General features: G+C 58.5%; 52 protein-coding genes and 2 pseudogenes (2 of these 54 only partly in view). 34 read left to right on the top strand and 20 right to left on the bottom strand.

Annotated elements, in window-relative coordinates; genetic code table 11:
• The 4 genes in view from MO767_RS14010 to MO767_RS13995 are tightly spaced (each overlapping or abutting the next) and all read left to right on the top strand, a layout consistent with a single transcriptional unit that may run on beyond the window.
• Positions 1-1,121, top strand: the 3' portion of a protein-coding gene (locus tag MO767_RS14010) for a sigma-54-dependent Fis family transcriptional regulator (protein ID WP_282480972.1). 784 nt of this gene lie to the left of the window's left edge; only the last 1,121 of its 1,905 coding nucleotides appear in the window; its start codon lies beyond the left edge, outside the window; the stop codon is at positions 1,119-1,121.
• Complete coding sequence (locus MO767_RS14005) at positions 1,121-2,839, top strand: ABC transporter ATP-binding protein (protein ID WP_282480971.1); 1,719 nt, start codon at positions 1,121-1,123, stop codon at positions 2,837-2,839. Before MO767_RS14010 ends, MO767_RS14005 begins: the two co-directional genes overlap by 1 nt.
• Entirely contained in the window at positions 2,829-3,506 is a 678-nt protein-coding gene (locus tag MO767_RS14000; protein ID WP_282480970.1) for a S8 family serine peptidase, read from the top strand. Before MO767_RS14005 ends, MO767_RS14000 begins: the two co-directional genes overlap by 11 nt.
• Positions 3,503-4,792 (top strand): tryptophan 7-halogenase, encoded by a 1,290-nt coding sequence (locus MO767_RS13995; protein WP_282480969.1) that lies wholly within the window; start codon positions 3,503-3,505, stop codon positions 4,790-4,792. The genes MO767_RS14000 and MO767_RS13995 overlap by 4 nt, the downstream gene beginning before the upstream one ends.
• 142 nt (positions 4,793-4,934) lie before the next feature.
• Here the strand turns inward: MO767_RS13995 and MO767_RS13990 are convergent, their stop codons facing one another.
• On the bottom strand, positions 4,935-6,425 hold the full coding sequence (locus tag MO767_RS13990; protein WP_282480968.1) for an aldehyde dehydrogenase family protein: 1,491 nt from the start codon (positions 6,423-6,425) through the stop codon (positions 4,935-4,937).
• A 275-nt stretch (positions 6,426-6,700) separates the two neighbouring features.
• On the opposite strand from MO767_RS13990, the gene MO767_RS13985 reads away from it, so the two are divergent.
• From MO767_RS13985 to peaD, 5 genes are all read left to right on the top strand, one after another.
• Positions 6,701-6,955 carry a DUF1652 domain-containing protein gene (locus MO767_RS13985; protein WP_282480967.1) on the top strand — a complete coding sequence of 85 codons (255 nt, stop codon included), beginning with the start codon at positions 6,701-6,703 and terminating at the stop codon, positions 6,953-6,955.
• Positions 6,956-7,421: 466 nt separating this feature from the next.
• The gene (peaA, locus tag MO767_RS13980; RefSeq protein WP_282480966.1) at positions 7,422-9,002 is read left to right on the top strand and encodes a quinohemoprotein amine dehydrogenase subunit alpha; all 1,581 of its coding nucleotides are present in this window, start codon (positions 7,422-7,424) and stop codon (positions 9,000-9,002) included.
• An 83-nt stretch (positions 9,003-9,085) separates the two neighbouring features.
• On the top strand, positions 9,086-10,516 hold the full coding sequence (peaB, locus tag MO767_RS13975) for a quinohemoprotein amine dehydrogenase maturation protein (RefSeq protein ID WP_282480965.1): 1,431 nt from the start codon (positions 9,086-9,088) through the stop codon (positions 10,514-10,516).
• 1 nt (position 10,517) lies between these two features.
• Positions 10,518-10,841, top strand: coding sequence for a quinohemoprotein amine dehydrogenase subunit gamma (gene qhpC / locus MO767_RS13970; protein WP_008145336.1), 324 nt, complete (start codon positions 10,518-10,520; stop codon positions 10,839-10,841).
• Positions 10,842-10,865: 24 nt separating this feature from the next.
• Positions 10,866-11,984 carry a quinohemoprotein amine dehydrogenase subunit beta gene (gene peaD / locus MO767_RS13965; protein ID WP_282480964.1) on the top strand — a complete coding sequence of 373 codons (1,119 nt, stop codon included), beginning with the start codon at positions 10,866-10,868 and terminating at the stop codon, positions 11,982-11,984.
• A 153-nt stretch (positions 11,985-12,137) separates the two neighbouring features.
• Here peaD and MO767_RS13960 read toward each other — a convergent pair whose 3' ends face one another.
• Genes MO767_RS13960 through MO767_RS13950 form a run of 3 tightly spaced genes read right to left on the bottom strand, consistent with a single transcriptional unit; the run spans position 12,138 to position 13,920 of the window.
• Entirely contained in the window at positions 12,138-12,539 is a 402-nt protein-coding gene (locus MO767_RS13960; RefSeq protein ID WP_134423385.1) for a lysozyme inhibitor LprI family protein, read from the bottom strand.
• A gap of 57 nt (positions 12,540-12,596) precedes the next feature.
• A complete protein-coding gene (locus MO767_RS13955; RefSeq protein WP_282480963.1) occupies positions 12,597-12,995 on the bottom strand; it encodes a GFA family protein in 399 nt (132 codons plus the stop codon).
• Positions 12,988-13,920 carry an ADP-ribosylglycohydrolase family protein gene (locus tag MO767_RS13950; RefSeq protein WP_282480962.1) on the bottom strand — a complete coding sequence of 311 codons (933 nt, stop codon included), beginning with the start codon at positions 13,918-13,920 and terminating at the stop codon, positions 12,988-12,990. Before MO767_RS13950 ends, MO767_RS13955 begins: the two co-directional genes overlap by 8 nt.
• A 196-nt stretch (positions 13,921-14,116) precedes the next feature.
• Here MO767_RS13950 and MO767_RS13945 point away from each other — a divergent pair, with 196 nt between their 5' ends.
• On the top strand, positions 14,117-14,605 hold the full coding sequence (locus tag MO767_RS13945; protein ID WP_282480961.1) for an SRPBCC family protein: 489 nt from the start codon (positions 14,117-14,119) through the stop codon (positions 14,603-14,605).
• Between the two features lie 538 nt (positions 14,606-15,143).
• On the opposite strand, the gene inhA is transcribed toward MO767_RS13945, so the two are convergent.
• Positions 15,144-15,839: an isonitrile hydratase gene (gene inhA / locus MO767_RS13940; protein ID WP_282480960.1), complete on the bottom strand. Its 696-nt coding sequence runs from the start codon at positions 15,837-15,839 to the stop codon at positions 15,144-15,146.
• A 90-nt stretch (positions 15,840-15,929) separates the two neighbouring features.
• On the opposite strand from inhA, the gene MO767_RS13935 reads away from it, so the two are divergent.
• Complete coding sequence (locus MO767_RS13935) at positions 15,930-16,913, top strand: GlxA family transcriptional regulator (RefSeq protein ID WP_282480959.1); 984 nt, start codon at positions 15,930-15,932, stop codon at positions 16,911-16,913.
• On the opposite strand, the gene MO767_RS13930 is transcribed toward MO767_RS13935, so the two are convergent.
• The 3 genes from MO767_RS13930 to MO767_RS13920 form a co-directional block, all read right to left on the bottom strand.
• Entirely contained in the window at positions 16,876-17,784 is a 909-nt protein-coding gene (locus MO767_RS13930) for an alpha/beta hydrolase (protein WP_282480958.1), read from the bottom strand. The genes MO767_RS13935 and MO767_RS13930 overlap by 38 nt on opposite strands.
• A gap of 34 nt (positions 17,785-17,818) precedes the next feature.
• Positions 17,819-18,208, bottom strand: coding sequence for a hypothetical protein (locus tag MO767_RS13925; RefSeq protein WP_282480957.1), 390 nt, complete (start codon positions 18,206-18,208; stop codon positions 17,819-17,821).
• A 169-nt stretch (positions 18,209-18,377) separates the two neighbouring features.
• Positions 18,378-20,204, bottom strand: a complete 1,827-nt coding sequence (locus MO767_RS13920; RefSeq protein WP_282480956.1) for a glycoside hydrolase family 15 protein — start codon at positions 20,202-20,204, stop codon at positions 18,378-18,380.
• Between the two features lie 226 nt (positions 20,205-20,430).
• On the opposite strand from MO767_RS13920, the gene MO767_RS13915 reads away from it, so the two are divergent.
• From MO767_RS13915 to MO767_RS13860, 12 genes are all read left to right on the top strand, one after another.
• On the top strand, positions 20,431-21,603 hold the full coding sequence (locus tag MO767_RS13915) for an MFS transporter (RefSeq protein WP_282480955.1): 1,173 nt from the start codon (positions 20,431-20,433) through the stop codon (positions 21,601-21,603).
• Between the two features lie 566 nt (positions 21,604-22,169).
• On the top strand, positions 22,170-24,872 hold the full coding sequence (mgtA, locus tag MO767_RS13910; RefSeq protein ID WP_282480954.1) for a magnesium-translocating P-type ATPase: 2,703 nt from the start codon (positions 22,170-22,172) through the stop codon (positions 24,870-24,872).
• Between the two features lie 270 nt (positions 24,873-25,142).
• Entirely contained in the window at positions 25,143-25,556 is a 414-nt protein-coding gene (locus tag MO767_RS13905; protein WP_282480953.1) for a response regulator, read from the top strand.
• 110 nt (positions 25,557-25,666) lie between these two features.
• Positions 25,667-26,293, top strand: coding sequence for a response regulator transcription factor (locus MO767_RS13900; protein WP_282480952.1), 627 nt, complete (start codon positions 25,667-25,669; stop codon positions 26,291-26,293).
• A gap of 12 nt (positions 26,294-26,305) precedes the next feature.
• Positions 26,306-29,524, top strand: a complete 3,219-nt coding sequence (locus MO767_RS13895) for a transporter substrate-binding domain-containing protein (RefSeq protein ID WP_282480951.1) — start codon at positions 26,306-26,308, stop codon at positions 29,522-29,524.
• Between the two features lie 392 nt (positions 29,525-29,916).
• A complete protein-coding gene (locus MO767_RS13890) occupies positions 29,917-30,231 on the top strand; it encodes a pyridoxal-phosphate dependent enzyme (RefSeq protein ID WP_282480950.1) in 315 nt (104 codons plus the stop codon).
• Complete coding sequence (locus tag MO767_RS13885) at positions 30,231-30,689, top strand: hypothetical protein (RefSeq protein ID WP_282480949.1); 459 nt, start codon at positions 30,231-30,233, stop codon at positions 30,687-30,689. Before MO767_RS13890 ends, MO767_RS13885 begins: the two co-directional genes overlap by 1 nt.
• Positions 30,686-31,051 (top strand): hypothetical protein, encoded by a 366-nt coding sequence (locus MO767_RS13880; protein ID WP_282480948.1) that lies wholly within the window; start codon positions 30,686-30,688, stop codon positions 31,049-31,051. The genes MO767_RS13885 and MO767_RS13880 overlap by 4 nt, the downstream gene beginning before the upstream one ends.
• Complete coding sequence (locus tag MO767_RS13875) at positions 31,045-32,826, top strand: FAD/NAD(P)-binding domain-containing protein (RefSeq protein ID WP_282480947.1); 1,782 nt, start codon at positions 31,045-31,047, stop codon at positions 32,824-32,826. The genes MO767_RS13880 and MO767_RS13875 overlap by 7 nt, the downstream gene beginning before the upstream one ends.
• A complete protein-coding gene (locus tag MO767_RS13870) occupies positions 32,823-33,437 on the top strand; it encodes a glutathione S-transferase (RefSeq protein ID WP_282480946.1) in 615 nt (204 codons plus the stop codon). Before MO767_RS13875 ends, MO767_RS13870 begins: the two co-directional genes overlap by 4 nt.
• A 17-nt stretch (positions 33,438-33,454) precedes the next feature.
• Complete coding sequence (locus tag MO767_RS13865) at positions 33,455-34,879, top strand: L-lactate permease (RefSeq protein WP_282480945.1); 1,425 nt, start codon at positions 33,455-33,457, stop codon at positions 34,877-34,879.
• Between the two features lie 27 nt (positions 34,880-34,906).
• Complete coding sequence (locus MO767_RS13860; protein WP_282480944.1) at positions 34,907-36,385, top strand: PLP-dependent aminotransferase family protein; 1,479 nt, start codon at positions 34,907-34,909, stop codon at positions 36,383-36,385.
• A gap of 339 nt (positions 36,386-36,724) precedes the next feature.
• On the opposite strand, the pseudogene MO767_RS13855 reads toward MO767_RS13860, so the two are convergent.
• Together MO767_RS13855 and MO767_RS13850 are read right to left on the bottom strand one after the other, a co-directional pair.
• Positions 36,725-37,144, bottom strand: a pseudogene (locus MO767_RS13855) (PaaI family thioesterase); the annotation flags it as partial.
• A 174-nt stretch (positions 37,145-37,318) separates the two neighbouring features.
• Positions 37,319-38,227, bottom strand: coding sequence for a LysR substrate-binding domain-containing protein (locus tag MO767_RS13850; protein ID WP_282480943.1), 909 nt, complete (start codon positions 38,225-38,227; stop codon positions 37,319-37,321).
• A gap of 104 nt (positions 38,228-38,331) precedes the next feature.
• On the opposite strand from MO767_RS13850, the gene MO767_RS13845 reads away from it, so the two are divergent.
• The 4 genes from MO767_RS13845 to MO767_RS13830 all read left to right on the top strand — a co-directional run bounded on the left by MO767_RS13845 (position 38,332) and on the right by MO767_RS13830 (position 42,172).
• Positions 38,332-39,198 carry a pirin family protein gene (locus MO767_RS13845; RefSeq protein ID WP_282480942.1) on the top strand — a complete coding sequence of 289 codons (867 nt, stop codon included), beginning with the start codon at positions 38,332-38,334 and terminating at the stop codon, positions 39,196-39,198.
• A 128-nt stretch (positions 39,199-39,326) separates the two neighbouring features.
• The gene (gene ycaC, locus MO767_RS13840) at positions 39,327-39,953 is read left to right on the top strand and encodes an isochorismate family cysteine hydrolase YcaC (RefSeq protein WP_033061120.1); all 627 of its coding nucleotides are present in this window, start codon (positions 39,327-39,329) and stop codon (positions 39,951-39,953) included.
• Between the two features lie 188 nt (positions 39,954-40,141).
• The gene (locus MO767_RS13835) at positions 40,142-41,584 is read left to right on the top strand and encodes a mechanosensitive ion channel family protein (protein WP_282480941.1); all 1,443 of its coding nucleotides are present in this window, start codon (positions 40,142-40,144) and stop codon (positions 41,582-41,584) included.
• A gap of 147 nt (positions 41,585-41,731) precedes the next feature.
• A complete protein-coding gene (locus MO767_RS13830; RefSeq protein WP_149631383.1) occupies positions 41,732-42,172 on the top strand; it encodes a carboxymuconolactone decarboxylase family protein in 441 nt (146 codons plus the stop codon).
• A 9-nt stretch (positions 42,173-42,181) separates the two neighbouring features.
• Here MO767_RS13830 and MO767_RS13825 read toward each other — a convergent pair whose 3' ends face one another.
• The 4 genes and pseudogenes from MO767_RS13825 to MO767_RS13810 all read right to left on the bottom strand — a co-directional run bounded on the left by MO767_RS13825 (position 42,182) and on the right by MO767_RS13810 (position 46,307).
• Entirely contained in the window at positions 42,182-43,774 is a 1,593-nt protein-coding gene (locus tag MO767_RS13825) for a DHA2 family efflux MFS transporter permease subunit (protein ID WP_282480940.1), read from the bottom strand.
• On the bottom strand, positions 43,771-44,892 hold the full coding sequence (locus MO767_RS13820; RefSeq protein WP_282480939.1) for an HlyD family secretion protein: 1,122 nt from the start codon (positions 44,890-44,892) through the stop codon (positions 43,771-43,773). The genes MO767_RS13825 and MO767_RS13820 overlap by 4 nt, the downstream gene beginning before the upstream one ends.
• A 140-nt stretch (positions 44,893-45,032) precedes the next feature.
• Positions 45,033-45,221 (bottom strand): annotated as a pseudogene (locus MO767_RS13815) (AraC family transcriptional regulator); the annotation flags it as partial.
• Positions 45,222-45,383: 162 nt separating this feature from the next.
• On the bottom strand, positions 45,384-46,307 hold the full coding sequence (locus MO767_RS13810) for a hypothetical protein (protein WP_282480992.1): 924 nt from the start codon (positions 46,305-46,307) through the stop codon (positions 45,384-45,386).
• Positions 46,308-46,771: 464 nt separating this feature from the next.
• On the opposite strand from MO767_RS13810, the gene MO767_RS13805 reads away from it, so the two are divergent.
• Positions 46,772-47,914, top strand: coding sequence for a hypothetical protein (locus tag MO767_RS13805; protein WP_282480938.1), 1,143 nt, complete (start codon positions 46,772-46,774; stop codon positions 47,912-47,914).
• Between the two features lie 280 nt (positions 47,915-48,194).
• A complete protein-coding gene (queC, locus tag MO767_RS13800; protein WP_282480991.1) occupies positions 48,195-48,884 on the top strand; it encodes a 7-cyano-7-deazaguanine synthase QueC in 690 nt (229 codons plus the stop codon).
• Between the two features lie 58 nt (positions 48,885-48,942).
• On the opposite strand, the gene MO767_RS13795 is transcribed toward queC, so the two are convergent.
• A complete protein-coding gene (locus MO767_RS13795) occupies positions 48,943-49,821 on the bottom strand; it encodes a queuosine precursor transporter (protein ID WP_282480937.1) in 879 nt (292 codons plus the stop codon).
• Positions 49,811-50,404: a helix-turn-helix transcriptional regulator gene (locus MO767_RS13790; RefSeq protein WP_282480936.1), complete on the bottom strand. Its 594-nt coding sequence runs from the start codon at positions 50,402-50,404 to the stop codon at positions 49,811-49,813. Before MO767_RS13790 ends, MO767_RS13795 begins: the two co-directional genes overlap by 11 nt.
• Before the next feature lie 450 nt (positions 50,405-50,854).
• On the opposite strand from MO767_RS13790, the gene MO767_RS13785 reads away from it, so the two are divergent.
• Both MO767_RS13785 and MO767_RS13780 read left to right on the top strand, forming a co-directional pair.
• Positions 50,855-51,238, top strand: a complete 384-nt coding sequence (locus tag MO767_RS13785; protein ID WP_282480935.1) for a DUF6124 family protein — start codon at positions 50,855-50,857, stop codon at positions 51,236-51,238.
• Positions 51,239-51,275: 37 nt separating this feature from the next.
• The gene (locus tag MO767_RS13780) at positions 51,276-51,530 is read left to right on the top strand and encodes a hypothetical protein (RefSeq protein ID WP_282480934.1); all 255 of its coding nucleotides are present in this window, start codon (positions 51,276-51,278) and stop codon (positions 51,528-51,530) included.
• Between the two features lie 169 nt (positions 51,531-51,699).
• On the opposite strand, the gene MO767_RS13775 is transcribed toward MO767_RS13780, so the two are convergent.
• Positions 51,700-52,443, bottom strand: coding sequence for an anti-sigma factor (locus MO767_RS13775; protein ID WP_282480933.1), 744 nt, complete (start codon positions 52,441-52,443; stop codon positions 51,700-51,702).
• Positions 52,436-52,948, bottom strand: coding sequence for a sigma-70 family RNA polymerase sigma factor (locus tag MO767_RS13770; protein WP_282480932.1), 513 nt, complete (start codon positions 52,946-52,948; stop codon positions 52,436-52,438). The genes MO767_RS13775 and MO767_RS13770 overlap by 8 nt, the downstream gene beginning before the upstream one ends.
• A 154-nt stretch (positions 52,949-53,102) precedes the next feature.
• On the opposite strand from MO767_RS13770, the gene MO767_RS13765 reads away from it, so the two are divergent.
• Both MO767_RS13765 and MO767_RS13760 read left to right on the top strand, forming a co-directional pair.
• Positions 53,103-54,071, top strand: a complete 969-nt coding sequence (locus MO767_RS13765; RefSeq protein WP_282480931.1) for a metallophosphoesterase — start codon at positions 53,103-53,105, stop codon at positions 54,069-54,071.
• Positions 54,072-54,084: 13 nt separating this feature from the next.
• On the top strand, positions 54,085-54,393 hold the full coding sequence (locus MO767_RS13760) for a plastocyanin/azurin family copper-binding protein (protein WP_282480930.1): 309 nt from the start codon (positions 54,085-54,087) through the stop codon (positions 54,391-54,393).
• A gap of 157 nt (positions 54,394-54,550) precedes the next feature.
• Here the strand turns inward: MO767_RS13760 and MO767_RS13755 are convergent, their stop codons facing one another.
• The gene (locus MO767_RS13755) at positions 54,551-55,702 is read right to left on the bottom strand and encodes an MFS transporter (RefSeq protein ID WP_282480929.1); all 1,152 of its coding nucleotides are present in this window, start codon (positions 55,700-55,702) and stop codon (positions 54,551-54,553) included.
• A 221-nt stretch (positions 55,703-55,923) separates the two neighbouring features.
• Entirely contained in the window at positions 55,924-56,217 is a 294-nt protein-coding gene (locus MO767_RS13750) for a hypothetical protein (RefSeq protein ID WP_282480928.1), read from the bottom strand.
• Positions 56,218-56,409: 192 nt separating this feature from the next.
• Here MO767_RS13750 and MO767_RS13745 point away from each other — a divergent pair, with 192 nt between their 5' ends.
• Positions 56,410-56,844, top strand: partial view of a diaminopimelate epimerase gene (locus tag MO767_RS13745; protein WP_282480927.1) — the 5' end (the start) only. Its footprint extends 558 nt past the window's final position; 435 of the gene's 993 nt are visible here — the first part of the coding sequence; the start codon lies at positions 56,410-56,412; the stop codon falls past the right edge of the window.

Here is a 56,844-nt window from a genome sequence, read left to right as displayed (position 1 = left end):
GCTCGGCGCTGGTCGGTCGACGCTGTGAAGAGTTTCTGGGCGTCGACGGCCTGCAACTGCTGTCGCGTCTGCATCAGGGCGGTGTCGGCAGTTTGCAAACCGCCAAAGGCGAGTTCTTCTACAAAACCCTGCGTGCGCCGCAGCGTTCAATCAATCTCAGCACGCCGCCGCGCAGCACAGCGAAAACCACCAAAGCACAACCGGATCTCGAATCCCTGGCCGGCAGCAATGTCCGTTATGCCCGCGCCTTGCGCATGGCCCGTCAAGGCCTGGCCAATGAGTTGCCGGTGTTGCTGCTGGGTGAAACCGGCACCGGTAAGGAAGTCATCGCCCGCGCCCTGCACATGGCCGGCACCCGCTGCGACAAACCCTTCGTCGCGGTGAACTGCGCGGCGATCCCCGAAGGCCTGATCGAGTCGGAATTGTTCGGCTACCGCGAAGGCGCGTTCACGGGCTCGCGTCGCGGCGGCATGATCGGTCGGCTGCAACAGGCCCATGGCGGCACCTTGTTTCTCGACGAAATCGGCGACATGCCGCTGGCCTTGCAGGCCCGTCTGTTGCGGGTGTTGCAGGACCGTAAAGTGGCACCGCTGGGCGCCGGCGAAGAGCAAGACATCGATGTCGCACTGATCTGCGCCACCCACCGCGATCTCAAGCGACTGGTCGAAGAAAAACACTTCCGGGAGGATCTGTTTTATCGGGTCAACGGCATCAGCGTGATCCTCCCGGCTCTGCGCGAGCGTGAGGACTTTAGCGGTCTGGTCGCTCGCCTGCTGACCAACCTGGATGCACCGGCGATGGTCCTGCATGACGATTTGAACCGCTTGCTCAGCGGCTATCACTGGCCGGGCAACATTCGCCAACTGGAAATGGTCCTGCGCACCGCGTTGGCCATGCGCGAGCCAGGGGACACCGTACTCACCCTCGACCACTTGCCCGACAGCATGCTCGACGAGTTGAGCGCCAGCGAACGCCCTCAGGCCGGCAGCATTCGCGAAAACGAACTGGAGCTGATTCGCCAGTCCCTGGACACTCACCAGGGCAACGTCTCGGCCGCCGCCGACGCCTTGGGCATCAGCCGCGCGACCTTGTATCGCAAGCTCAAACAGTTGCGCTCGTGATGCAGCGCTTGATCGTTCGGCTGATTGACAGCCAAAACCCCGAAGCCCTGCAAGCGGCCTTGCGCTGGCTCTACAGCTTCGTGCGGCCCCATCGTCTGGCGATTGCCGGCCTGCTCGGGTTATCGGTCTGCGCCTCGTTGCTGGTGTTGGTCCAGCCTTGGCTGACCAAACTGCTGATCGACGATGGTTTGCTCGCACGCAACTTTCCGATGCTGGTGCTGATCGCCGGGTTGATGATCTTGGCCGGGCTGCTCGGAACGGGGCTGTCGGGGATCAATCGTTATCTGCACACGCGACTGTCCGGGCGGATTCTGTTCGCCCTGCGCGATGACCTTTATCGACATCTGCAAACGCTCTCGCCGAGTTTCTACGGACAGCGCCGCATCGGTGACCTGATGTCACGTCTCGATGGCGACGTCGCAGAGATCCAGCGCTTTGCCGTGGACTCCTTGTTCTCGGCGGTGTCGAGCGTGATCGGTCTGGTCTGCGCGGTGGCGATGCTGCTGACCCTGTCGTGGAAACTCTCGTTGCTGGCGCTGGTGCTGATTCCCCTCGATGTGCTCTGGCTGCGCTGGATGCGGCGCAAAGTCGAGCGCGATGTGCGGCAATTGCGTGAGCGTTCGGCGGACATGTCCTCGTTCATGGTCGAGACCTTGCCGGTGATGAAATTCATCCAGTCTGCCGGCCAGCAGCAACGTGAATCGCGGCGTCTGGAGACGCTGGGTCAAGGCTACATGAGCCAGTTGCTGCGCTTGCAAGTCACCGAGTTTTTCACCCAGGCGGTACCGGGCACACTGACGTCTCTGTCCCGTGCCTGCGCGTTCCTGATCGGCGGATATTGGGTGGTGCAGGGGACTTGGCAACTGGGCGCGCTGATCGCGTTTTCCACCTATCTGGGCATGGCCGTCGGACCGGTGCAGAGCCTGCTGGGTCTTTATGTCGCGATTCAGCGAATGACCGTCAGCCTCGGGCGCGTGATGGAATTGCGCGGCGAAGAACCCACCGTTCTCACGCCGGTCACGCCGCAGCCGATGCCGACCTCTGGCGAGCTGCGTTTCGACAACGTGCACTTCAGCCATCCCGGTCGCCCGACCACCCTGCGCGGCATCGAAGCGCGAATTCCCTACGGTTTGAAAGTCGCCCTGAGCGGCGGGTCCGGGGTCGGCAAATCGACCCTGATCGACCTGCTGCAACGGCACCACGATCCGCAGTCCGGCCGGGTGTTGCTGGGAGAGGTCGATCTGCGCGAACTGGACCTGTTCCAGCTGCGTCGGCGGATTGCCGTGGTCAGTCAGGACATTGTGCTGTTTCGCGGCAGCCTCGCCGACAACCTCGCCTACGCGGTGCCGAACGCCAGCCGTGAAGCGATTGCCGAAGTGGCGCGGCTGGCGCAACTCGATAGCCTGATCGAGTCTTTGCCCGAAGGCCTCGACAGCCCGTTGGGCGAGCGCGGTCAGCAGTTGTCCGGCGGGCAGAAACAGCGCATCGCCATCGCCCGGGCGCTGTTGCAGGACCCATTGATTCTGGTGCTGGACGAAGCGACTTCGGCGGTGGATGAAGCCACCGAGCGCGAAGTCATCGAAGCCATCGATCGACTGTTTGCCGGACGCACGCGGATCCTCATCAGCCACCGTCCTTCTACCTTGGCCGATGCCGATTTGCGCTTTGAATTGCTCGATGGCGTGCTTACTTCAAAAACGGTGCTGCATGAAGCCTGAGCTTCGGATTGGCGTGGTGGACAGCGGTCACTCGGCGGCGCAGCGGGTGCAAGTAGTCGCCGGGCGGCGCTTCTCGTTGCTGGAGGATGGCCTGGCCGAAGGCGACTTGCGCGGCGATCCGCTGGGCCACGGCAGCGCGGTGGTCGAGGCCATCGGTCGGCGGGCGCCTTCGGCGGTATTTTGCGTGGCTCAGGTGTTCGATCAGCGTGGCGTCACCAGCGCGTTGCAGATCGCCACGGCAATTGATTGGCTGGTGGCGCAGGACGTTCGGCTGATCAATTTGAGCCTCGGTCTGCGTCAGGATCGCAGCCTGTTGCGTGAAGCCTGTGCCGCGGCGATAGCGCGAGGTGTTTTGCTCTGTGCGTCCAGCCCGGCGCAGGGCGAGGGCGTGTTTCCGGCGAATTATCCACAGGTGCTGCGAGTCACCGGCGATGCTCGTTGTGCCGAACAGGAATGGTCGTGGCTCAACAGCGCTCAAGCGGATTTCGCCGCGTGTGTGCATGGCACCTATCCGGGGCAGTCTGGCGCCAGTCTCGGCTGTGCGGCGTTGAGCGGGCACATCGCAGGTTTCCTGGTTGCTCATCCTGAGGCGAGCAACGAACTGATCATCGAATGGCTGCGGGAGAATGCCCGTTATCGCGGCCCTGAACGGCGCTTCGGACCATGATTTTGATTCTTGGCGCAGGGCCAGCGGGAGCGGCGGTTGCCTTGGGTTTGCGTCGGCTCGGTTATCCCGTGACGCTGGTCAGCGAATGGCGGCGGTTTGCGGCGCTGGAAGGCGTTTCCATTCGGGTGCTGGAGGCCTTGCGTGGCGCGGGGCTTCATCAGGCGCTGGCGGATGCGGCGCTGCCGTCTCAACGGCAGGTGTCATGGAACGGTCAGCAGCATGTGCAGAACATCGAATTTTTACTGGATCGCCCGAGCTTTGATCGTGGTTTGCGCGAGGATCTGCGGCTGGCTGGCGTTGAGCTAATCGAAGGCCGAGTGCTGACGGTGCAGACATCGGCTTCGGGGCATCGGATCGAGGTCGAAGGGCGCGAGGCGCTGCTGGCGGATTTTCTGGTTGAGGCGCGGGGGCGTCAGGCTCCTGCGCTCGGCAAAGGTCTGCGCGGGCCGGAGACGGTCAGCCTGCTCAATCGCTGGCAAGGCACGCCGGGCAGCACCGCCAGTGCGGTGGAAAGTCTTGAGGACGGCTGGGCCTGGATGGCCCGGCGAGCCGACGGTCAGTGTTACTGGCAATGGACCGTGGACGTGGCCAGTGCTGAATTGCCGGGCAAGGCGCAGTTGCTCGATTACTGTCGTCAACGGCGCCAAGGCTCGGCGTTGGCGCGTGCGTTTTTCGGTGTCGAGCCTGAGATCGATCTACAGCTGCATGCTCGCAGCAGCACGGCGATTCTATGCCCGCAGGTGTGTGGCAATAACTGGATTCGGGTAGGCGATGCGGCGATGGCGGTGGATCCGCTGTCGGGCAACGGGATTTTTCAGTCCTTGTCCTCGGCGTTACAGGCGCCGACGGTGATCAACACGTTGTTGCGCAAACCCGAGCGAGCGGCGCTGGCTCAGCGCTTTCATCAGCAACGGGTGGAGCAGTTATTTTTGCGTTTTGCGCGGATCGGGCGGGATTTTTATGCCGATGAGCAGCGTTGGTTGCAGCAGCCATTCTGGCTGGCGCGGCGGCAGTGGCCGGATGCTGAAGTGGCGCATGCCGAGGCGGACTTTTCTTCGTTGAGGATTGAGCGCGCGCCGGTGTTGCGCGATGGATTTGTGGATGAGGCCGAGGTGGTGATCACGGCGGATCAGCCGTTGGGGATCTGGCATGTGCAAGGGGTTGAGCTGGCGCCGCTGGTGCGGCGGTTGCGGACCGAACCGGCCGATCAGGCGTTGTCCGGGTTGACGGTGGAGCAGGGGCGGGTGGTTCGGGGTTGGTTGTTGGCTCAGGGGTTCAAACCCTGAGGTTCATGTTGTCTGGGCTGGCCCTATCGCGAGCAAGCTCGCTCCCACAGGGAATTGTTGGTGTGACATCGATAGTGTTCACACCACAAATCTACTGTGGGAGCGAGCTTGCTCGCGATGGCGGCCTAAAGAGCGCCGGTGATTACAACTTGATCAACACCGACTTCAACTCGGTGTAATGCTCAATCACCGCATACCCCATCTCCCGTCCAACCCCGGACATTTTGTATCCACCAAACGGCAATGCCGGGTCCAGCGCGCTGTGGCAGTTGACCCACACCGATCCTGACTTGATCCGTGGAATAATCCGGTGCACCGCCGCCAGATCATTCGACCAGATACTCGCCCCCAGTCCATACGGACTGTCATTGGCCATGCGCAATGCATCGGCCTCATCATCAAACGGAATCGCCACCAGCACCGGCCCGAAGATCTCTTCCTGCACCAGCGAGTGCTTCTGATCGACATCCACAATCACCGTCGGTTTGACGAAAAAACCGGGCCCAAATTGTTCGCCACCACAGGCGATCGTCGCGCCACTTTCACGGCCCTTTTCGATGTAACCGTAAACCCGTTCCTGTTGGCGTGCGGAGATCAGCGGACCCATGTCGACATTCGGGTCCATGCCGTTGCCGAGCTTCATGGCATTGGCGATGTCGGCGATGTCCGCCACCACATTGTCGAAATGCTTACGCTGCACATACAGCCTGGAACCTGCGCAGCACACTTGGCCCTGATTAAAGAAAATCGCGCTGGCGGCGCCGGCTGCGGCGGTCTTCATGTCGGCGTCGGCCATGACGATGGTTGGCGATTTGCCGCCCAGTTCCAGGGTCACCCGGGTCATGGAATCCATGGCGATTTTGCCGATCTGCTTGCCCACTGCGGTGGAGCCGGTGAAGGTCAGCTTGTCCACCAGCGGATTGTGGGTCAGGGCGGAACCTGCGGTGATGCCGGTGCCCGTGACCACGTTGAACACGCCTTCGGGGTAACCGGCTTCCAGCACCAGTTCGGCAAGTTTCAGCGCGGTCAGCGGGGTTTCGTCGGCGGGTTTGAGCACCACGGTGCAACCGGTGGCCAGGGCCGGGCCGAGTTTCCAGCAGGCCAGCAGCAGCGGGAAGTTCCAGGCGACGATGGCGCCGACCACGCCCACTGCTTCGCGGCGGATGAAACTGTGGAATTGATCGTTGGGCATCAACGGCAACGATACTTCAACGCTGGAGCCTTCGATTTTGGTCGCCCAACCGGCCATGTAGCGCAGGAAGTCGATGGACAGTTGCACGTCCATCACTTGGGCCACCGCCGCGCTTTTGCCGTTGTTCAGGCATTCCAGTTGCGCCAGCAGTTCGGCGTCGCGCTCCATCAGGTCGGCGAGTTTCCACAGCAGGTTCTGCCGCTCCCGAGGCCGGGTGCGGGTCCAGGCGGAATCATCGTAGGCCTGACGGGCGGCGAGCACGGCGCGGTCGACATCCTCAGGTGTGGCCCGTGGCACGACGCACAGCACTTCGCCGGTGGCCGGGTTGTGCAGGGGCATGGTCTGGCCGTCGGCGGCCTCGACCCAGTCGCCGCCGATGAGCATGCGCGGGGCGCGCTGGATGAACGCCGAGGTGGCGGGAAGCAGATAAGGGAGCGACATGGCGAGGCCTCTTGTTGTTCGTGAGAACAGGGCTTTCGCAATGGCTGTGCCAAGTGCCCGAAATGGCAGGGCGGCCCTTGGACGGCGGGGTTTTGGGTCACTCAAGGGAATCGCGGATGCTGTGAGCATTGTTGCAAATTGCGACAACTATGAGACGACGAGCAACCGGGTTGCAACCTTGAGGCACCCACTATTGAGGACTAGACTTTTTAGGATAGTTGGGTGAAATGACGGACCGTTCATCTGGCAATACAAATGGCGTGAGGGAGGTAACGATGTTCCTTTCAACCCTGGAAATTCAAAACATCATTGAACACAGTTTTCTGCCGTCCGTTTGCACCTGCACCATGGCGGCGGACCAGTACCTGACGATTCGGGTCTGCGACTGCATGACCGGCAAAGTGGATATAGTGGCCACCCACGTTCCCCTGTGGACGCTGGACAGTCCCCATGCGATTGCATCGCTGGTGGCGGACATGCAGCAAGAGATCAACGTACACAAAAGCGTTCCCCCCACTTTTGACATCTGAACCGGTTTCCCGCCGCACCGTGGAAAACGGTGCGGCTCGCGCCGATTATTCAGGCTGCAAACTTCCGGTCAATTTCCATCACCCTGCAGAAAGTCCCCCGCCAGGACAGTGATGCTTGCCATTTTTTTATCCCCTGGTGGCAATCGGTGATCAACCATTTCGCGCTTGCAGGGGATTGGCGTCAATCGTCGGCCGATGAGCTGTTCCGGTCAGGCCATCTATGCTTGTCTCAGACTGCAACACGTGTCGCGATATTAGACGCAGGCGATCTCGTTCAGCGATGGCGCAAAGCGGTCATCTTCGCGCAACTCCTTGATTAAAAAGGTAATCGGTAAGCTGGCACGCTCCGTGTATTGCTCATTGCAGACGTTTCTCTTGCCTCCGTCAGCGGTGCGCCGCCGACGGCAGAAACCATAAAAACGATAAGCCACAAAAATAAGAAAGCACCGTGCGAGGTTCGACGTTGATGAAGAGAAAACTCCGATCAGGCCTGAGTGTCAGTCTGCTGGCCGTGGCCGCTTGTGTGGCGCTGCATTCGCCTTACAGCCTGGCAGCCCGCGACGCTCAGACCATCCTCAAGGAAACCTGTCAGGGCTGTCATACCCCCGAAGCCGATAACGCCCTGAGCCGCATCAGCCACCAGCGTAAAACCCCGGAAGGCTGGCTTATGAGCATCGCCCGCATGCAAACCATGCACGGTTTGCAGATCAGCGATGACGACCGCCGAACCCTGGTCAAATACCTGGCCGACACTCAAGGCCTGGCACCAAGCGAGACCGACGGCGTGCGTTATGCGCTGGAGCGTCGACTCAATACCGTCGAGAAATTCGACGACCAGACCAGCCAGATGTGCGGCCGCTGCCACTCCGGTGCGCGGGTCGCCCTGCAACGGCGTCCGGCCCAGGAATGGGAGCGACTGGTGAACTTCCACCTCGGCCAATGGCCGTCGCTGGAGTACCAGGCGCTGGCCCGTGACCGCGACTGGTTCGACCTTGCACGCAAAGACATGGTGCCGCTGCTGGCCAAGCGTTACCCCCTGGACAACCCGGCCTGGAAAAAATGGCTGAGCACCGCGCCGAAAGCCGAAGCGCTGGTGGGCGACTGGAGCTTCAGCGGCCAATTGCCCGGTAAAGGCGAACTGGCCGGGGTGATGAGCGTCAGCGCCGATGGCAGCGACACGTTCAAGGTCAGCGTCAAAGGCCAATACGCCGATGGCAGCCCGTTCAACGGCGACGGCAGCGCGATCCTCTACACCGGCTACGAATGGCGCGGCAACGTGACCATCGACGGCGTGACCATGCGCCAGGTGTTCGCCGCCCAAGGCAACGCGATGCAGGGCCGGATGTTCGAGGCCGAGCACGATGAACGGGGTCTGGACTTCGTCGCCGCCAAGCAGGGCAGTAGTCGATTGCTGGCGGTGCAACCGGGTTACCTGAAGGCTGGCGCCGAAACGGAAGTCACGCTTGTCGGCAGCGGCCTCACCGGTAAACCAAACTTCGGCAAAGGCGTGGAAGTGGTCGAAGTCATCGAGCAGAGCCCGGAGCGCATCAAGGTCAAACTCAAGGCCGCGGCGAATGCCCAACCGGGTCTTCGCAACGTCACCGTCGGCACGCTGAAAGGCCCGACCCTGTCGGTCTACAGCAAAATCGCCGAAGTCAAAGTCGTGCCCGAGTTCTCGGTGGCGCGGATCGGTGAGGGCGGTGGTTCGACACCGAAAGTCCAGGGCCGTTTTGATGCCGAAGCCTGGGGCAAGGGCGCTGACGGCAAGCCGTATCGCATCGGCGTATTCCCGGCGCAGTGGAAGGTCGAGGCCTTCGACGATCGCGCCAAGGAAGACGAGGACGTCAAGTTCGCCGGCACAATGCAGGCTGACAGCGGCGTGTTCACACCAGGCGATGCAGGGCCGAACCCGCAACGCAAAATGTCCACCAACAATGCCGGCAACCTCAAGGTGATTGCCGCCGTCGACGACGCAGGAAAATCCCTGACCGGCGAAGGCCACATGATCGTCACCGTGCAACGCTGGAACAATCCACCCATTCCGTGATGTTGGCTGATCGTTAACGTTTTCAGACACTTTTTCGGAATGACCGTGAGCCCCGTAAAACGGGGTTTGCACAGGAGGTTGCAATGGGCGCTATTTTGAATCTGGTCGAACGGAATCTGCACGAAGTGCACGTCGATGCCGACCGCATGCTGTTTCACATCCCCAGTAGTTCGCTGTTCGCCAGCGATGAGCTTACCGGCACCATCATCGATACCTTGCGCGGCCCCGGCTGCTCGTCGGAAGACCTGATCCAGCGGTTGGCTTCGCGTTTCAACGGCGAGGAAATTACCGAGACCCTGCGCGAGCTGATGTCCCTGGAACTGGTCAGCGACGGCTCGCCGCTGACCCCGGACATCGGCACCAAACGGGTCGAGCGCACCGCGATCAACACCGTGGTGCTGAACGTCAACACCGGCTGCAATCTGAGCTGCACCTACTGCTACAAGGAAGACCTGGACAAGCCGTCGGCCGGCAAGAAAATGGACGTCGAAACGGCGGTCGCCTCGGTGGAAATGCTGCTGCGTGAATCGCCGGACGAAGAGCGTTTCACCGTGGTGTTTTTCGGCGGTGAGCCACTGAGCAATCGCAAGCTGATCGAGTACATGGTCGATTATTGCGAGAAGCGTTTCCGCGAGGCCGGCAAGTTCGTCGAGTTCGTCATGACCACCAACGCGACGCTGCTTACCGAAGAGACTGTCGACTACCTCAACGCCCACCGTTTCGGCCTGTCAGTCAGTATCGACGGACCAAAAACCGTGCACGACCGCAACCGCATCACAGTGGGCGGACAGGGCACGTATGACGTGGTGCGGCGCAAGGCTGAAATGCTGCTGTCGCGCTACAACAGCCGTCCGGTCGGTGCTCGTGTGACCCTGACCACAGGCGTCACCGACGTCGAAACCATCTGGGATCACCTGTTCAACGAATTGGGTTTTGCCGAAGTCGGGTTTGCCCCGGTGACCTCCGGCGACATCAGCACCTTCAACCTGTCCAGCGACGAATTGATTGAAGTCTTCGCTAGCATGAAGAGGCTTGGTCGGCGGTATCTGGAAGCGGCGCTGGAGCACCGCAACATCGGCTTCTCCAACCTGCACCAGTTGATCACCGACATCCACGAAGGCCACAAAAAAGCCCTGCCGTGTGGTGCCGGGTTGAAGATGCTGGCGGTGGACTACAAGGGTGAGCTGAACCTGTGCCACCGTTTCACCGGATCGAGCCTGCCGACCTTTGGCAACGTCCACACCGCCGTGAAACAGGTCGAGTTGAACGACTTCCTGTCCCAGCGCCTCGACCGTACCAACACCGGTTGCGAGGACTGTCAGATCCGCAATCTCTGCTCCGGTGGCTGCTACCACGAGAGCTACGCCCGTTACGGTGACCCGACCCACCCGACCTATCACTACTGCGAACTGATGCGTGACTGGGTCGACTTCGGCATCGAGGTCTACACCCGGATCATGGCCCACAACCCTGCGTTTATCAGCAGCTACATCACTCCGCGCAAGGCTCACTGATATGAAACATCTCAAGGCAATCAATAATAAAGCGCTGAAACTGGATGAGGCCGCGGCCGAAAACCGCATCGAAGAAGTGGTGGCGATGAGTTCCGTCGCCGGCTGCGCCTCGACCACCGACCCGGGTTGGGAAATCGATGCATTTGGCGGTGTGTCGTCGCTGTGCCAGCCGATGGAAGCCGACCTTTACGGTTGTTCCGACCCTTGCTGGTGGCCGGCCCAGGTGCCCGACATGATGAGCACCTACCCGGACTGGAACAAGGATGCCCAGGCGTCCAACGAAAACTGGCGCAACCTCGGGACTGTCTTTCCAAAAGACAAGTAATCGGTCAGATAAAAGGATTCCAGCATGCCTAGCATCAAAGCCTGCGGCCTGGCCGCGTTCGCCGTCCTGAGTGCTTGTTCGCTCAACGTTCTGGCCGATGAAAACACCGCACTACAAGATGGTCACGAGTACATGTTGACCACCAATTACCCGAACAACCTGCACGTCATCGATGTAGTCACCGACACCTTGTTCAAGACCTGCAAGATGCCGGATGCGTTCGGTCCTGGCACCGTGCAGTTGTCGCCGGACCGCAAGACCGCTTACGTGCTGAACAATCACTACGCAGATATCTACGGCGTTGAACTCGACAGCTGCAAACAGGTGTTCCACGCCAGCATCACCCAGAAACTGGGGGAGAAAGCGAAGTCGATGTTCGCCTTCACCCTCAGCCACGACGGCAAGGAATTGTTCACCATTGCCAACCCGACGTTGATGCTCAACGACCGCTACGAAGTGCAGCAACCGCGGCTCGATGTTTACGCCACCGATGCCGGCATGGACGCCAAACCCGTGCGCAGTTTCCCGGCGCCACGGCAATTGACGATCATGCAGAGCGGGGACGACGGCGCGCTGTATGTGGCGGGGGCGGACGTCTACAAGGTCGATGTGAAGACCGGCAAGTTCGACGTGCTGATCCCCAGCCGCCACTGGAAGCGCCCGGGCTACAGCGCACCGGACGTGCTCTACGTGTGGAACCAGCAGACCTATCGCCATGACTTCTCGCTGCTCTACACCGCGGCGAAATTCAAGGACAAGAAGCAGGACCCGTTGACCGCGGAGTACCTTTACGGGCTATTCAGCATCGACCTGAAAACCGGCAAGACCGAAACCACCGACTTCGGCCCTCTGACGGAAATCTACTTCAGCGGCATGCGCTCGCCGAAGGACCCGAACCTGATGTTCGGCGTGCTCAACCGCTTGGCGAAGTACGACATCAAGCAGAAGAAAATGCTGCAGGCGGCGACGCTGGATCATTCCTACTACTGCATTTCGTTCAACAAGGACGGCAGCAAGATTTATCTGGCGGGGACGTTTAACGATGTGGCGATCTTTGATCCTGAGAGCATGAAGCAGATTGGCAGCATCAAGTTGCCGGGTGGGGATATGGCGATCACGACCGCGCAAATATTTGTTCGGTAACCTCGGTGCCTGAACTGGCGCCATCGTCGGATCGCCGCCCGGAGCAAGCCCGCTCCCACAGTAGGTCGTCGGTGAACACACAATTTGTGTATGACCGAAAACCACTGTGGGAGCGAGCTTGCTCGCGATGAGGCCCTTACAAGCACTGAATCATCAAGCCCCAGGCACTGGACAAGTCAAATCCCCCTCCTGACACTTCAAATAATTCTTGAAAGTCTCCACCCGTGCCTTGGTCAACTCAGTAACACAGTTGCTGTAGATCAGCGGATACACACTCCCGCCTTCCACTCCGACGCTCGAGAACTTGCACTCGGCATCCCGAAACGCAATCCACGAACGCTGCGCCCCGATCAGCAGCTTTTTACTTTCGGGGTTGCTCTTCAAACGCTCGTTGATCTGCTGGTAAAGCGCATTCAACTCCTTGTCCGCCGTCTTGTGCTGTTGCGCCGCGCACTGATTCATCGTCGCCTGATCGGCGGCGTTGTCGCAGTCCACCGCATAAGCAGCGGTAGTGAACAGCAGAGGCGTCAGTGCCAGAAGAAAGCGTGGGTGCATGGGGATTCTCGCTTTGACAGGAAAGTTGGGATGCAGTTTAGTGCCGTATTCAACCCTCTATGTTTGCCATTCGGGGCATTTTTTAATCGATTCATAGGCAAGCCACGGCACGTCATGTGTCGTCCAGATATGCGCCTGAGGCGTCATTTTCGGGTCATCGTCCAGTGTGGCCACACGAACAATAACGTGGGGTTGGGCCAAGCGTTCCGCCATCAGGTGCGAACCGCAGACCGAACAGAAATGCCGCAGCTTGCCCGGCGACGATTCGTAGCTGCTCAGGCGGTCCTGGCCTTTGGTCCAGCGAAAATGTTCGCGCATGACCCCGGCTGTCGAGGCGAATGCCGCGGCGTGTGCCTTGCGACAGGTTTGGCAGTGGCAATGACTGATGGGCATGTCGAGATGATCGAGTTCGTACTCGATGGCTTTACACAAACAGCTGCCATGCAGGCTATTCATCGCGTGCTCCTGATTGCGTGAGGGTGGCTGCCCGCAGCAAACCGTCAGCCGTGGCTTCGATGTCTTCGCGCAAATGTAACTTCCCCAACCAACTGTCGGGAATGGCCTGCACACCGTAATGAGCCCCGGCCAACTGGCCAACGATGGCGGCAGTGGTATCGGCGTCGTCGCCCAGGTTGGCGGCTTTCAGGATGGCGGCTTCAAAGCTGTCAGTCTGATGAAAGCACCACAGGGCCGCTTCCAGTGAAGCAACACAGTAACCGCTGCCATGGATATCGCGTTCAGGTTTACCGAAATAATCGCCTCGCGCGATGGCGGCCACTTTGGGTTCCAGGCATGTCGTTTCTGACAAGCTGAGCACTTCTGCCTTGGACGCGCCTTGCAACGCTCGGTGGATCAGCTCGGCGAACAACTGACAGCATTCGACCGCTTCCGGTGCGGCGTGGGTGGTTCGCGAGCTGTTGGCGGAAAATGCCAGGACCCGGTCGCGATCGGGAAAGTAATACAGCACCATTGGCACCAGACGCATCAGCGAGCCGTTCCCGGCCGTGCGGGGATCGGTGGAGCCGGCGAACGGTTCGCCGGTTTCCTGATAACGCGTCAGGGCGTCGCGTACGGTCATGCCAATGTCGAAGCATTCACCCGTTGAGCTCAGATAACCCCATTGCCACCAATTCAAGTAACGACCCATCTGGTCGGCCGCCTCGAAGCCGTTTTTGCTCAGCAGGCTTTCGGCCAGGCACAGCGCCATCGAGGTGTCATCGGTCCATTGCCCGGGTTTCAGATTGAAAGGGCCGCCACCCACCATGTCGGTCAGGGGCTTGAACGAGCCGCGTGGCTGGAACTCGACGCTGGTGCCAACGGCATCACCGCAGGCCAGGCCCAGTAGGGCTCCGCGATAACGTTGCTTAAGTGAAAGCTGCATGAATCATCCTTGTCTGAGTCAACTTCGCCCTAACGTTAGCAGTTTCGGTCTTCTGGTTTTTGTCTTCAAACCAGGCGTTACACTTGGACATGCAGCCGAATATTTCAGGTAGGGTTGATTGCGCTACCCGATTGATACAACTTTAGGGTTGGTCTTGTGGTCTTACAGGCCTACTGTTCGGTACAGGAGGTGACTTATGAATCCAGCATCAGATCGCATCGAAAGGAAGATCCTGCTCAAAACGCCGCGCTCGCAGGTCTGGCGTGTGCTGGCCAATGCCGAAGCCTTCGGACAGTGGTTTGGCGTGGCGCTGGAGGGCAAGCGCTTTGTCGCCGGTGAATGGACCCAGGGGCAGATTACGTACCCGGGTTATGAACACTTGCTGTGGAACGTACTGGTGGAGCGGGTCGAGCCCGAACGGGTGTTTTCGTTTCGCTGGCACCCGTATGCCGTGGAGCCGGAGCTCGATTACTCCCAGGAACCCACCACACTGGTGAAGTTCGAACTCGAAGACATGGATGAAGGCACGTTACTCAAGGTCACCGAGTCCGGTTTCGATCACATCCCTCAGACACGCCGACTCAAGGCGTTCCGCATGGACAGTCGCGGTTGGGATGAACAGATGAACAACATCGAAGAGTTTCTCAAAGTCAGTGCCAAGGCGCGCGAGCGTCAGGAAGAGTGATGGCTTCACTGCTCGATACCTGAGCCGTCTAAGGGTTTTCGGAAGGGCGGCTATAGCGAATGTCCTACACGCGATGGTAGCTATGTCGTCTATTGCACATTGGATCCGAAGCGTAATCTAGCCTCATCAACCGAAGCACAGGAAGTGCTCGGGATCACGGATGATCGACCATAAGCAAGGAATCGCTGCCCGACAGGGAGTCGTAATGGTCTTGGGAAAAACCCGCTTCGGCGGGTTTTTTTTGGTCTGTCGAAATCTGCTTCAAGGTTCGAGTGGTCAAAGGCTTACACCCGCTAACGGGTATGTCGTCTTTTGATGCGTCACCGATGTGTTTAATCTGGATACATCAACTGAAGCGCAGGAAGCGTTCAGGATCACGGATGATCGACCATTGGCCAGGATGGCTGCCGACAGGATGTCGAAAATGGTCTTGAGAAACCCGCTTAGGCGGGTTTTTTTATGAGCGATGGAAAAACCTCGGCGCGTCATTTTGGCCGGAGGGAACGGCAGCCAGGCACTGGCTGCCGGTCGGGATGGATCAGCGTGCTGACAACTGATCGAGTTTCGCCGCTACACGTTCAGTGATTTCCGAGCGCAGTTTCAATGACCCGGCAGCACGTTTGCGGGCCTCCTCCAGCACACTGACCGGAGCCGTCTCAGGACTGCCCGACGCAAACGGCGGTGCCGGGGCATATTCCAGCTGCAACTGCACCAGCTCTGCCGTGTCCTTATCGAACAGCTCCGCGGCCAGGGTCAGGGCAAAATCGATGCCCGCCGTGATCCCTCCACCGGTCAACAGATTGCCGTCGCGCACCACCCGATCCTTCACCGGGATCGCCCCCAAAGGCGCCAGCAATTCGTGATAAGCCCAATGAGTGGTGGCGCGTTTGCCCTTCAGCAGACCCGCCGCACCGAGCACCAGCGCGCCGGTACACACCGACGTGACGTAATGCGCGGTGGCGGCCTGCGCCTTGATGAAGGCCAGCGTCTCTTCATCTTCCATCAACGGCCCGACGCCACTGCCGCCGGGAATGCAGATGACATCCAGCGGCGGGCAATCGTCGAACGTGGTGGTCGGTTTCAGCACCAGGCCCGTGCTTGCGGTGACCGGCATCAGGTCCTTCCAGATCAAATGCACCTTCACGTCCGGCAGCGAGGCCAGTACGTCGTAAGGGCCGGTGAGGTCCAGTTGCTGAACCTGTGGAAACAACAGAAAACCGATCTGCAACGTCATGGCATTTTTCTCATGAAGTGGGTGGACGACTTCACTTTAGGCTCGTACGATTTGGCGTATACGCCAATAACCCCACGAATTACGCCAATCATGCCGAAAACCATTCACGTGCTCGCCTTTGCCAATGTGCAACTGCTCGACGTCACCGGGCCATTGCAGGTGTTCGCCTCGGCCAACGATATTTCCCGCCAGCAAGGTTTTTCGCCACCTTATGCTCCGTCGGTGATTGCCAGCGGCGGCGGGGCGGTGATGTCGTCGGCGGGGCTGGCGCTGTTGGCCGAGCCGTTGCCTGAAGAGGGCAGTGACACATTGATCATTGCCGGTGGCTGGGGCGTTTACGACGCGGCCGAAGACCAACCGCTGGTGGCGTGGGTGCGTAAACACGCGACAGGGTGTCGGCGAGTATCGTCGGTGTGCACCGGGGCATTTTTGCTGGCGGCCAGTGGCTGGCTCGATGGCCGGCGGGTGGTCACTCACTGGACCCGTTGCGAGCAGTTGGCGCAGCAGCATCCGCGGCTGCAGGTTGAACCCAATCCGATTTTCATTAATGACGGCCCGGTCTGGACCTCGGCCGGGGTCACCGCCGGTATCGATCTGGCGCTGGCGATGGTCGAAGAAGACCTCGGCCGCACGATGGCCCTGGAAGTCGCGCGGCAACTGGTGGTGTTCCTGAAACGCCCCGGCGGGCAGTCGCAGTTCAGCGTGACCCTCTCTTTGCAAAAGGAAGGCAACCGTTTCGACGAACTTCACGCCTGGATCAGCGAAAACCTCACCAAGGATTTGGGCATCCCGAGCCTGGCCCTGCAGGCCGGCATGAGCGAACGCAGCTTCGTCCGCCACTACCGCGCCGACACCGGCCAGACGCCGGCCCGGGCCATCGAACTGATTCGGGTCGAGACCGCCCGACGTTTGCTCAGCGATACCGGCGTGCCGATCAAACGGGTGGCGGTGCAATGCGGATTCGGCAGCGAAGAGACGCTTCGACGCAGTTTTCTGCGGGCCATGGGCGTGACCCCGCAGGCTTATCGCGAGCGTTTCAGCGTAAGCCCTCCAACAGACCCAGTAACGCTCTGAGCGTTGCCTCGGGTGCTTCTTCGGGAATGTTATGGCCGACGCCCGCCAGCACTCGCCGCTCATAACGCCCGGTGAAATGGGCGATGTCTTCGTCAATCTCCGCTGCCGGTCCGACGCCATCGTCGGCACCACACAGAGAAATCGTCGGTACGCTGATCGGCGGCTGCTGGGTCAGCGTTTCTTCGATCCACTCCAGCGCCGGGTCGCCGGGCGCGTACATGAACCGGTGGCGATAGGAGTGAATCACCACCTCGACGAAATCCGGATTATCAAAGGCCGGTGCACTTGACGGATACAACTCAGGACCTTTTGCCCAGGTGGGTGACCACAACTTCCAGAGTAATTCACACAAGGCTCGACGATTTTTCGTCAGGCCTTCGACGCCGCGTGGCGTGTGGAAGTAGTACTGATACCAGAGGCGGTGCTCGGTGTCCGGGTCCAACGGTTTAGTGGAATGAGGAATGTTCTGAAGGTTGTAACCGTCGCCGGTCACCAGGCAACGAACCCGCTCGGGCCATAGCGCCGCCACGATGCACGCCGCCCGACCGCCCCAGTCGTAGCCGCACAGGGCGGCTTGTTTAATGGCCAACGCATCCATCAGATCCAGTAAATCCTGAGCGAGGGCAGCTTGTTGTCCGGAACGCAGGGTGTCTGGGTGATTGAACCGGGTCGGGCCGTAACCGCGCAGGTACGGGACGATGACGCGGTAGCCCTTGGCGGCGAGGGTCGGGGCGATTTCGTCGTAGGCGCGGGGGGAGTAGGGGAAGCCGTGGAGGAGGATGACGGCTTCGCCAGTGGTGGGGCCGTGTTCTTCGTAGGCGAGCGACAACCCTGGAGTTTGGGTGAAGTGGATCAGCGCTTCATTGTTCATTCGATACTCCAGAGAGGTTGTATTCGCCTGATTCCTAGACTTCCACTTCCGCCACCTGATTGAAGTACTTCGACCGATCCGGCGTAAACGTCACCACCATGTTGGTCCGCGAACAGGTCAAGGCCCGTTCTTCACTCAGCGCGATATCCAGATCTTCCCCGCGCAACCCCTGCCACTGAGCGAGGTACTTGAGGGATCCGTATTTTTCGAGTTTTTTCAGGCTGCGGCTGACGCCACCTTTCCAGCCCAGCACCGGCAGTTCGCCGGCAAGGCAGCGTTGGACGAGTTCGGGGAAACGGGCGGCGCGTTGGCGGCCGATTTCCCAGCATTTGATCAGGCCTTTGTCGTGGGTTTCCCACAATTCGTCGCGATTCAGTCCGGACCTGAGAGGGGTGTCGATGCTGCGGTGGATGCGCTGGGTCATTCTGGTTCCTTGAATTCGGGTTTTGTTGGACAGCTCCGCTGTACCCGTTGACGGTGGATGGTAGGGGGGGATGTAACGGCTGGCAACAAAGGATTTTTCCGGTGGTGGATGCGGGTTTTGTTTAAGCAATGCAGGACTTCGGACTACACAAACCTGTGGCGAGGTGCTCTCACGGCTGCCAGAAACTCTTCTCCCCACTCAGTTTCCGATCCAGGAAACTGGCCGCACTGATCAGGGCCAAATGCGTCAGCGCTTGCGGCGTATTGCCCAGATGCCGCGCATGGCTGTCGAACTCTTCGGCGTACAACCCCAGCGGGTTGGCGTACCTCAGCAGCTGTTCAAATTCCAGATGCGCCTTTTCCAGCCGGCCGGCGCGGGCCAGGCATTCGACGTACCAGAACGAGCACGCGGCGAAGGCGCCTTCGGTGCCGTCGAGGCCGTCGATCCGGGCTTCGTCATTGCGATAGCGGTAAACCATTCCATCGCGCACCAGATTCTTTTCGATGGCGTCGAGGGTCGCAAGCCAGCGTGGATCTTTGGCGCTGACGAAGCGCACCAACGGCATCAGCAACATCGAGCCATCAAGTGCGGTGCCGCCGATGTACTGGACGAAATGCCCGCGCTCTTCGTTCCAGAAATTTTCCCAGATGTCAGCATAGATCGCCTGTCGGGTCTGGTCCCAGCGGGCGAACGGGGCGGGCAGTGAGCGTTTTGAGGCGAGGCGAATGGCCCGGTCCAGCGCGACCCAGCACATCAGCCGCGAATGCAGGAAGTGATGCTGTTCGCCGCGCATTTCCCAGATGCCGACGTCCTTTTGCTCCCAGGTTTCGCAGACCTGGTCGACCACTTCCACCGCGTGTTTCCAGCCTTCATGGGAGATGGCGTCGCCGTATTTGTTGACCAGGTACACCGCGTCCATCAGCTCGCCGAAGATGTCGAGCTGGACCTGATCGTAAGCCTGATTGCCGATCCGTACCGGTGTCGCGCCGCCATGGCCGCAGAGGTGCGAGAGTTCGGTTTCCGGCAGTTCCTGACGGCCGTCGATGGCGTAGAGGATGTTGAGCTTCATGGACTTGCCGTGGCAATCGCTGACCCGCCCGCGCAGCCAGCGCATGTAATCATTGGCCTCCTGAACGAAGCCCAGGCGCATGAACGCGTAGACGGTGAACGAGGCGTCGCGGATCCACGTATAGCGGTAGTCCCAATTGCGTTCACCGCCGGGTGTTTCCGGCAGGCCGAAGGTCGCGGCGGCGAGGATTGCGCCATGCTTGCGCGAGGTCAGCAGCTTCAGCGCCAAGGCCGAGCGATTGACCATCTCCCGCCAGCGGCCGCGGTAGCTGGATTGGCCGATCCAGTCGCGCCAGAACTTCAGGGTCCGTTCCAGGCAAATCGCGGCGGCGCCTTCCTTGAATCGCGGGTCGTCGATACCGCCCAGCATGAATTCGGCGCTCTGGTCCTGTTCGAGGGTGAATTCGGCGACTGCCGAATGGCCGTCTATACGCAAAACCTGATCCGAAGACAGGCGCAGGGACGGCTGATCTGTGGCCTCGAAGGTAACGTCTTTTTCATCCATGCGCGCGCGGGTCTTGGCGCGAGCGTAGTCATGGCGCACGGCGCAGCGCATATAAAACGTTGCCTGGCCGCTGACCACACGAACCCGGCGCATCAGCAGCGGAGTGGCATCTTCGCTGTCGCCAATGGGCAGCAGGTCGGTGACTTCGACGACTGCGCGGTCGCTGAGCCAACGGGTTTGCAGCACGTTGGTGTCGGGCAGGTAAATCTGCTCGCGGCGAGCGTCGGGTAAATCCGGGGACAGTTGGAAAATCCCGGCCTCGGGTGTGTCCAGCAGCGAACAGAAGATCGACGGGCTGTCGAATTCCGGCCAGCAGAAAAAGTCCACACTGCCCTTGTCGTTGACCAGTGCCGCGCTGCGCATGTCGCCGATGATGCCATGGGCATCGATAGCGCTTTGTTTTTCGGGATGATGATCAGCCATTGCCGCGAAACTCCGGGAGTCTTGTGTCGAGGGCTTAACTAGCTGACTGGCGGGCGGTGATGAGAGTTCACGCCGAACCATGAAAGTTTCGTCACCTGACACTTGATCGTTCCCCCGGTGTGGGAACGATCAAGTCGTGGGGCCTTCACATTCCACCAACAATTGGCTGCTTTCCCCTCAACCCGCGTTTATGGCAACTTGCAGTCCCTTGTTGAGACCTGCACCTATGGCAAACCCCTACCGCGAGCTGTTCAAAGCTCCAGGCAGCAGCGCTTTTGTGCTGGCCGGGATGATCGCTCGCATGCCGATTTCCATGACCGGCATCGGCCTGATCACCATGCTCTCGCAACTGCAGGGCGGGTATGGATTGGCTGGCGCAGTGGCGGCCACGTTTGCCCTGGCCACGGCGTTTTGTGCACCGCAGGTTTCGCGGCTGGTGGACCGTTTCGGGCAGCGCCGGATCTTGCCAGTCTCGGCGCTGATCGGTGGCGGGGCGTTGTTGCTGGTGTTGCTTTGCACCCGTTTGCAGGCGCCGCAGTGGACGTTATTTGTGTTCGCCGCGCTGGCCGGTTGCATGCCAAGCATGTCGGCGATGGTGCGGGCGCGCTGGACCGAGGTGTATCGCGGCCAGCCTGAACTGCAAACCGCTTATGCGCTGGAGTCGGTGCTGGATGAAGTCTGCTTTATTGTCGGACCGCCGCTGTCGGTGGGGTTGTGCGTGGTGGCGTTCCCTGAGGCGGGGCCGTTGGCGGCGTTGTTGATGCTCGCGATCGGGGTGACGGCGTTTGTGCTGCAACGTGACACCGAGCCGGCGATTCATCCCCATGAAGAACATCATCAAGGCTCAATCATTCGCTCCGGCGAGATTCAATTGCTGATGCTGTTGATGGTCGCCATGGGCACCATCGTCGGCGTGGTGGACGTGGTCAGCGTGGCGTTCGCCCAGCAGCAGGACCAGCCGGCGGCGGCGAGCATTGTGTTGTCGGTGTATGCCATCGGCTCATGCCTGGCCGGTTTGGCGTTTGGGGCGTTGCGCTCGAAACTGCCGTTGCCGCGACTGTTCCTTTACGGCGGGGTGGCGACGGCGGTGACCACGTTGCCGTTGCTGCTGGCGACGAACATTCTCGGGCTGTCGCTGGCGGTGTTTGTCGCCGGGCTGTTTTTTGCGCCGACGCTAATTGTTGCGATGGCGTTGGTGGAGCGCATCGTGCCGCCGGCAAAACTCACTGAAGGCCTGACCTGGCTGGTGACCGGGTTGAGCATTGGCGTGGCGATCGGCGCGGCCAGTTCCGGTTGGCTGATCGATGCGTTTGGCGCGCGCAGCGGGTTCTGGGTGGCGATTGCGGCTGGCGCCGTGGTGCTCGGTTCCGCAGTCCAAAGTTTCCGCCATTTGAAATAGATCTTCGACTAATTCAGGTACTGGCTCATCCGTTCTCTTAACAGACAACTTTTCGAGTTAAACCCGGTGACCCAGCTGACATTGCTTTGCCTGCCCTGTCGGCGGCATGCCATGGCAGTCAGCGCCTGACGCAATACCTGTGGGAGCGAGCTTGCTTGCGATAGGGCCCTTATTAGCTCCACAAATCCAGAATCCTGAACCCTTCCTGAAGAGCCCCGCGATTCCACCATCCCACGGCTTTGCTTCGTTTACTCTGCAGAAATCGGGGCGTAAGCTTCGCGCGTTTTCAATCAATAGCGGAGACCCACAGTGGGTACTTGTTCGAGTGACAGTAGTCGGCCGGTTTCGATAACCGGCACCTTCCCGGCAAGATAACGCGCCACCTTTTGTGTCGTTGTCTCGCCGAAAAGCGAGCAGCGGCATCCCGATCGCGGCCAGTTCTGGTCCGTGTCCCGACGTCCCTCTCATCGACGCTGAACCGTGCGTGATGTTCGACTTTGTGTCGTCATCGCGGCGCATCGACACGCCTGCTTGAAGGTTTCCCGGCTGACCCTGGGGGAACTGCCATGAACCTGACCCTGCTCAAAGAATTCTTCGCCGGATTCCTGCGCACCCGCCACATCGCCCGACACTTCCGTCGATTGGCGCTGCTGGAAAACTTCACCGACACCACGGTCAGCCGCGAGGTGCCGCCCACCCTGGCGCAAACCCTGGTGAGCGCTGCCAACAGCGACACCGGCCAACTGCTGAACAACCTTGGCAGCCACACCGATGGCCTGAGCGAACTCGAAGCCGATGCACTGCGCGTGCAATACGGCCTCAACGAAGTCGAGCACGAACAGCCGCTGCCGTGGTGGACCCACTTGTGGCACTGCTACAAAAACCCGTTCAACTTGCTGCTGACCTTGCTCGCGGTCATCTCCTGGCTGACCGAGGACATGAAAGCCGCCATCGTGATTTTCTCCATGGTGGTGCTCTCGACCTTGCTGCGCTTCTGGCAGGAAACCATATCCAACCAGGCCGCCGACGCGCTCAAGGCAATGGTCAGCAACACCGCCACGGTGTTGCGCCGGGATGCGTCGCGTACCGAGCTGCCGATCAAGCAATTGGTGCCAGGCGACCTGATCGTGCTCTCGGCCGGGGACATGATTCCCGCCGATTGCCGGGTGCTCGGCGCCAAGGATTTGTTCGTCAGCCAGGCCGCGATGACCGGCGAATCGATGCCGGTGGAAAAATTCCCCCGTCAGCAGGACAGTGACACCCGCAACCCGCTGGACCTCGACAACATTCTGTTCATGGGCACCAACGTGGTGTCCGGCACGGCGATGGCGGTGGTTCTGACCACGGGCAACAACACCTATTTCGGCGCCCTGGCCCAGCGGGTTGGCGCTACCGATCGCGCACCCACTTCATTCCAGACGGGCGTCAACAAAGTCAGCTGGCTGCTCATCCGGTTCATGTTCGTCATGGCGCCGTTGGTACTGTTCATCAACGGCTTCACCAAGGGCGACTGGACCCAGGCGCTGCTGTTCGCGCTATCGATTGCGGTGGGCCTGACCCCGGAAATGCTGCCGATGATTGTCACCTCGACCCTGGCCAAGGGCGCAGTGTTCCTGTCGCGTAAAAAAGTCATCGTCAAACGCCTCGACGCGATCCAGAACTTCGGCGCCATGGACGTACTGTGCACCGACAAGACCGGCACCCTGACTCAGGACAAGATCTTTCTGGCACGCAATGTTGATGTCTGGGGCAACGATTCCGATGACGTATTGGAAATGGCCTATCTCAACAGCTACTACCAGACCGGCCTGAAAAACCTGCTGGACGTGGCGGTGCTCGAACACGTGGAAATCCACCGTGAACTGAAAGTCGGCACGGCATTTCGCAAGGTTGACGAGATCCCGTTCGACTTCACTCGCCGGCGGATGTCGGTGGTGGTCGCCGAGCGAGATCATTCGCACCTGCTGATCTGCAAGGGCGCGGTGGAAGAGGTGCTGGCGGTCTGCACGCGGGTGCGTCACGGCGAGGTCGATGAAGCACTGAGCGATGAACTGTTGGCGCGGATTCGTCAGGTGACCGCATCGTTCAACGCCGAAGGACTTCGTGTCGTCGCCGTCGCTGCACGGCCGATGATTGAAGGCCGCGACACCTACAGCCTGGCGGATGAGCAGGAACTGACGTTGATCGGTTATGTGGCGTTTCTCGATCCACCGAAGGAAAGCACCGCGCCGGCCCTCAAGGCATTGGCCGCTCACAGCGTGGCCGTGAAAGTGCTGACCGGCGACAACGAACTGGTGACCGCGAAGATTTGCCGCGAAGTCGGCCTGGAGCAACAAGGCCTGCTGATGGGCAACGACATCGAGCGCATGAGCGACGCCGAACTGGCTGTGGCGGTGGAGACCACCAACGTCTTCGCCAAGCTCACCCCGTCGCACAAAGAACGCATCGTGCGTTTGCTCAAGGGCAACGGTCATGTCGTCGGTTTCATGGGCGACGGTATCAACGACGCGCCAGCCCTGCGCACCGCCGACATCGGCATTTCGGTGGACAGCGCCGTGGACATTGCCAAGGAAGCGGCGGATATCATTCTGCTGGAGAAAAGCCTGATGGTGCTGGAGGAGGGCGTACTGGAAGGGCGCGGGACCTTCGCCAACATGCTCAAGTACATCAAAATGACCGCCAGCTCGAACTTCGGCAACGTGTTCTCCGTACTGGTGGCCAGTGCATTCATCCCGTTCCTGCCGATGCTGCCGATGCACCTGCTGGTGCAGAACCTGCTCTATGACATTTCGCAGATCGCCATCCCGTTCGATAACGTCGATGAAGAAATGCTGAGCAAACCGCAGCGTTGGCAGCCGGCGGACGTCGGGCGTTTCATGCTGTTTTTCGGGCCGATCAGCTCGATCTTCGACATCACCACGTTTGCCTTGATGTGGTACGTCTTCGACGCCAATACCCCGGACCATCAAACCCTGTTCCAGTCCGGCTGGTTCGTGGTCGGGCTGCTGACCCAGACGCTGATCGTGCACATGATCCGCACACCGAAAATCCCGTTCCTGCAAAGTCGCGCAGCGATGCCACTGATGGTGATGACTGGAATCATCATGGCCGTCGGCATCTTTTTGCCGATGGGACCGCTGGCGCACTACTTCAAATTGCAGGCGCTGCCGTCGCTGTACTTCGTGTTCCTGCCGGTGATTCTGCTGGCGTACATGGGCCTGACGCAGGCGGTGAAGGGGTTCTACATTCGCCGGTTTGGCTGGCAATAAAGCCGAACAGTTCCTTTGTGGCGATGGAGCTTTCCTGTGGGAGCAAGCTCTCTCCCACAGGGGACAGTCCCCTCGCCACAGGAGTCGTGTGTGTCGACGTTGGTGGTGCAAGCGTTCTGGAGTCCGAGTACGACGGAATAGCTGTTCTTTCGATTTTCCTTCTGCCACCGGAGGAAGCGTCTGGTTTTTAGGAAAAGTCCTACAGAAAGCTCGACGGGTCTTCCGTAGCCTTGCGCCCTCACGAATCTGACACTCTCCTGGGGGCCCGCGTTGTCGAACAAAGCCTTACGTATCCTGATCGCGGACGAGTTGCACTTTCACTGCATGAAGGTCGAGCGACTGTTCAATCAACTCGACTACTACCGGATAGCACCGGTGCACAGCCTTGAAGAGCTGTTGACCCTGGTCGAATACGGTTGCGAGCCATTTGATCTGGTGGTCATCAATGCCTCGCTGGCGGGCGGAGCGTTGAACCTGTTCGATTTTTTCCTTGATAACCAACAGGTTCATCACGCCTTGATCTATGACGGTCAGCAGGCGCAACTGCCGCCCATTCCTGCCTGCGTTCAACAGACGGTTGAGGTGAGCCACGCAATGCTGCCTGATCTGGCGTCGATTGCGCGGCTGATGGCGATCATCGACCCTCGTCTACCGTTCGTCGGCACTGTCATTTCTGTCAGGTAGTTGCGCCCGGTTTTCCATGCAAAAGTCTTTGCGCAGCCGGTACGTTCAACCGGGCCGGGCTTATGGGCATTGATTGCTCAATCGTTGTTTTTGTTGCACAGGGAGTTGCCATGAAGTCAGTGCTGATTGTGGACGATCATCCGGTGGTTCGCGCCGCAGTCAAAATCGTACTGGTGCAGGAGGGTTTCAAGCAGATATACGAAGCGGCGAGTGGTAATGAGGTCTTGCCGAAAATCCGCAAATACAAGCCTGATCTGGTGGTACTGGATCTGGTAATGCCCTCGCTCGACGGGCTGGATGTACTGGCGCGGATCAAGACCAGTGGGGTGCCCTGCCGAGTACTGATCTTCACGTCCCAGGAACCCATGTTTTATCAGGATCGTTGCATGCACGCCGGCGCTGCAGGCTATATCGCCAAGTCCAATGACTTGCAGCACTTGCACAGAGCCGTGCACTCCGTGATGGCCGGTTACACTTATTTCGCCCAGCTACCCTCGGCGTCGGTGTCGCTGAACTCAATACAACTGAGTGAAAAACAGATGATCGATAAACTCTCCGACCGGGAACTGACGATCTTTCAGCATCTGGCCCGGGGCATCAGTAACAAGACGATCGCTGAAATCATGCACTTGAGTCACAAGACCGTCAGCACCTACAAGACCCGTCTGGTTGGAAAACTCAACGTGGAATCGGCGGTGTACCTGAGGGATTTTGCCAAGCGTAATCATCTGATCTGAGTGAGCCCGATCATGCGCAATTGTTTGTGGGCCCTGTTGCTGTTCTGTGGGCTGGGAGCACCGGTGATGGCGGCCGATGATCCAAAGCTTTTACATGTGCTGGGGCGTTCCGCGGTGGAGGGTTATCAGGTCCAGCTGGATGAAAAAGACTGGCAGTGGTTGCGTGGCAAACGAGTCTTGCGCCTCGGGGTGTCAGGGCCGGACTACCCGCCGTTCGAGATCACGCGTAACGTTGATGAGCTGGAAGGCATCACCGCAGACTATGCAGCACTGTTGGGGCAACTGCTGCACGTAAAAATCGACGTGCTTCGTTATCGCTCGCGCGAGGCGGCCATGGAGGCGCTCAAACGCGATGATCTGGACCTGCTCGGCACGTCCAACAACTTCGAGGCGGCTGACCCCGAGCTGAGCCGCTCCAGTGCCTATGCCGAAGATCAGCCGATGCTGGTTACCCGCCTGGACGACTGGATGCCCGTCGACCTCGCTGGCAAACGCATCGCCATGGTCGATGACTATCTGCAGGCGCAGACTGTCCAAGCCTTCTATCCCGAGGCGAGCTTGCAACGCTACCCCTCGGCACTCGACGCGATCGGGGCGGTGGCGTTCGGGCAGGATGATGTGTACCTCGGGGACTTCATCAGCGCCAATTACCTCATCAATAACAACTACCTCAGTAACGTACGCCTGGTGGGGCCTTCCGGCCTGGACGCCAACCCGTTCGGCTTTGCCTTGAGCCGGGGCAACCCACGTCTGAAGAGCATTGTCGATAAGGCTCTGGCGGCGATTCCCATGGATCAGCGCACGGCCATCGAGCAGCGCTGGAGTGCCGGAAGAGCCAACATGGCGGGTCAAGAGCGAGTACGTTTGAGCGCCAGTGAACAACGTTGGCTGGATCAACATCCGACAGTGGAAGTCGGTGCCATCGAGAACTTTGCACCGCTGACTTTTTACGATGCACAGGGACAACTCAGCGGGTTGACCGCGCAATTGCTGACGCTGATCAGTCAGCGCAGCGGCTTGACCTTCAAGGTGCAGCGGGGTAACTCCCTCGATCAGCAGATCGAGCAACTCAAGGACGGTAAGATCGACGTGTTGCCTGTGGTCACGCCCAGTATCGAACGCGAAGTCGAACTGCGTTTCACTCGGGCCTACTTGAACAATCCGTTTGTACTGGTCAGTGCGACCACCCCGGGAAGCCCCAGGACTCTGGATGACATGGCCGGTAAACGCCTGGCGATTTATCGCGGTCATCCGTTGCTCGGGTTCATCCGCGCCCGGGCGCCAAATGTGCGTCTGGTCGAAGTGCAGAGTCCGGCGCAGGGTATGGAATGGGTGATGAAGGGTCAGGCCGACGGGGCCGTCAGCTCAATGATCGTGGCTCGGTATCTGATCACCCGGCAATACCGCGAGCGTCTGCGGATCAGCAGCACCGTGGGTGATGAACCGGCGCGTATCGCTTTGGCGACCAACCGGGGTGCGCTGGAGTTGCACTCGATTCTGAACAAGGCACTGCTGAGCATTTCGCCCCAGGAGATGGATGAGCTGTTAGCCCGCTGGAGCAATGATGTGGTGGTCGATGACAGCTACTGGCTGCGTCATCGCCAAGACATTCTCCAGGCGTTTGCCGCTGCGGGCGCTTTGTTGTTGCTCGCACTGGCCTGGATTGCCTGGCAGCGTCGACAGATAACTCAACGCCAACAACTGCTTGGGCAATTGCAGGATGCCAAGAACGCCGCCGACGATGCCAACCGCGCCAAAACCACCTTTCTGGCGACCATGAGTCATGAAATCCGCACACCGATGAATGCCCTGATCGGCATGCTCGAACTGGCGTTGAAGCGAGCGGAAGAGGGCTTTACTGATCGCTCCGCTATCGAGGTGGCATCCAATGCTGCGCAGCAATTGCTGGCGTTGATCGGCGATATCCTGGACATCGCCCGCATCGAGTCCGGGCATTTGTCGCTGACCCCTGAACGGGCCAATCTACGCACGCTGGTGGAGTCGGTGTGCCGGGTTTTCGAAGGCCTGGCACGGCAGAAGAACTTGCAGTGGCGGGTCGAATTGGCCGAACACAGCGATCGTGACGTGTTAGTCGACCCCACGCGCTTCAAGCAGGTGCTGTCCAATCTGCTGAGCAACGCGATCAAGTTCACCCGTGAAGGTGAGGTGAGTCTGACGCTGCGAGTAGAGCCCGGTGTGTCGGGGCATCTGGCAGTCAGTGTGCGTATTGAGGACAGCGGCATCGGTGTCAGTGTGGTCGATCAGCAACGACTGTTCAGCCCGTTCGTGCAGGCCGGTAACAGCCAGCAGTCAGGCCAAAATGGCTCCGGTCTGGGACTGGTGATCAGCCGCACTCTGTGCGAAATGATGGGCGGCCGATTGCAGCTCGACAGCGTCCTCGGACTGGGTACGCAGGTCGACATCAGCTTTGATCTGATGGCGTTGAAACCGTTGACCTGCGGGGAGTTGGCGGATAGCGGATTGCAGGTGGCCACTCGGTCGCTGACGATTCTGGTGGTCGACGATTACCCGGCCAATCGATTGTTGCTCTCACGGCAGCTGAGCTACCTGGGGCATCAGGTGCTGGAGGTTGAGGATGGCGAGCGTGGTCTTGCGCAGTGGCGCGAACATGAGCTCGATTTGGTCATCACCGATTGCAACATGCCGGTGGTCAATGGTTATGAGTTGGCGGGTGCGATACGCGATGAAGAGCGCGCTAATGGCTTGCCACCCACGCTGATTCTGGGAATTAGCGCCAACGCGCAGCCTGAGGAAAAGATCCGTTGCCTTGAAGCGGGCATGGATGACTGCCTGTTCAAACCGATCCGGCTGGCCGATTTGAGTGCCTGGCTGGCGTCCCGATTTGTGAATGAGCCGCCAGCGCCGGCTGAAGAGCAAGCAACGTCCGAAATCGACTTGACCGGCCTGGAGCTCTACGTCGGTGAAGACCGGACGCTGATCAATCAGTTGTTGCGCGAACTGGCCGAGACCAATCGCTACGATCGCGATGATCTGCTTGCAGCGCACGTCAGTAGCAATTGTCACCGGATGCAAGACCTGGCGCACCGCATCAAAGGTGGGGCGCGGATGGTTCGTGCAAAACGTTTGATCGAGTGTTGCGAACATCTGGAACGTGCCTGCGCCGAAGGGCGCGCGACGTTGATCGACGAGGCCGTGGATCAATTGCAGCACGCCATGGCACGCCTGGATCAGAGCCTCAAGCGAGACTGACGCTTAATCCCACTGGGGCGCGATGCCTTTGGGAATGGACACGAGTATCCCCGGCTGCACCGGGGGATACACCCCAACCTCAGCTGTACTGGAAAAAACCCGAAATCTGTGTCTCTCCCCGCGTAGGAAAATTCGCCAGTATTTCTACAAGCCTTGGCGAGCCAATGAATGGCTCTACTTTGCGCCCCGCAACACGCTCGACGCTTACAGTCGGCAGAGCGCAATACCTGATTTTTTGAATAGATCGGCGTCCACCGCAAGGTCACTTCCTGTCCAGCTAAAAAATCTGAAAACAAACCCAACAGGCGAACTGCATTTACTGCTTTTCAAACATACCAGGATGAATGCTGGCGCCCCCGTGCGCCCGGCAAAAGAGACGAAACGGACGACGTATGATCAAGCAACTTATCAATGAAGATAGTTATGTGCAGATTGGGGATCTTTGCAGCGCAACGAGCCAACTGAAAATCGAAGGACTGAATCCTGCCGGATCAATAAAACTCAAAACCGCCCACGCCCTCGTTACGGATCTGGAAAACCAGGGCCGGATTACCCATAAAACTCGGCTGGTCGAATCTTCGTCGGGAAATCTGGGGGTCGCGCTGGCCATGGTCTGCGCCGCCAAGGGTTACAAGTTTGTCTGTGTGATCGACCCCAATATTTCTGCGCCGAACAGTTTGTCGGCGCTGGCACGACCGGCACGCTGATGGGCTGCAAGAACTACTTCGCCGAACATCATCCGCACACCAAAGTCATCGCCGTCGATACCGTCGGCTCGGTCACGTTTGGTCTACCGGGGGAGACGCGCCATATGCCGGGGCTCGGCACCAGCCGCCTGCCGGAGATATTCGAGCCGTCCGGTATTCACGACTTCCTGTCGATTCACGAGGAACAGACGATCAAGGTCTGCCGCTGGCTGGCTGGCTGGCGCAACGCTACGGTCTGCTCTTCGGCGGCTCCACCGGCACTGTCCTCGCGGGTATCCAGCAATGGGCGCCGCACATTCGTCCCGACGATGTCGTTGTGGCGATCTCACGGGACATGGGTGAGCGCTACCTCGAAACCATCTATTCCGACGACTGGGTTTCCCAGCGCATCGGCGCAGCAGCGCTGCATCCACTTTTCCCAGAAATCGCTCTGGCACTTTCGGCGTAACTCCCAATGACCACTCAGACTTCGATTCAACCGTTCCACGTCATTCCCGGCGCAGTCGTCAAGGACATCCTCAACGGACTTCGTCAGGAAGCCATCGAGATCGTCGCGCAGACTTACCTGACCCATGAACGCGGCGAAACCGTTAACCCCGACAGTTACTTCCTGCGTTTTCCGGCGGAACCGGCGAACCGGATCATTGCCTTGCCGGCGGCGATCGTCGACAGCGAGGGCGATCAATCGGTCTCCGGGATCAAGTGGCTTGCCAGTTATCCCGATAACATCAAGATTGGCCGGATGATCCACAACATCGCGGTCAAGGACGGTTCGGCTGTCGCCATTCCATCCTTCTTCGGGGAGGAGCGCAGATGGTGAAGGCGCCTCTGCACATCGGCCTGGTCGGCTGCGGATCGCGCGGGCTGTCGATTTTCGAACGCCTGTTGAGCCTTGCTGAAGAGCGCCCGGAGCAACCCGTCGTCATCGACATTTTCGATCCCAATGTGCTCGGTAGCGGCGCGCATTGGCCGGACCAACCGGACTACCTACTGCTCAACACCGTTGCCGGCCAGCTCGGGGTATTCCCCGATGCGGCAGCATTCGGGAACCTTGCGGATGCGCGGGAACGATCGGGTCCGGATTTCCTGACGTGGTGCCGCGCGCAGCGGCTCAAAGTCGATCCGGACAGCGGCTTGCTCGCCGCCGATGGGCGCGATGTCGAGCCGCAGGACTTCCTGCCGCGTCATTTGCTTGGGGCTTACCTGGCAGACGCCTTTGCGCAATTCTTCGCCACGGCCCCTCAGTGGGTGAGCGTGAATCTGCATCAACAAGCCGTCACGGCTGTCGAGCGCAACGAGGATCATCAGTACCTTCTGAAAAGCGCTTCAGGGGCTGCGGTGACGGTGGATCAGCTGATCCTGACGGTCGGCCACACCGGTCGCCTGCAAACTGCTGATCACAAACGCGTTGAGAACATCTATCCGCTGCCTCGCAGCCTCGATGCCATTGAGCCCGGCGAAACCGTGCTGATCGAAGGTCTGGGACTGGGCGCGATGGACACCTTGGCGGCGCTCACCTCTGGACGGGGCGGACACTACAAGCGGATGGCCGACGCCAGTCACGCCTATGAACCGTCAGGTCGCGAGCCGGTGATCTTTATTCAGTCGCGGGACGGGCTGCCGTTTCGAACCCGTCCCAATGGCCTGATAGAAAATCCCCGCCACCAAGCCGTGCTGCTGACGAGTGCGCGCATCGAAGCCTTGCGCGCGAATGCACAAAACCGACAACTGGATTTCGAGCAGGACATCCTGCCGCTCATGCTGCTGGAGATGCGGGCTGCAGCCGTCGCCGTCCTGCACGGCCAATCAGGGCCGGAGCAGGTGCTGGCACAACTCAGGGCCGTCAGTGTTGCGGGCAGTCCGGGGATTGTCGCTTGCGAAGCGTTGCTGCGCGATTACGAAGCTACCTGCGGCTCGATCAATCCGCAGGCGCTGATCTGGCACGCACTGCCCGACGACGTGACGCCTTACAACTATCACGCCTGGATCTACGACACGATCGAAGCTGACCTGTACGAATCGCGGCTTGGGCGTGGGGAATCGGCGATCAAAGCGGCCATCGAGGTCTGGCGCGATCTGCGTGACCGACTGCGCGAAGCCGTGGATTTCGACGGGCTGACCGACGCCTCGCATCGCCAGTTCTACGGCCGTTGGCACAAGGCGATCAACCGCCTCGTCGCCGGCCCGCAGAAAGAGCGCCACGCCGACCTGCTCGCCCTGTGTGACGCGGGCCTGCTGACGTTCCTCAAGCCCGGCTCACGACCTGCGATAGACAACTTCCGGCGTGTTGCCGGCTATGTCCAGGGCAGTGGCGTGACCAACAGCGACAGCGCGCCGGTGCGCGATCTCGCGCGACAGGGCCTGATCCGTCCGAGGAGCAACGAGCCGGGTATCGACGGCATCGATGTCGATGCGGCGTGTCATCCCAAGTCGATTTCGGGCGAACCGGTACGCAACATCTGGGTACTCGGCTCGCTCGCCGAAGGCTCTTGCTACTACAACCACTACGTCACCTCGGCGGGTGCGCCCTCGCGTCTGTTCATGGACGCCCATCGCGCGGCCACTGCAATCCTCCAGGCAGGTACTCCAGCATGAAACTTTTCTACCAGACGCATTCGCCCTACGCCCGCAAAGTACTGGTGCTGGCTCACGAACTCGGGATTGCTTCGAACCTGGAAGTCATCCACCACGAGACCAGCCCGACGTCGCCTAATGAGGTCATCTACAAGGCCAACCCGTTGGGCAAAGTACCGGTGCTGATGCTGCCCGACGACACGGCGCTGTTCGACTCCATCGTGATTTGTGAATACCTCGACGACCTGAGCGACGGGCCGAAACTCATCCCGGCAAGCGGCCCCGAGCGCTATAAGGCGCTGCGCCTTCAGGCCTTGGCGCAGGGCATGTGCGATGTCGGCATCAAGCTGCGCTGGGAAGTCGAGCGTCGCCCGGAGGCCTTGCGCTATCCGGCCTACGCCGACGGTCAAGCCTTCAAACTCAAAGAGGCTTACCGCTTCATCGAAGAACACGTCCACCTCAATGGCCCGATCACCATCGGCCACATTGCCCTGGCGACTGCGCTCGACTGGATTGCCTTTCGCCAACTATCGGACTTTTCCGCTCATGCACGCCTGACCGAGTGGTATCAGACTTTTTGTGAGCGCGCGTCCATGCGGGCGACCGAGTACAGCGGGCAGACTCACGATTAAGTTAAGGAAAACTGTGTATGAGCTCTCTCTTGTTGCAAATGTCGCCGATCGCTCTGGTGATCGCATTGATCCTGATCGTCCGCCGGCCACCGGTACAAGCCGCGCTGGCGGGTGTGGTGCTGGTGCTCGTGCTGTGGGCATTGGGCGCGGCCGGGCCTGTGTCCACGACGATCACCGCGGCGATCTTTCAGGACACCACGATCCTGTTTCTCAGCACCGCGTGCGTGATCGTACCGGGGCTGGCCTTCGTCATCCTGGTCGAGCGCGGTGGTGCGCCGCAGGCCATCGGCGCCTGGGTCAAGGAGCTCGGCTGGACGCCACCGGCACAAGTCATCTTCATCGTGCTGGGCCTGGCGCCGCTGCTGGAAGCGATGACCGGTTTCGGCGTCTCGTTGATCGCTACCGTGCCCTTGCTCATGGGCCTGTTCACGCGTCAGTCGGGGATGAAAATTGCCCTGGCCGGCATGGTCATCATGCCATGGGGCACCTTGGGTCTGGCCACGGTGATCGGCGCGTTGCTAGCGCACTTGCCGGCGGAAACCCTTGGCAGCCATTCGGCGCTGATCAGTGCGCCGGTGTTCCTCTGCCTGGCCGCCATCGCCATGTGGCAGGGCGGCATCCGCACCGTCTCGCCGTGGCTCGGGCTGATTGTGGTGACGGCGCTGTTCGTCGCCGTGCTGTTTTCCATCAACCTGTGGATCGGCCCGGAAGTCTCCGGTGTGCTGGCCGGTCTTGCCGTGGCCTGCGTAGGTCTGGGCATCTCGTACGCGCAACGCAAGAAACTGGTGCGTTGGCCGAGCGCGGCATGGCCTTATCTGGCCTTGCTGGGGGTGATCGTGGCGTCGCGCGGGTTGTTTGTTATGTCGGGCTGGGATGCGCTGTGGATCGTCAAGGGCGAGCACGTTTCGTGGAAGCCATTGGCATCCCCGGGCCTGGCTCTGCTGATTGTTACCCTGCTGATGGCGATCAAACAAAGCGCCGCAGCGGGTTTCCCATGGCGCGCGCTGTTCAATCGGGCGAAGTTTCCGGTCACGACGATTTTCCTGTTCCTGCTGCTTTCTCAGGTGATGGTCAACGCCGGTTTCCTCGTCGAGGCACAGCGCACACTGCAATCGTTGTCGGGGATTTCCCTGGCGCCGACGATCGCCTTGCTGGCGGGTATCGCCGGTTACGTCACCGGTTCCAACGTCGGCGGCAACACCCTCGTCATGCCGTCCATCGCCGCGCTGACCAGCGAACACGGGGCGTGGCTGGCCGCGATGGTCAACAGTGCCGCCGGGCATGGTGCACTGGGGTCGCTGTCGATTCTGTCGCTGATCACCGGGCTGGCGGGCGCCAATCGGAATGAAGAAAACAACCTGATTCGATTCGCATTCGCACTGGTCGCCCTCAACATCGTCATAGTTGCTGCAACGGGAGTCGTTTTGCTCTACTTTCTCTGAATTGTTTCGAGAAATAACAGAGAACTTATGGACAGGTTTGATTTACCGGACAAACGCTGGCGGATAGTCAAGGACTGGATTATTCGTCAGATCGAAAGTGGTGATTGGGCAGCCGAAACAAAACTGCCCTCGATCCGCACCCTGGCGCGAATGTTTGAAACCAGCATCACTACCGTTCAGCGCGCCTTGGCTGATCTGGAAGCCGATGCCTATGTGTCGACCGTCCCTCGTGTCGGCTATTTCGTCTCGGCCTCCGGGCAGGCCAAACCCGCCAGCGGGTTTGATTTCTCCAGTGTCACGGTCAACATCAATCATGCGGTGGTCGCGATGCTCTCCCAAGCGGCCTCGCGGACCACAGCGTCGTTGAACTCGGCCGTCCTGCACAGCGACCTCACACCGAATGTGCTCCTCAACAAATGCCTTTCAGTGCTGGCCGGCAAGGCTGACAACTCGCTGACCGGACTGGTCGCGCCGCCGGGCCTGCCGGCGTTGCGACGGCGCATCGCCGGGCTGATGCTGACTCGCGGCGTGGTCTGTGGGCCGGACGATATCCTCGTGACCTCGGGTGACACCATTGCCCTGGAACTGGCCCTCGAAGCCGTCGCGCCAAGAGGCGCTACGGTCGCCATCGAAACGCCGACCTATTACGGCATCTTGCAGACCATCGAACGCTTGGGCATGCGCGCCCTGCCGATCCGCACTCACGGCAAACTGGGCCTGGACGTCGATCACCTCGAAGAAGCGTTGAAACTGAAAAAGGTCGCGGTGATCTTTCTCAACCCAACCCTGCAGAATCCCCGTGGTTTCATCATGCCCGATGAAACGCGCGCACGACTTTCACACATCGCGCGCGAAGCGGACGTGCCGATTATCGAGGACGACATTTTCTTCGACCTGGTGCCGGAAACAGAGCGCCCGCGCGCCATCAAGAGCTACGACACCAGCGGGCAGACGATTTACTGTTCGTCATTCTCCAAAACCATCGCACCCGGTTATCGCGTCGGTTGGTGCCTGGCCGGCAAGTACCGCAATGCCATTCTTGCGCAAATGTTTTCGCGCAACCTGGCGGTTTCCAGCCTTGCGCAAAATGTTCTCAACGAATTTATCGGGCGCGGCTACATGGAAGAACACTGCGCCAGGCTCAGGTCGCAACTGTCATCGCTGGCGAGCTTTGTCGAAGCGCTGGTGCGCACAGATTTCCCTTCGGGAACCGTGTACGTGCCACCGCGCGGAGGCTTCATCCACTGGATCGAAATGCCCGGGCACACCGACATGCCCGCACTGCAACAGTTGGCCACCGAACGCGGATGCCACGTGGCCGGCAGCGGGATCTTTTTCGCCGATGGCCATGCAACCACAGGCGTGCGCATCTGCCTTGGCACAGCGCTGACCCCTGGCGTGATCGAGATTCTGAAGGTGATTGCCGAGTGTGCGCACCTCGCCGGGCGACCGTCGAATGTGCGACAACCACTGATTGAGCAACAGGAAGAACCGGCGCTCTCCTGAACGCCAAAGCCGCGTGACGTTTTGGCTGACCGTGCTGGGGTGTGGGTTTATCGCAAAGTGTAGGAGCCTGCGCAGAAACCGAAGGCCAAACGCCCTCGACGATAAACGGAGGGCCGACTTCAGAGGGTGTTGACGTAGTCGACTGGCAGCAGAACGGTGGACACGACGGTGATCAGCGGACAGACAATCATGATGTAACAGATGATCGCCGCGGGTTTGCTTTCCTTTGCCACTCACTATGAGGCGCGGGAATGTACCCGCGCCCGGGGGCCATGAGAAAAACCGCTGGCTCGGCAAAGCAATGTTTACCGCAAGTCATGAATCGAAAGATCTTAAGCTTTATCCCCGATTCTCAAGAATCATGCAGGTGGTCGACCCCGTCGCATACAACCGCCCATCCACGTCATAAATCCGCCCCTCAGCCAGCGCCGTCGAGCGCCCCAGATGAACAATTTTGCCCTCGGCCCGCACCGGTCCGCTGGCATGGTTCAGCGCACGAACATAGCTGATTCACAAATCCAGCGTCGTATAACCCTGACCCTTCTTCAGCTGCGTATGAATCGCACAGCCCATGCACGAATCCAGCAAAGTCGCGGCATAGCCGCCATGCACGCTGCCCAACGGGTTGTAATGCCGTGAATCCGGCGTGCCCTGAAAGATGAACATTCCGGCGGACCATTCGATAGGGATGAAGTCCATCAGCGTGCCGATGGGTGGCGAGGGCAGTTCACCGTTGCCGATGCCTTCGAAAAACTCCGCCAGCCCCATGTCTTTACGCGACCTGTAGCAGCTGGCGAAGCCTGCGTTCGGCTGCGTAGCAGTCGTGAAACCAGACAACGCGGCGTGTCAGGGAAACCTAGTGCTCAGGATTCACGACTGCTACGCAGCCGAACGCAGGCTTCGCCAACTGCTACATGGAGTGTGTACGGGCTTCTAAGCAATATCGCTGTGGCTGAATTCCTCTGCCAGAAAGTCGATCAATGCGCGCACCGACGGCAGCAGCCCACGGCGTGACGGGAAGATCGCATGCACGATCCCGCATTTGGGTGCCCAGCCCGGAACCAGTTCCACCAATCGGCCCGCCGCAATGTCATCGCGCACCACCACGCTGGGCAGGTGAGCGATGCCAATCCCGGCCACCACGGCGTGACGCAACGCCAACAGGTCATCGGTGACCATTCGTGGCGCATGCCGAATCACCGCGCTGGCCCCGTCCGCCCCAAACAATTCCCACTGATATTCACGCTGCGCCGCGCCCCAGTGCAGGCTCGGCAACCCGCTGAGGTCGGCCGGGGAGGCCGGTGATGACAGGCGCGACACAAAGGCCGGACTGCCCACCAGGCACTGGGTGCTGTTGCCCAGCACCTTCATCACCATGTCGGTATTTTCCAGCGGCGGAAAGCGCACCCGCAGGGCGATGTCGAACCCCTCGTGGATCAGGTCGACCCGGCGGTTGGTGCTCTCGATGAACAACTCCACCAGCGGGTACTTGAGCATGTAGCGGGTCAGCATCGGTCCGACCCAGGAGTTGAGCAGCGCAGTCGGGCAACTGATGCGCACCAGGCCTTGGGGTTCGGAGCGGTTGCGTTCGATCAGTTCGGCAGCGCTTTCCGCTTCCACGCGCATCGCCAGGCAACGCTGGTAATAGGCCTGGCCGATTTCCGTCAGTGAACAATGCCGGCTGGTGCGGTGCAGCAGGCGTACGCCGAGTCGCTCTTCGAGCTCGGCAATGCGCCGGCTCAGCTTCGACTTGGGCATGTCCAGCGCCCGGCCGGCCGGAGCGAAACCGTGGTGTTCCACCACTTGGGTGAAGTAATAGAGGGTGTTGAGGTCTTCCACCATCGTTCTCCATATAGAACGCTAAGACTGATTTTTGCAGTCTAGTGCACCAAAGGGTTCAGTTTTAAGCTTTGTCCATCGCGTCACTCACCAGATTCGGAGGCGGAATGAAAAACATCATTGGTATCTACACCAGCCCACGGACCCATTGGGTCGGCGACGGTTTTCCGGTTCGCACGCTGTTTTCCTACGACAACCTGGGCAAACACATCAGCCCGTTTTTGCTGCTCGATCACGCCGGTCCGGCTGAATTCACCCCGACCACCGAGCGTCGTGGCGTTGGTCAGCATCCACACCGCGGTTTCGAAACCGTGACTATCGTTTATAAGGGCGAACTGGAGCACCGCGACTCCACCGGCAGCGGCGGCAAGATCGGGCCCGGCGACGTGCAATGGATGACGGCCGCCTCGGGGATTCTCCATGAGGAATACCACTCCGAAGGTTTCGCCAAGCGCGGCGGCACCCTGGAAATGGTTCAGCTGTGGGTCAACCTGCCGGCCAAGGACAAAATGGCCGACGCCGGCTACCAGACGATTCTCGATGGCAACATCCCGAGCATCCCGCTCAAGAACCAGGCTGGCAGCCTGCGCTTGATCGCCGGTGAGTTCGACGGCCACACCGGCCCGGCGCGCACGTTTACCCCGATTGACGTCTGGGACCTGCGCCTCAAGGGCGGCAAGTTGCTGACCCTGGACCTGCACGAAGGTCGTAACACGGCACTTGTAGTGTTGCGTGGCACGGTTCAGGTCAACGGTGTGGAACTGGTGCGCGAAGGGCAGTTGGCGCTGTTCGAACGCACTGGCCAGCAGCTCAGCCTGGAAGCCAATAACGACGCCGTCGTGTTGCTGCTCAGTGGCGAGCCGATCGACGAACCCATCGTCGGCCATGGCCCGTTCGTGATGAACAGCGAGCAGGAAATCCACCAGGCCTTTGCTGACTTCCAGTCAGGCCGGTTCGGTCGGATGAGCGGTTGAACTCATTGTTGTAACGCAGTGGCGCGCCGGGCTTGTGTGACTACGCTTGCTTGGCCGCGTTTTAACGAACTATCAGGTTTCTCTCACGCCGGCCTGTTCGGCATCGATAAAAAGCGAGGATTACTCCCATGACTACTTCTTACAAACGTCTCGACAAGGATAACGCCGCCGTTCTGTTGGTCGATCACCAGGCGGGTCTGCTTTCTCTGGTGCGCGACATCGAGCCGGACCGTTTCAAGAACAACGTGCTGGCCCTGGCTGACCTGGCCAAGTACTTCAAGTTGCCGACCATTCTCACCACCAGTTTCGAAACCGGCCCCAACGGCCCGCTGGTGCCCGAGCTCAAGGCGCTGTTCCCGGACGCCCCGTACATCGCCCGTCCTGGCCAGATCAATGCCTGGGACAACGAAGACTTCGTCAAGGCGATCAAGGCCACCGGCAAGAAACAACTGATCATCGCCGGCGTGGTGACCGAAGTGTGCGTGGCGTTCCCGGCGCTGTCGGCACTGGCTGAAGGCTTCGAGGTGTTCGTGGTGACTGATGCTTCCGGCACCTTCAACGAACTGACCCGTCAATCGGCCTGGGACCGCATGTCGGCCTCCGGCGCACAGTTGATGACCTGGTTCGGCCTGGCCTGTGAGCTGCATCGCGACTGGCGCAACGACGTGGAAGGCTTGGGCACCTTGTTCTCCAACCACATCCCGGACTACCGCAACCTGTTTACCAGCTACAACGCCCTGACCAACAGCAAGTAAACCTGGCAACACACATCACCTGTGGGAGCGAGCTTGCTCGCGATGACGGTCTGACAGTCACTGCAAATGTGTCTGTTCTACCGCTATCGCGAGCAAGCTCGCTCCCACATTGGTTTTGCATCAAACACTCCTACAATGTGGCCAATGTGTGAGATCTTCGCGCCATTGGCCTTCGCTGGAGTTGCTTGATGCTGTCACTGCTCACCGATCACCCGTTGTTCTGCGCGATGGCTTTGATCCTTATCGATCTGGGGCTATGGCGCCTGCTCAGTGCCAATGGCAGCCAGTGGAAACTGGTCGTGCGGCTGGTGATTTTTTCGTTGTTCAGCGTCCTGCTGTTCAACGAAGGCATGAACCCCATGGAGACGGCGCCCTGGGTCGACAACGTCCCGCTGCACCTGGCGGCCACCGGATTGCAGATCGGCTGGTGGCTGTTCGGCGCGCGCACTCTGACGGTGCTGATCGGCGCGGTGATGATGCAACGGGTCGGGCACACCGGGCGCTTGCTGCAGGATTTGCTCGGCGCGGTGATTTTCCTGATTGCGATCATCGCGGCGTTGGCGTATGTCCTCGATCTGCCGGTCAAGGGTGTGCTGGCGACCTCAGGTGCATTGGCGATCATCGTCGGCCTGGCCTTGCAAAGTACCCTCAGCGACGTGTTCTCCGGGATCGTCCTCAACACCACCAAACCCTATCAACTGGATGACTGGATCTCGATCGACGGCACCGAAGGTCGAGTCACCGATATCGACTGGCGCGCGACGCGCCTGCAAACGTCCCAGGGCAGCATGGCGGTGATCCCCAACTCCCTGGCGGCCAAGGCCAAGATCATCAACTTCAGCCGGCCCAGTGATATTTTCGGCGTATCCATCAGCCTGCAACTCAGCCCGCACGCGCGTCCGCAAACGGTGATCGACGCGCTGGAGCGGGCGATGCAAGGCTGCCGCTATCTGTTGAACAAACCGGCGCCGTGCGTCGCGTTGAAAGGCTCCAGCGCCACGGGCGTGGAATACGAAATCAGTGGTTTCGTGGTTTCGATGGATCAGAAACGCATGGTCCGCAATCTGTTGTTCGACCTGGCGTTCCGGCACTTGCAGGCCAGCGGTGTCAGTCTGTTGTCGAATGTCGAACCGAATGCACCTGCCAACCTGTCGCGGCCACGGGCATTGCTGGACGCGTCGAATATCTTCTCGACCCTGCGTCAGGAAGAGAAAGAAACCTTCAGCCAGAACATGACTCTGCAAACCTTCCGCGCCGGGGAGATGATCCTGCCGGCGGGGGAGGTCAGCGACCATTTGTTCATCATCGAATCCGGCGTCGTGTCGGTGGAACTGAGCCGTGGCGGGGTCAAGTTCGAAACCGGGCGCATGGGGCCGGGAGAGGTGATCGGCGAGGGCGGAATTTTGTCGGATACGGCGATGCCCGCGGACTTTAGTGCCAAGACGCTCTGCAGCTTGTACCGGATCGAGAGGGAATACCTCAAACCGTGCCTGGATGCGCGGCATGACATCAGCGAAGCGATGAAGACGTTGCTGGATTTCCGCTTGAATAAGGCCCAGAAGTTGACTCAAGAAGCGCCTAAGGTTGTGCAGAAGAAGGGATTTTTGCAGTGGCTGCGCAATCGAGCATAGGGGCTTGTAGGTCATGGGCGCGGGTGCAATCGAGCGAGCCGTCGGCAGGCGTCCAATTGGCATCCTCAACTTCCCAATAATTGGCTATTTGCTGCAAGTCACTGCGCGATTAACGTAGCTCCACACCCCTTGTGACTGGAGCCCACCATGAAACCTCGCATCGATTTCTACACCGCGTCCCCTGATGCACTCAAAGCCATGATCGCGCTGGAAACCGCTGTGTCGAAGCTGCCTCTGGAAAAGACACTGATCGAACTGGTCAAGCTGCGTACCTCGCAAATCAACGGCTGCGCGTTCTGCCTGGATATGCACAGCGCCGATGCCCGCAAGGGCGGTGAGGCCGAGCGTCGCCTGTACACGCTGTCGGCCTGGCGTGAAACGCCGTTCTTCACCCCGCGTGAACGTGCGGCGCTGGCCTGGACCGAATCCCTCACGCTGCTGAGCCAGACCCACGCTCCGGACGAAGATTACGAACTGGCTACTTCCGAGTTCAGCCCCAAGGAAATGGTCGACTTGACCGTGGCCATTACCACCATTAACGCCTGGAACCGCCTGGCGGTAGGCTTCCGAAAAATGCCTCAGGAGTGATGCCTGGGCTCAATGAGCATCGGCACTCGGCGCGGCCGGTGGTTGCACCTTGCGCATCAAGGGCACCATCGCCGTGGCGATGATGAAGCAGACCATGATCATCAGGAATGCGTCGCCGTAGGTTTGCGTCTGCGCTTCGCGGTAGGTCAGCAGCCACAGCTGATGCAGGCTGGCGGTGACGCCCACGTCACCGCTTTGGCCGAGGGCGGCGAAGTTGTTGCCGACCTGGGACAGCCATTGGTTGAGTGCTTCATTGGTGCTGTTGAGGTTTTCCGCCAACCGGGTGAAATGCAGGTTGGTGCGGTCATTCAGAATGGTCGCGCACGCGGCGATGCCGATGGCACCCCCAAGGTTTCGCATCAAGTTGAACAATCCCGACGCGTGTTTAAGCCGTGCTGGCGCCAGTCCGCCAAGGGTCAGGGTGACCGCGGGCGGCACCGCCAGTTGCTGGGCAATCCCGCGCAGCGCTTGCGGCAGCATCAATTCCTTAGCCCCCCAGTCATGGGTGATCGGGCTGAAATCCCACATCGACAACGCGAACAACCCCAGGCCGAACATCATGATCCAGCGCAGATCGATGCGGTTGGCCAGAAAGGCGTACAGCGGAATCGCCATGATCTGGAACACCCCGGTGGAGAAAACCGCTAGACCAATGTCCAGCGCGCCGTAGCCACGCACCCGGCCGAGAAACAGCGGCGTCAGGTAAATGGTGGCGAATAGGCCGATCCCGGTGACGAACGAAAAGAAGCAGCCAAGGGCGAAGTTGCGGTCTTTCAGGGCGCGCAAATCGACGATCGGGTTGGCGACGTGCAAGGTTCGGCCGATGAACGCCAGGCCGGCCAGTCCGCTGATCCATGCTGTGGTCAGAATCGTGCTGTCACTGAACCAGTTCCAGCGCGGGCCTTCTTCAAGGGTGTATTCCAGGCAACCGAGAAACAGCGCCATGAACACCATGCTCAAGTAGTCGGCACCTTTGAGCAGCGACAATTCCGGCTGATCGATTTTCACCAGCATCGGCACCGCCACCGCGACGAAAATCCCCGGCACCAGGTTGATGTAGAACAGCCAGTGCCAGGATGAAATGTCGGTAATCCAGCCACCGATCACCGGCCCCAGGGTCGGTGCCAATGAGGCCACCGCGCCGATGGTCGCGGCGGCGATTACCCGTTGCTTGCCAGTGAAGAAAAAGAACGCCGTGGTGAACACCAGCGGGATCATCGAACCACCGAGAAACCCTTGCAGGGCGCGGAAGGCGATCATGCTCTGGATATTCCACGCCGCGCCGCAGAGCAGGCTGGCCAGGGTGAAGCCCACCGCCGAAGCGCAGAACAGCCAACGTGTCGAGAACACTCGGGACAGCCAGCCGGACAGCGGGATCACGATGATTTCGGCAATCAGATAACTGGTTTGCACCCACGCCGTTTCGTCGGTGCCGGCCGAGAGTCCGCCGCCGATGTCACGCAACGAGGCAGAGACGATCTGGATGTCCAGCAGCGCAATGAACATGCCGATGCACATGCTGGCGAAGGCGAAAACCTTGGTCGTCGTCGCCATGTCGGCAGCATTGAACGGTTGCGCGGGAACGGCGAGGGCGCGGCTCATGGTGCGCTGGCCATGGCCGGGGTTGCAGGTTCCTTGCGAGTGTCCACTTCAGCAGTGACCGACAGGCCCGGACGCAGATGGCCGAGCACGCCATCGGCCGGATCAAGCACGATGCGCACCGGCACCCGCTGAACGATTTTAGTGAAGTTGCCGGTGGCGTTTTCCGGCGGCAGCACGCTGAACTGCGAACCACTGGCCGGCGCGAGGCTGTCCAGATGACCGTGGAACTCCTGCCCCGAGAGCACGTCGGCATGAATGATCACCCGTTGCCCCGGTGTCATTCGCGATAGCTGATCTTCCTTGAAATTGGCATCGACCCACAGCCCGCTGGCCGGTACCACCGACAGCAGTTGCGAACCGGCCTGGGCATAAGCGCCGACCCGCGCCCGGCGATTGCCGATCACGCCGTCCACCGGGGCCTTCAGTTCGGTGTAACCCACGTTCAACTGCGCCAGATCACGTTCGGCGCGAGCCTGCATCAGTGCGGCGCGGGCTTGCTGTTTCTGGGTTTCGATCACGTTCAGCTGACGTTGGGACGCGAGCAGTTCAGCCTGGGCCCGGGCACTGAGGGCTTGGGCTGTCTTGAAGGTGGCGTTGGCGCGTTGGGCGCTTTCCACCGAGACGGCGTTGCTGCCGACCAGTTTTTTGTAGCGAGCATCATCATCCCGGGAGCGAGAGGTTTCGGCGCCGGCGGCATCAATCCCGGCGCGTGCCTGGCCGATCACCGCGTGTTGCAGTTGTTCGGTGGCATCGAGATTGGCGAGCAGCGCTTCTTCGGCGGCCACCGCGCCTTCGGCCTTGGCGAGATTGGCGCGGTAATCGCGGGAGTCGAGACGAATCAACACATCGCCAGCCTTGACCTTCTGGTTGTCGGTGACCAGCACCTCTTCGATGTAACCCGCCACCTTCGGCCCGATCACCGTCACATCGCCGCCGATGTAAGCGTCGTCGGTTTCTTCGATGAACCGGCCGGCGGTCCACCAGTGAGTCGCGTACAGCCCGGCGAACACCAGGGCAGCGATGACCGCAGCGAGCAAGATCAACCGTTTGAGCAGGGGAGGCTTGGGTGTGCTCACCGGGACAGCAAGGTCGGGTTCAAGGCTGGGCATGCTGGTCATGGAGAAATACCTATGGAAACGGGTCTTTATTACGCGTGTAATATGACGCAGGTAATATTTAGTGGCAATTCATTTTTGTTGCCGGTCGTCAGGTGCTTATTTGAACCAGGCGTCCGGGTGATGCCGGTCGTGTCGTTCAAGAAGGCGATGAACGCGCTGTCACTGGCAAACCCCAGGTCGAAGGCGCTGTAGCCAATGTTCCGCCCGGTCGCGAGCAGTTCGATGGGGCTGATCTGTTGTTCCAGGACTTGAAGCTCCGGAGGCAGTTGCTCGAGCGTTGCGAGCAGCGGAGCCAGTCCGCCCTGTTTATCGAGTGGTTGCGCTAGCACTGACATCAAAAGATCGCAGCCTGCGACAGCTCCTACTGGGGGATGCGGATCTATGTAGGAACTGTCGCAGGCGTCTTTGCGACAGGCGCTGTTGAACAGGCGTATTAACCAACTGCGGTCCGACTGCTCTGTGCCATCAGTAAGTAGTTAATAATGGAACTGCTAGTGTACTGGGCTTACGCTCACGGCTGGGCTAAGGAAGTCTATGTGATAGCCGGAAGATCCATCACCAATAGCTAAATGAACCCCACTGATACCTTCATTCATCTGTGAGTTGATTTTGTAGTCAATACTTGGCGCGATAGCCTCGTTTACCCCGATAGCGAACTCGGTTAGCTTAAGTCCGCGAGAACCAGCCGCAAGGTCCAAAAGTTTTATATGTTCCTCGTTTTTTACTTTCAGTGAGGTGATGATGTTGTCTTCAACTGATAAGCATGCCCCTTCTTCCGATATGCGATCACTCAGCCATTTTAGTGAGGTTTTCAATCCTTCTGGCAATGTCGGGTTAGGTTTTCTCAGTACTGTCAGTATTCCTGCGATTTTCAAAGTTCCGCTAAAAGAAAACGGGCAAGATTCTTGTGGGTTCATGTGTGCATAATGAACTTCAAAAAATTCTGCCACGGACTGAACAAAGTCCTGTTCTATGTCTTCGGCAAGTAGTGCGTATGGCTGTGCGTGAGGGAAAATAGTGACGCGCGCATCAGCGTCATTACCAGACAGGAAAAAGGATTCATTTGAATTGAGCATGTTCAACACGGATCGCTGTGTGCATAAGGCATGTTCAAAATTGCTACTCAGTAATAGCTCCAGGCTGTAGAGTGCACTAGCTAAAGAAGGCTCGAACACTTGCGTTGCGCAAAAAACGCATTTTTTATTTTTTGTGTTTTTTGCGATATCAAACGTCAATTTAGCAGCATCATTGCTAAAGGAAAAAATAATACTATTTTTTGGTAGTTTTTCAATCTCAGAAATATGTGCCGTATTGAAACCTTGGTGCGCACATTCTCTGAGGAAGTCTTCTGAATCCGAAATTATTGATAACTCCCCCTGACCAAAGAGCGTCGATACAATTTTTGATGTTGGCATAAAATGCTCCTCTTCTTTCCAATGAGCGGCAAGAAAGCTCTTGTCGCTCATTGGTATTATTTACTCTCCAGTATGAGCCCACGCCAGAGGTGCCCAACCAAAATTATCCGGGCCAGAAGTGATTCGGTTGAGTTTTTCTTTGATGATTTTTTTCTTTTTCATAGGATCTTCCTTTTTTATTTGTTGGTTTGTGCTCCCTGAAATGTTTGGGAGTGGACTAATTAATACAGAATTTTTTGATGTGTTAAATCATTTGTTAGGGGTTTTTTAGAATTAATTTGACTGTTGGAGTTATCGTAAAGCTCTATAGGTTATTTGTGTAGGGCGTAGCTGTAATCCTGTTCTGAAAATTTAATATTTCCATTTTTTTTGGTTGTGGCTGATGATCTGATGTAGTTAAGTTTGTTTATGGGGTTTGTTTTTTTTGAAAGCTAAATGTTCAACTGATTATAGAGGGTTATATAGTGCATGCATCAAAGAAATACCTGACAGATACATCTGTCCATCAAGCCCTGCTACTGGTTGATCTTACCGAGGCAAGCGCTCCCGATCACGCCGTCCGACTATTGCTAAATGAAGTTCTTCAGGGGCTTGCTGAAAAAGGCTGGCCCCAAGCGCAACTTCAGACCGGACCACGAATTGTGTCCGCTGAAGAAAATTACGGTTTGCTGGGTTATGACCCAGCAGAAGTCACTCTTGGGAGTGAGCACACCCGTTGGGTCGATGAGTGTTCCCTTTTGCGTACACAAACCACCAGTCAAATTCCGGCGGCACTTCAGCGTGCGGCTCATGTGCGGCAACCGGGGGAGACGATATTGCTGGCCGCGCCAGGTATCACTTTTCGTCGAGACAGTCGGGATCGTTGGCATTGCGCAGAACCACATCAAATGGATATCTGGGTGCTGGGTGATCCGGAACTGTCGACGCATGACCACTTGTTGCGTCTGGTCAGCGATATCCTCAAATCAGCCGTTCCTGACAAGCGTTGGGTCTACAGCGATAGTCCGCATCACTACACGGAGGGCGGAATAGAAGTGAATGTGTTGAATGACGGCGCTCCGGTCGAGGTGCTGGAGTGCGGTCGTATTGCTACGTCTTTGTTGGAGCGCTTGAAGATTGATCCGCAGCGTCATGGAGGGCTGGCGCTCGGGATGGGGTTGGATCGACTGACCATGCTGCGCAAGGGGATTCCGGATATTCGCCTGTTACGTGATCAGAACGTACGAGTACAGGCGCAGATGCATGATTTGAATCCCTGGAGCGCTGTATCACGTTTGCCTTCGATTGCTCGTGATATTTCATTGGCGGTAACGCCGGGGTTAAGTGAGGAAGTGTTGACCGAGAGGATGTTACAAGCTGCTGGCGACAACTCTGACTGGATCGAGGAGATGCAAGTCAAGGGACGTTGGGGATTCTCGGATTTACCTGTGCAGGCAATTGAACGCCTCGGACTGCTGCCGGGCCAGGAAAATGTGCTTCTGCGCGTTGTACTGCGTGATTGTTCGCGATCAATCACTACCCACGAGGCGAACGCCTTGTATGCGAACATTCAGTCGGCGTTACATGAAGGTGCGCCGGGGGCGGGTTACAGAATGGATCTTCCATAGGCTTGAAACCGCCATTGTCGAACGGCCCAAGTAATCACTGAGGCACCGTGTAATCGTTCATCACGAGCAAGCCCGCTCCCACAGGGACCGCGTAACTGCCGTTTGAAGCGGGTCATCAGTGATGACTGGTTGGAAAATCCCTCGGGAGTCCAGCATGGAAATGACACAAACGGAAATCGGAGACGGTTATTTCGGAAACCTCCCACACCCAGAGTTTGAGCATCCCGGTAGGGTCAACGGCCCCGGCACCCTGCCGGGACACCCCAAGGAAGAACGAACCATGACCAGAAAGGCCGTTATCGTTTTCAGCGGTGGACAAGACTCAACCACCTGCTTGATCCATGCATTGCCGATGTACGATGAAATTCATTGCATTACGTTTGATTATGGCCAGCGCCATCGTGCGGAAATCGAAGTGGCGCAACAGCTTTCAAAACAGCTTGGTGTGAAGGTGCACAAAGTATTGGACACTTCATTGTTGAGCGAACTGGCCATTAGCAGTTTGACGCGCGACCACATTCCAATTGCAAGGAGTACGGGGAACGGTGTGCCTGATACGTTCGTGCCTGGCAGGAATATTCTGTTTTTGACGTTGGCTTCTATTTATGCCTATCAAGTGGGTGCTGAAGCTGTCATCACCGGTGTGTGTGAAACAGAGAGCTCTGGTTATCCTGATTGTGGTGATGAATTTGTTAAGGTGTTGAACAGTGCCATTCACTTGGGCATGGACTATAAGATTCGAATCGAGACGCCGCTTATGCGGCTTAATAAAGCTGAGACCTGGGCTTTGGCTGATTATCATAAGCAGCTGGATTTGATTCGTTATCATACATTGACTTGTTATAACGGAATAATGGGAAGTGGGTGCGGCGATTGTGATGCTTGTAGCCTCCGTTCAAAAGGATTGAGTGAGTTTTTTGAGGGCAGAGAAGAGGTTTCGAATAGTCTAAAAATAAAAATAGGATTGTAAAAAAATATTGTGCTACTGGGAGAGCGCGTAACTTGTATTGACCGCGCTCTCCTTTGGTTTAATTTGTTTTGGCTCCTGCGATATAGCTTTTAAATAATGATCTTGCTCCGTATGCTGGAAAAACATTAAATACAGCGAAACACATCTTTATAGCTATCTGCGCATAAATCATATTGAGTATGTCGCTATTTTGCATTGTGCCGTAAAATGCAATGTAGCAAAAAAGGATGCTGTCGATTATTACTGCGAAGAAAGTGCTAAGGAATACACGCAAAAAAAGAAATCGGGAGTTTGTTAGTTCTTTTATCTTGCAAAGTAAATACGAATTCACGTATTCAGAAAATAGAAACGAAACTGATGACGCTACTAGAACTGACGACACATGAGTGACGACTTCTGCATACGGTACATCAAGCTTCCATCCGGGTAATCCAGGGAGATAAATGACAGCGTTCATTAGTAAAACAATTAGCGCGTTACTTGAAAAAGCAAATAGAAGGGCTTTCCTTGCCAGTTTAAGTCCGTAACTCTCGTTCAATAAATCAACGACTAAAAATGTTAGAGGATAAAGAAAAACAGCAGGGGGAATGACAAGATCAAACCATTCCAGGTAAATAAGTCTGGTCGCGGCGATGTTTGTGAAGATGTAAAGTGAAAGCAGGAGTACATTTAGTGCGACATAGATCATCCAAGATCGTTCATTGCGATCATTCATTTCGTAGGTGGTTAGCGCAGTCCCGCCAGAGTAATATTTGCGGTATATGTCCTTGATTTCCACCTTGCTTAGGTTATCTATTATTTCGCTTCTTAATACCTCGTCTAGCGTGATTTTTATAATTCTCCCTGTGGGAATCACCATAATAATGGCGCGTTTTTTGTTTCTTTCAAATCCCAATAATTTGTATTTGCTGTTTTCGACTTCATTGTTACTTTCCATTAAATCTCTCCTCGATCACATCTCCAATAATGCAAAAAGTATCACTGCAAAAGTCATCGCCTACGACAGTAAGCTTTTTCGTTGCTTTTTCGTATGCCAGCTTCTCTCCGTTGTCACTTGATAAGCCTTTCTTGACTATCAAGATATCTCCTGGCTCATTTGCATTAATGTCATTCTCCAGAAGCACACCTATTACATTGCAGGCCGTACCAAAGTAATACGTCAACGGATGCGTGATGGCCAGCTCGCCAATTCTTTTGTCCAGACTCTGAATCAGCAGGCTCTCTCTAATAATCGGGACTGCTGCCGGATTCATGTTTCCGAGTGGGGAGACGCTACTCTCTATTGTTTCTTTTTCTTCAAAATCAATCGTTTCTATTTCCGTATAAGACACACCAAAAAAATCCGATATTTTTCGAATCGTTGATTGTTGTACATGGACAACCTTTCCTTCCAAGATGTTGTAGATGGTTGTTCGGGTCAAGCCGCTGGAATTGCACAAGGAAAGCCGAGTCTCTCCGCGACTCTTTATCAAGTACTTGATATTGTTTTTTAATTTTTCTGTTCTGTCTTTCTTGTGCATTGAATATCTGCCATTTGCTTGTGTTGCAATAGATTACGAGTACAGGGTGATTCTCTTTGAGTGCTGCATCCTACACATCTGTCACCCAGACAAAAATGATAATTTTTCGAGCAAGGCGCGCAACGGTGAAATGGTTTTTCATTGCACGACTTGGTGCCATCATTGCATGTAAGACGTTGCCTACTCAGTATAAAGAATAGTCTTACAGTAATTAGGAAGTGTCAGAAATTTGTGAGGTAAAGCGGTTTTGGTGACTAAGGTCTGGAACTATTTGAATATTAAAATGATTTGTCGGGGAAGAATCATTTAATTACACAGATGTTCATTTATTTGATTAATTAAATAGAATTTTCTGGTAATAAATCTACCGATCCGCCCTGTATAGCCGTCACCCAATCCTGGTTGAAGGCAAGAGACGGGCGCTTTCTTACCCTCGCAAGGAGCACCAGCATGAAAAAGGTCACCTCAATCGCAACCGAATCGTCAGGCCTTCCAGCCGACGACACCGTCGCTTCATCCAGTCCCGCCAAAGTCACCGAACAACTCGTCAGCGTGCCCCTGCGCACTCACACACGTCCCGCATCTGCCAGCTATTTCTTCGCCGTCGTTCCGGATGTCGACACGGAATCCCTGCTCTGTCACGCCTCTGAAACCCTCGCCTCCCTCAGTGTCATGGCCACCGATCTCGCCCGTGAACTGGAAGGCCCTCGTCGCCATGTCATTGTGGGTATTCAGCAACTGTCTGCGCTGGGCGAATTGTTGGTCAATCGAGCACTGGACAACCTGGAACCGCCCCGGGGATCGTCTGACGTGCCGTCCAACTGCCAGCGCTGAATAATCGTGTGCCTTTACCCAATGGAGGTTTTTCATCATGGATCGATACATGCCTATCACTGGCATCGACTGCAACATCCCATCATTGCTGATCGACACCGAAGCACCACTGGACGTGTTGCATGAAACCGCGGCCTACCGCATTCGTACCGCAACGCAACTGCTGGAGAACATTGCGTTTGGCGAGGGTGTCCACAGTGAGCTGGCGCGGGTGTTGGTGACTTCACTGCGCGATGGCTGTGATTTGATGGATGTCGTCGGACGACGATTGCAGGGGCAGGTTTCAGCGTAGAAAAAAGGGGCGCCTTTCGGCGCCCCTTTACAAACAGGTAACGTGGGAATGATCAGCAGATTTTCCTCAGTCCTCGCGCTACATTAAAAGCCTCCGTCTGGTTTTGTGCGCTGAGTGTTCAGATCGCAGCCTTCGGCAGCTCCGGCGTCGGTAGGGGGGGAGCGTCCCTTCAGGCGCCGTTCTTGAGCAACTGGCTGAGCGCCTCCAGTTCACTTTTTTCCAGATCGGAAACCAGCACAAACCGCATGTGGTTCTCCTGCCAGAACACGACGTTAAAGCCGCGGACTGTCTGACTCTGCCGCTGCTTGTCCGCCTCCTGCGTGGGCAGGATAAACACATTGATTATGTGCCTGGCGCGCCCATAGCTCAGGGCCGCCGTGGTCTGATGTTGCAGGTAATCCAGCCGCCCACCCAACAACGGAAAACCCTGCGCCGAGTAATCGAATACGGGCGGCGAGAAGTCGAGCTTGCCGGTGAACCAGGGTTTCACGGTATGGCGGTCGGACGACACCACATCGTTCAAATGCTCGCCCATCAACGAGCGGACATGGCTGGAGACCGCCTCATCCATCAACGGCTGTTCACTGCCCGGCGTGACGACATACAGCATCACTGCCAAGGCCAGCGCTGTCGCTGAAAAAACAGGCGCGAACCATTTTCGCCAACGTTCCACTGCACGGGGTTCAGGTGCAACAGGGGCGAACAGGTTGGCCGTCAACGACGCCGGTGCCGAGTAATAAGGCGCATGCCGTTTCACGCTGACCTTCAATAGCCGCGCCTGATCATGCAGTCGCGCGCACTCGGCACATTCGGCCAAATGTCCGGCGACCCGGGCAGTCGTCACCGTATCCAGTTCCTTGTCCAGATAGCCATGAACCAGCGTCTGGCAAGCCGTGCAGTCGAGTTCATTCATGATCGTGCAACTTCAGTAGTTCGAGCTTGAGCATGGCGCGAGCCCTGGCCAGTCTCGACATGACGGTGCCGATGGGGATGTCGGCCACCAAGGCGATGTCCTTGTAGGGCATGTCTTCGAGCTCCTTGAGAATAATCACCTCGCGAAATACTGGCGGCAGGGCGCACAGGGCTTGCTGGACAAGCGCCGCGTTTTCCGTGTGAATGGCCAGCAACTCCGGGGTTTGGCCGTGACTCAATGCCGCATCGTCTTCGGGCAGTTCATCGCCGATGGACACCCAGTGGTGGCCGGCCGAGGCCTTGAGCCAGGTGTAGCTTTCGTTACGCACGATGGTCAGAAACCAGGCCTTGGCATTGCCGTCGGCGAAACGGTGCAAGAATCTGAAGGCCCGCAGGGCGCTTTCCTGCACGACATCGCGCGCGGCGCTGTCGTTTCCGGTGAGCCAGCGCGCGAGGTTGTAGGCGGCGTCCATGTGGGGCGCAAACAATTCCTCAAATCGCTTCATAGTGATTCCCGTAACGTCCCACCCCTATAACTGCCATTCGCCGGGTTTTATTCCCGGGGAAAAAATAATTTTCCGACGTGGAATAAAGACTTGTCCCGCAAGGTTGTATCTCGTGTCAGCTTCATCACTGTAGTCCGCTAGCGAGGGCACACCGATGGACATACATACGAAATACGAACGACGCACCGACGGTCCGCTGAACCCCGACCGCCGGACACTGCTCAAGTGCTCCGCGTGGGCCGGGGCCGGCGTGATCTGGGCCTTGAGCGGCGGCATTCCACGGGCCTTTGCGCTGGACGATTCCGGCAACGTCGCCGACCCCAAAGCGCTGGCCAGCACCTTCCACTTTGTGCAGATCAGCGACTCGCACATCGGTTTCAATAAGGAGGCCAACCCGGAACCGTTGAAGACCTTGCAGGTGGCCATCGACAAGGTCATCGCATTGCCGAAACGGCCGTCGTTGATCCTGCATACCGGCGACATCACCCACCTGTCGAAACCGGAAGAGTTCGACACGGCCGCGCAACTGCTCAAGGGCCTGCCGTCCACCGTGCATTACGTGCCGGGCGAGCACGACACCCTCGACGAGGGCGGCGGCAAGCTCTATCTGGAGCGTTACGGCAAGGGCACCAAAGGCAATGGCTGGTACAGCTTCGATGACCACGGCGTGCATTTCATCGGGCTGGTGAATGTCTTCAATTTCCAGGCTGGCCATGAAGCGACTCTTGGCGCCGATCAACTGGCCTGGCTGGCCGATGACTTGCGCGCCGTGACGAGCAGCACGCCAATCGTTGTGTTTACCCATATTCCGTTGTGGACGATTTATCAGCCGTGGGGTTGGGGCACCGAGGATGGCGATCAGGCGATTGCCATGCTGCGCAAGTACGGTTCGGTGACGGTGTTGAACGGGCATATCCATCAGGTCATCCAGAAGGTTGAAGGCAATATCACCTTCCACACCGCCCGCGGCACGGCTTATCCACAACCTGCACCGGGTACGGCGTCGGCACCGGGACCGATGACGGTGGCGGCTGATCAACTGCGCAATTATTTAGGACTCACCGATGTGCGAGCGACGCAGGGCGAGCATCCGCTGGCGCTGATCGATTCGACACTGGTTTAGCGGAGGCGCTGAGATGAAAACGCGACTGTTGGCTGTTGTCTGCCTGATGCTGTCGATGCCGGTATGGGCTCAGGAGGTGAAAATCGATATCAAGGAGTTCATGTTCGGGCCCAAGGATTTGAACGTGGCCGTGGGCACCAAAGTGACGTGGGTGAACGACGACCAGATTCCGCATACGGTGGCGGAAACCCACAAGGTGTTTCGCTCTGGGGCGCTGGATACCAGTGACAGCTTTTCCTGGGTATTCAACACGCCGGGGGAGTTTGAGTATTTTTGTGCGCTGCACCCGCAGATGATCGGGAAGATTGTGGTCAGTCAGTGATGCCGCAAGAAACTTGCGATAGATCCGGCTGAAGAAACCCTAATCCCCTGGGAGCAGGCTCGCTCTCACATTTGATCCATGTCGTTCACAAAATTTGTGTTCACTGAAGATCCCTTGTGGGAGCGAGCCTGGTCCGGGCGGCGATCCGACGAAGCTTTCAGACCTTCAACACCTTCCCGCCAATGGCCACCGCCACCAGCAACACCGCCATCAACCCGAAGGCAAAACTCAAACTGCTGCCATGGGCGATAAAACCGATCACCGCCGGGCCCGCGAGAATGCCCGCGTAACCCAAGGTGGTAATGGCCGGCACCGCAATGTGCTCAGGCATGACCGTCTGTTTACCGACCGCGGTATACAGCACCGGCACAATGTTCGAACAACCCGCCCCCAGTAACGCATACCCGACCAACGCCGCCTCCCAGGCTGGCGCAAACGTCGCCAACGCCAAGCCCGCTGCCGCCGTCAGGCCGCCGAACACCATCACCCGCGTCGCGCCCAGACGCCGGACAATCCTGTCCCCGGTCAGCCGCCCGGCGGTCATGGTCAGCGCAAACGCCGCGTAACCCAGCCCCGCATACGCCGTGTCGATCCCGCGTTCCTGTGCCAGGAACACTGCGCTCCAGTCGAGCGCCGCGCCTTCGGCCAGGAACACGATGAAACACATACCGCCGATAAACAGCACGATGCCATGGGGCACGGCAAACGCCGGTCCCGAGCTTTCACTGCCGTAAGGCAACAGGTGCGGCGCAGCTTTCAGCAAGGCCAGCACCAGCACGACAATCACCACCGCCATCGCTCCCAGCGGTGAAAGGCCCAAGCCGAGCAGGGCGCTGACACCCGCCGCGCCAACAATCCCGCCGAGGCTGAACATCCCGTGAAACCCCGACATCATGTTCTTGCCGCTGGCACGTTCGACGATCACCGCTTGCAGGTTCACCGTCGAGTCCACCGTGCCCAGGCCCGCGCCGAACATGAACAGCGTGGCTATCAACGCTGGAATCGATGACACCGTCGCCAACAGCGGCAGGGCCGCACAGATCAGCAACACCCCGGCGCTCACCACTCGGCGACAGCCGAAACGCGTGGCCAGAAGCCCTGCCATCGGCATCGCCAGAATCGACCCCACCCCCAGGCACAACAGCAGCAAACCGAGCGTCCCTTCATCCAGCCCGGCCCGAGCCTTGGCGTAGGGCACCAGCGGCGCCCACGCGGCGATGCCGAAACCGGCAATGAAAAAGGCGATCCGCGTGGACATCTGTTCCAGGCGTCCGGGGATGACGGGCGCAGACGTGTTGAGGGCAGTCATGAAAAATCCTTGGCGTTGCGGGTTGCTGACAATAGACCGAGGAGCATCCTTGCATATCAGACAGCGTGTCGCGACCCTGAGGGTTTCTCCTAATCGTCAATCGCAACGTTAAAACGCCCCTCCCGTTGTGCTGCCCATCTCGCTGGTCAAGCTCACGTTGGGACCCGGCTGCCAGCGCATGCCGCTAGACGGATCATAGGATCCCACGCCCCCTGGGCGTCTTAATGGTCGTGCAGGTTGATGAATTCAGAGTTGAAGGTTTCGAACACGCGCGGATTGTCAGTGTTTAGATTGGCTTTGCCATCAAGGAAAACGTCGCCTTTATCACAGGGTTCACAATCGTGACGCCATTCGTTTCGGCCTCTGAGGAACAGCGGTTCGGGGTTATTGTTGTCGGTCATGTGGTTGGGCATGACGTCGTCGATCACCTTTACGCCGGCGCCGTTTTGACCGGCGATGACCGCACCGCCAAACGTGAGGGCAATCAGCAGGTGTAATAGGAACGTCCTTTTCATGATCGTTACCACACGATAGAGGCGAGGTTCTACTTTGGGGCGAGTTGGATGGGCTGTCTGCTGTCACAACTGACAGGTTGCAGCGATTGTTTTGCGATAAGAGGCGGGGGTTAAATAACCGGATCGTTTGCGGTTTTCTTCCGGGAGCCCCTAAAGTACAGGTTCTTTTCTGGCTGATTTCAGGACCGATCCATGGCACCGTTCTACGATGCTCGAGGCAATATCTATGCGGTTGCAGCGCCCGAGGCCGTGCGCTGCGCGGGTATCGATTTACCTGAGCTGGCCGGTCCGGCAGCGCAAACCTGCGAGGCATGGGCGCTGTCGGCCATCGAGGCGTTCTGTGGCTGGGCGCCTGGTACACAACCGTCCGGCAGCAAGGACCATCGTTGCGATGGCTTGCTGATCGGGCCGTTTCAAGACTCGCCACCGTTTGACCTGCTGATCGTCAACACCGACGGCACCCTGGCCGAGCGCAGTGGCAATGGGCTGACGATTTTCTCCCAGGCCCTGAGTGAGCAAGGTCTGCTGCCGAGGGACGAGCTTTGTTTTCTCAGGGTTCATCACGACAAGGCTGATGCGGGTTCACCGGTTGACACTTCGGTGAAACCGGCCGAGGTCGAGGGAGTG

This window comes from Pseudomonas sp. UYIF39, from assembly GCF_029963765.1.
Lineage (GTDB): Bacteria > Pseudomonadota > Gammaproteobacteria > Pseudomonadales > Pseudomonadaceae > Aquipseudomonas.
The sequence above is the reverse complement of the archived record's forward strand: the minus strand, read 5'-3'. Positions and strand labels throughout refer to the sequence as shown.

Excerpts from the sequence above, each read along its gene's own strand:
- MO767_RS14005 (WP_282480971.1), top strand. The coding sequence starts at position 1,121 with ATGCAGCGCTTGATCGTTCGGCTGATTGACAGCCAAAACCCCGAAGCC.
- MO767_RS14000 (WP_282480970.1), top strand. The coding sequence starts at position 2,829 with ATGAAGCCTGAGCTTCGGATTGGCGTGGTGGACAGCGGTCACTCGGCG.
- MO767_RS13995 (WP_282480969.1), top strand. The coding sequence starts at position 3,503 with ATGATTTTGATTCTTGGCGCAGGGCCAGCGGGAGCGGCGGTTGCCTTG.
- MO767_RS13990 (WP_282480968.1), bottom strand. The coding sequence starts at position 6,425 with ATGTCGCTCCCTTATCTGCTTCCCGCCACCTCGGCGTTCATCCAGCGC.
- MO767_RS13985 (WP_282480967.1), top strand. The coding sequence starts at position 6,701 with ATGTTCCTTTCAACCCTGGAAATTCAAAACATCATTGAACACAGTTTT.
- peaA (WP_282480966.1), top strand. The coding sequence starts at position 7,422 with ATGAAGAGAAAACTCCGATCAGGCCTGAGTGTCAGTCTGCTGGCCGTG.
- peaB (WP_282480965.1), top strand. The coding sequence starts at position 9,086 with ATGGGCGCTATTTTGAATCTGGTCGAACGGAATCTGCACGAAGTGCAC.
- qhpC (WP_008145336.1), top strand. The coding sequence starts at position 10,518 with ATGAAACATCTCAAGGCAATCAATAATAAAGCGCTGAAACTGGATGAG.
- peaD (WP_282480964.1), top strand. The coding sequence starts at position 10,866 with ATGCCTAGCATCAAAGCCTGCGGCCTGGCCGCGTTCGCCGTCCTGAGT.
- MO767_RS13960 (WP_134423385.1), bottom strand. The coding sequence starts at position 12,539 with ATGCACCCACGCTTTCTTCTGGCACTGACGCCTCTGCTGTTCACTACC.
- MO767_RS13955 (WP_282480963.1), bottom strand. The coding sequence starts at position 12,995 with ATGAATAGCCTGCATGGCAGCTGTTTGTGTAAAGCCATCGAGTACGAA.
- MO767_RS13950 (WP_282480962.1), bottom strand. The coding sequence starts at position 13,920 with ATGCAGCTTTCACTTAAGCAACGTTATCGCGGAGCCCTACTGGGCCTG.
- MO767_RS13945 (WP_282480961.1), top strand. The coding sequence starts at position 14,117 with ATGAATCCAGCATCAGATCGCATCGAAAGGAAGATCCTGCTCAAAACG.
- inhA (WP_282480960.1), bottom strand. The coding sequence starts at position 15,839 with ATGACGTTGCAGATCGGTTTTCTGTTGTTTCCACAGGTTCAGCAACTG.
- MO767_RS13935 (WP_282480959.1), top strand. The coding sequence starts at position 15,930 with ATGCCGAAAACCATTCACGTGCTCGCCTTTGCCAATGTGCAACTGCTC.
- MO767_RS13930 (WP_282480958.1), bottom strand. The coding sequence starts at position 17,784 with ATGAACAATGAAGCGCTGATCCACTTCACCCAAACTCCAGGGTTGTCG.
- MO767_RS13925 (WP_282480957.1), bottom strand. The coding sequence starts at position 18,208 with ATGACCCAGCGCATCCACCGCAGCATCGACACCCCTCTCAGGTCCGGA.
- MO767_RS13920 (WP_282480956.1), bottom strand. The coding sequence starts at position 20,204 with ATGGCTGATCATCATCCCGAAAAACAAAGCGCTATCGATGCCCATGGC.
- MO767_RS13915 (WP_282480955.1), top strand. The coding sequence starts at position 20,431 with ATGGCAAACCCCTACCGCGAGCTGTTCAAAGCTCCAGGCAGCAGCGCT.
- mgtA (WP_282480954.1), top strand. The coding sequence starts at position 22,170 with ATGAACCTGACCCTGCTCAAAGAATTCTTCGCCGGATTCCTGCGCACC.
- MO767_RS13900 (WP_282480952.1), top strand. The coding sequence starts at position 25,667 with ATGAAGTCAGTGCTGATTGTGGACGATCATCCGGTGGTTCGCGCCGCA.
- MO767_RS13895 (WP_282480951.1), top strand. The coding sequence starts at position 26,306 with ATGCGCAATTGTTTGTGGGCCCTGTTGCTGTTCTGTGGGCTGGGAGCA.
- MO767_RS13890 (WP_282480950.1), top strand. The coding sequence starts at position 29,917 with ATGATCAAGCAACTTATCAATGAAGATAGTTATGTGCAGATTGGGGAT.
- MO767_RS13885 (WP_282480949.1), top strand. The coding sequence starts at position 30,231 with ATGGGCTGCAAGAACTACTTCGCCGAACATCATCCGCACACCAAAGTC.
- MO767_RS13880 (WP_282480948.1), top strand. The coding sequence starts at position 30,686 with ATGACCACTCAGACTTCGATTCAACCGTTCCACGTCATTCCCGGCGCA.
- MO767_RS13875 (WP_282480947.1), top strand. The coding sequence starts at position 31,045 with ATGGTGAAGGCGCCTCTGCACATCGGCCTGGTCGGCTGCGGATCGCGC.
- MO767_RS13870 (WP_282480946.1), top strand. The coding sequence starts at position 32,823 with ATGAAACTTTTCTACCAGACGCATTCGCCCTACGCCCGCAAAGTACTG.
- MO767_RS13865 (WP_282480945.1), top strand. The coding sequence starts at position 33,455 with ATGAGCTCTCTCTTGTTGCAAATGTCGCCGATCGCTCTGGTGATCGCA.
- MO767_RS13860 (WP_282480944.1), top strand. The coding sequence starts at position 34,907 with ATGGACAGGTTTGATTTACCGGACAAACGCTGGCGGATAGTCAAGGAC.
- MO767_RS13850 (WP_282480943.1), bottom strand. The coding sequence starts at position 38,227 with ATGGTGGAAGACCTCAACACCCTCTATTACTTCACCCAAGTGGTGGAA.
- MO767_RS13845 (WP_282480942.1), top strand. The coding sequence starts at position 38,332 with ATGAAAAACATCATTGGTATCTACACCAGCCCACGGACCCATTGGGTC.
- ycaC (WP_033061120.1), top strand. The coding sequence starts at position 39,327 with ATGACTACTTCTTACAAACGTCTCGACAAGGATAACGCCGCCGTTCTG.
- MO767_RS13835 (WP_282480941.1), top strand. The coding sequence starts at position 40,142 with ATGCTGTCACTGCTCACCGATCACCCGTTGTTCTGCGCGATGGCTTTG.
- MO767_RS13830 (WP_149631383.1), top strand. The coding sequence starts at position 41,732 with ATGAAACCTCGCATCGATTTCTACACCGCGTCCCCTGATGCACTCAAA.
- MO767_RS13825 (WP_282480940.1), bottom strand. The coding sequence starts at position 43,774 with ATGAGCCGCGCCCTCGCCGTTCCCGCGCAACCGTTCAATGCTGCCGAC.
- MO767_RS13820 (WP_282480939.1), bottom strand. The coding sequence starts at position 44,892 with ATGACCAGCATGCCCAGCCTTGAACCCGACCTTGCTGTCCCGGTGAGC.
- MO767_RS13810 (WP_282480992.1), bottom strand. The coding sequence starts at position 46,307 with ATGCCAACATCAAAAATTGTATCGACGCTCTTTGGTCAGGGGGAGTTA.
- queC (WP_282480991.1), top strand. The coding sequence starts at position 48,195 with ATGACCAGAAAGGCCGTTATCGTTTTCAGCGGTGGACAAGACTCAACC.
- MO767_RS13795 (WP_282480937.1), bottom strand. The coding sequence starts at position 49,821 with ATGGAAAGTAACAATGAAGTCGAAAACAGCAAATACAAATTATTGGGA.
- MO767_RS13790 (WP_282480936.1), bottom strand. The coding sequence starts at position 50,404 with ATGCACAAGAAAGACAGAACAGAAAAATTAAAAAACAATATCAAGTAC.
- MO767_RS13785 (WP_282480935.1), top strand. The coding sequence starts at position 50,855 with ATGAAAAAGGTCACCTCAATCGCAACCGAATCGTCAGGCCTTCCAGCC.
- MO767_RS13780 (WP_282480934.1), top strand. The coding sequence starts at position 51,276 with ATGGATCGATACATGCCTATCACTGGCATCGACTGCAACATCCCATCA.
- MO767_RS13775 (WP_282480933.1), bottom strand. The coding sequence starts at position 52,443 with ATGAATGAACTCGACTGCACGGCTTGCCAGACGCTGGTTCATGGCTAT.
- MO767_RS13770 (WP_282480932.1), bottom strand. The coding sequence starts at position 52,948 with ATGAAGCGATTTGAGGAATTGTTTGCGCCCCACATGGACGCCGCCTAC.
- MO767_RS13765 (WP_282480931.1), top strand. The coding sequence starts at position 53,103 with ATGGACATACATACGAAATACGAACGACGCACCGACGGTCCGCTGAAC.
- MO767_RS13760 (WP_282480930.1), top strand. The coding sequence starts at position 54,085 with ATGAAAACGCGACTGTTGGCTGTTGTCTGCCTGATGCTGTCGATGCCG.
- MO767_RS13755 (WP_282480929.1), bottom strand. The coding sequence starts at position 55,702 with ATGACTGCCCTCAACACGTCTGCGCCCGTCATCCCCGGACGCCTGGAA.
- MO767_RS13750 (WP_282480928.1), bottom strand. The coding sequence starts at position 56,217 with ATGAAAAGGACGTTCCTATTACACCTGCTGATTGCCCTCACGTTTGGC.